The organism is Pantoea sp. MBLJ3, from assembly GCF_000816655.1.
Lineage (GTDB): Bacteria > Pseudomonadota > Gammaproteobacteria > Enterobacterales > Enterobacteriaceae > Pantoea > Pantoea eucalypti.
In genome coordinates, this window is the sequence record NZ_JSUT01000029.1 from 516,272 (window position 1) to 571,953 (window position 55,682).

Annotated in this window: 59 protein-coding genes and 1 pseudogene (2 of these 60 running past the window's edge); 32 read left to right on the top strand and 28 right to left on the bottom strand. The window is 53.0% G+C overall.

Annotated elements, in window-relative coordinates:
* Positions 1-192: the final stretch of a DinB family protein gene (locus NP77_RS21620; protein ID WP_003854327.1), read on the top strand. The gene continues 297 nt to the left of window position 1, outside the view; only the last 192 of its 489 coding nucleotides appear in the window; its start codon lies off the left edge, out of view; it ends in the stop codon at positions 190-192.
* A gap of 294 nt (positions 193-486) precedes the next feature.
* On the opposite strand, the gene NP77_RS21625 is transcribed toward NP77_RS21620, so the two are convergent.
* Positions 487-1,395 (bottom strand): LysR substrate-binding domain-containing protein, encoded by a 909-nt coding sequence (locus NP77_RS21625; protein ID WP_003854328.1) that lies wholly within the window; start codon positions 1,393-1,395, stop codon positions 487-489.
* A gap of 152 nt (positions 1,396-1,547) precedes the next feature.
* Here NP77_RS21625 and NP77_RS21630 point away from each other — a divergent pair, with 152 nt between their 5' ends.
* From NP77_RS21630 to NP77_RS21640, 3 genes are read left to right on the top strand one after another with little or no spacing between them, the layout of a single operon-like run.
* Positions 1,548-2,081, top strand: a complete 534-nt coding sequence (locus NP77_RS21630; RefSeq protein ID WP_003854331.1) for a hypothetical protein — start codon at positions 1,548-1,550, stop codon at positions 2,079-2,081.
* A gap of 4 nt (positions 2,082-2,085) precedes the next feature.
* On the top strand, positions 2,086-2,412 hold the full coding sequence (locus NP77_RS21635; RefSeq protein ID WP_039661712.1) for a hypothetical protein: 327 nt from the start codon (positions 2,086-2,088) through the stop codon (positions 2,410-2,412).
* 13 nt (positions 2,413-2,425) lie between these two features.
* The gene (locus NP77_RS21640) at positions 2,426-3,253 is read left to right on the top strand and encodes an MBL fold metallo-hydrolase (protein WP_039661714.1); all 828 of its coding nucleotides are present in this window, start codon (positions 2,426-2,428) and stop codon (positions 3,251-3,253) included.
* 210 nt (positions 3,254-3,463) lie between these two features.
* Here the strand turns inward: NP77_RS21640 and NP77_RS21645 are convergent, their stop codons facing one another.
* The 4 genes from NP77_RS21645 to NP77_RS21660 are packed head-to-tail and all read right to left on the bottom strand — an operon-like array spanning position 3,464 to position 6,904.
* Complete coding sequence (locus tag NP77_RS21645) at positions 3,464-4,315, bottom strand: metal ABC transporter permease (protein ID WP_003854336.1); 852 nt, start codon at positions 4,313-4,315, stop codon at positions 3,464-3,466.
* On the bottom strand, positions 4,315-5,175 hold the full coding sequence (gene sitC / locus NP77_RS21650; protein WP_008924495.1) for an iron/manganese ABC transporter permease subunit SitC: 861 nt from the start codon (positions 5,173-5,175) through the stop codon (positions 4,315-4,317). Before sitC ends, NP77_RS21645 begins: the two co-directional genes overlap by 1 nt.
* A gap of 2 nt (positions 5,176-5,177) precedes the next feature.
* Positions 5,178-5,993, bottom strand: a complete 816-nt coding sequence (locus NP77_RS21655; protein WP_008924494.1) for a manganese/iron ABC transporter ATP-binding protein — start codon at positions 5,991-5,993, stop codon at positions 5,178-5,180.
* Positions 5,990-6,904 carry a metal ABC transporter substrate-binding protein gene (locus NP77_RS21660; RefSeq protein WP_039661716.1) on the bottom strand — a complete coding sequence of 305 codons (915 nt, stop codon included), beginning with the start codon at positions 6,902-6,904 and terminating at the stop codon, positions 5,990-5,992. The genes NP77_RS21655 and NP77_RS21660 overlap by 4 nt, the downstream gene beginning before the upstream one ends.
* A gap of 444 nt (positions 6,905-7,348) precedes the next feature.
* On the opposite strand from NP77_RS21660, the gene NP77_RS21665 reads away from it, so the two are divergent.
* The 4 genes from NP77_RS21665 to NP77_RS21680 all read left to right on the top strand — a co-directional run bounded on the left by NP77_RS21665 (position 7,349) and on the right by NP77_RS21680 (position 9,037).
* Positions 7,349-7,642, top strand: a complete 294-nt coding sequence (locus NP77_RS21665) for a hypothetical protein (protein ID WP_003848278.1) — start codon at positions 7,349-7,351, stop codon at positions 7,640-7,642.
* 245 nt (positions 7,643-7,887) lie between these two features.
* Positions 7,888-8,133 (top strand): regulatory protein YcgZ, encoded by a 246-nt coding sequence (gene ycgZ / locus NP77_RS21670; RefSeq protein ID WP_003848277.1) that lies wholly within the window; start codon positions 7,888-7,890, stop codon positions 8,131-8,133.
* Positions 8,134-8,328: 195 nt separating this feature from the next.
* Positions 8,329-8,622, top strand: a complete 294-nt coding sequence (locus tag NP77_RS21675) for a hypothetical protein (RefSeq protein WP_039661719.1) — start codon at positions 8,329-8,331, stop codon at positions 8,620-8,622.
* Positions 8,623-8,782: 160 nt separating this feature from the next.
* Entirely contained in the window at positions 8,783-9,037 is a 255-nt protein-coding gene (locus NP77_RS21680) for a biofilm/acid-resistance regulator YmgB/AriR (protein WP_003848273.1), read from the top strand.
* A 472-nt stretch (positions 9,038-9,509) separates the two neighbouring features.
* Here the strand turns inward: NP77_RS21680 and NP77_RS21685 are convergent, their stop codons facing one another.
* Entirely contained in the window at positions 9,510-9,704 is a 195-nt protein-coding gene (locus NP77_RS21685) for a hypothetical protein (RefSeq protein WP_003848268.1), read from the bottom strand.
* 403 nt (positions 9,705-10,107) lie between these two features.
* Between NP77_RS21685 and NP77_RS21690 the strand changes: the two genes are divergently transcribed.
* Positions 10,108-11,124, top strand: a complete 1,017-nt coding sequence (locus NP77_RS21690) for a LacI family DNA-binding transcriptional regulator (RefSeq protein WP_008924491.1) — start codon at positions 10,108-10,110, stop codon at positions 11,122-11,124.
* Positions 11,125-11,239: 115 nt separating this feature from the next.
* Positions 11,240-11,638 (top strand): cupin domain-containing protein, encoded by a 399-nt coding sequence (locus NP77_RS21695; RefSeq protein ID WP_008924490.1) that lies wholly within the window; start codon positions 11,240-11,242, stop codon positions 11,636-11,638.
* A 19-nt stretch (positions 11,639-11,657) separates the two neighbouring features.
* On the opposite strand, the gene NP77_RS21700 is transcribed toward NP77_RS21695, so the two are convergent.
* Positions 11,658-12,542 (bottom strand): LysR family transcriptional regulator, encoded by an 885-nt coding sequence (locus NP77_RS21700; protein ID WP_008924489.1) that lies wholly within the window; start codon positions 12,540-12,542, stop codon positions 11,658-11,660.
* Between the two features lie 99 nt (positions 12,543-12,641).
* On the opposite strand from NP77_RS21700, the gene NP77_RS21705 reads away from it, so the two are divergent.
* The gene (locus NP77_RS21705) at positions 12,642-13,367 is read left to right on the top strand and encodes an SDR family oxidoreductase (RefSeq protein ID WP_039661722.1); all 726 of its coding nucleotides are present in this window, start codon (positions 12,642-12,644) and stop codon (positions 13,365-13,367) included.
* A gap of 39 nt (positions 13,368-13,406) precedes the next feature.
* On the opposite strand, the gene NP77_RS21710 is transcribed toward NP77_RS21705, so the two are convergent.
* From NP77_RS21710 to NP77_RS21725, 4 genes and pseudogenes are all read right to left on the bottom strand, one after another.
* Entirely contained in the window at positions 13,407-14,201 is a 795-nt protein-coding gene (locus tag NP77_RS21710) for a YoaK family protein (RefSeq protein WP_008924487.1), read from the bottom strand.
* Positions 14,202-14,360: 159 nt separating this feature from the next.
* A pseudogene (locus tag NP77_RS21715) lies at positions 14,361-14,689 on the bottom strand (DHCW motif cupin fold protein).
* A gap of 33 nt (positions 14,690-14,722) precedes the next feature.
* Positions 14,723-15,415: an aspartate/glutamate racemase family protein gene (locus NP77_RS21720; protein ID WP_008924486.1), complete on the bottom strand. Its 693-nt coding sequence runs from the start codon at positions 15,413-15,415 to the stop codon at positions 14,723-14,725.
* A gap of 67 nt (positions 15,416-15,482) precedes the next feature.
* A complete protein-coding gene (locus tag NP77_RS21725; RefSeq protein WP_008924485.1) occupies positions 15,483-16,637 on the bottom strand; it encodes an MFS transporter in 1,155 nt (384 codons plus the stop codon).
* A 137-nt stretch (positions 16,638-16,774) separates the two neighbouring features.
* Here NP77_RS21725 and NP77_RS21730 point away from each other — a divergent pair, with 137 nt between their 5' ends.
* A complete protein-coding gene (locus NP77_RS21730; RefSeq protein ID WP_039661725.1) occupies positions 16,775-17,290 on the top strand; it encodes a MarR family winged helix-turn-helix transcriptional regulator in 516 nt (171 codons plus the stop codon).
* Here NP77_RS21730 and NP77_RS21735 read toward each other — a convergent pair.
* Positions 17,287-17,889 carry a helix-turn-helix domain-containing protein gene (locus NP77_RS21735; protein ID WP_039661727.1) on the bottom strand — a complete coding sequence of 201 codons (603 nt, stop codon included), beginning with the start codon at positions 17,887-17,889 and terminating at the stop codon, positions 17,287-17,289. The two genes, NP77_RS21730 and NP77_RS21735, sit on opposite strands and share 4 nt — an antisense overlap.
* 43 nt (positions 17,890-17,932) lie before the next feature.
* On the opposite strand from NP77_RS21735, the gene NP77_RS21740 reads away from it, so the two are divergent.
* From NP77_RS21740 to NP77_RS21750, 3 genes are all read left to right on the top strand, one after another.
* Positions 17,933-18,628: a B3/4 domain-containing protein gene (locus tag NP77_RS21740; protein ID WP_039661730.1), complete on the top strand. Its 696-nt coding sequence runs from the start codon at positions 17,933-17,935 to the stop codon at positions 18,626-18,628.
* A 115-nt stretch (positions 18,629-18,743) separates the two neighbouring features.
* Complete coding sequence (locus tag NP77_RS21745; protein WP_003848247.1) at positions 18,744-19,064, top strand: hypothetical protein; 321 nt, start codon at positions 18,744-18,746, stop codon at positions 19,062-19,064.
* A 47-nt stretch (positions 19,065-19,111) separates the two neighbouring features.
* Positions 19,112-19,489 carry a RidA family protein gene (locus NP77_RS21750; protein ID WP_003848245.1) on the top strand — a complete coding sequence of 126 codons (378 nt, stop codon included), beginning with the start codon at positions 19,112-19,114 and terminating at the stop codon, positions 19,487-19,489.
* Positions 19,490-19,514: 25 nt separating this feature from the next.
* On the opposite strand, the gene NP77_RS21755 is transcribed toward NP77_RS21750, so the two are convergent.
* The 3 genes from NP77_RS21755 to NP77_RS21765 are packed head-to-tail and all read right to left on the bottom strand — an operon-like array spanning position 19,515 to position 20,733.
* Complete coding sequence (locus NP77_RS21755; RefSeq protein ID WP_039661733.1) at positions 19,515-20,042, bottom strand: DUF4865 family protein; 528 nt, start codon at positions 20,040-20,042, stop codon at positions 19,515-19,517.
* The gene (locus tag NP77_RS21760) at positions 20,039-20,428 is read right to left on the bottom strand and encodes a tautomerase family protein (protein WP_039661737.1); all 390 of its coding nucleotides are present in this window, start codon (positions 20,426-20,428) and stop codon (positions 20,039-20,041) included. The genes NP77_RS21755 and NP77_RS21760 overlap by 4 nt, the downstream gene beginning before the upstream one ends.
* Positions 20,428-20,733, bottom strand: a complete 306-nt coding sequence (locus NP77_RS21765; RefSeq protein WP_039661740.1) for a carboxymuconolactone decarboxylase family protein — start codon at positions 20,731-20,733, stop codon at positions 20,428-20,430. The genes NP77_RS21760 and NP77_RS21765 overlap by 1 nt, the downstream gene beginning before the upstream one ends.
* Before the next feature lie 96 nt (positions 20,734-20,829).
* Here NP77_RS21765 and NP77_RS21770 point away from each other — a divergent pair, with 96 nt between their 5' ends.
* A complete protein-coding gene (locus NP77_RS21770; RefSeq protein ID WP_039661742.1) occupies positions 20,830-21,723 on the top strand; it encodes a LysR substrate-binding domain-containing protein in 894 nt (297 codons plus the stop codon).
* Here the strand turns inward: NP77_RS21770 and NP77_RS21775 are convergent.
* The 3 genes from NP77_RS21775 to NP77_RS21785 form a co-directional block, all read right to left on the bottom strand.
* Positions 21,677-22,264, bottom strand: a complete 588-nt coding sequence (locus NP77_RS21775) for a TetR/AcrR family transcriptional regulator (protein WP_008924471.1) — start codon at positions 22,262-22,264, stop codon at positions 21,677-21,679. The two genes, NP77_RS21770 and NP77_RS21775, sit on opposite strands and share 47 nt — an antisense overlap.
* Positions 22,265-22,655: 391 nt before the next feature.
* A complete protein-coding gene (locus NP77_RS21780) occupies positions 22,656-23,210 on the bottom strand; it encodes a GNAT family N-acetyltransferase (protein ID WP_039661744.1) in 555 nt (184 codons plus the stop codon).
* 204 nt (positions 23,211-23,414) lie between these two features.
* Entirely contained in the window at positions 23,415-24,968 is a 1,554-nt protein-coding gene (locus NP77_RS21785; RefSeq protein ID WP_039661745.1) for a methyl-accepting chemotaxis protein, read from the bottom strand.
* A gap of 245 nt (positions 24,969-25,213) precedes the next feature.
* On the opposite strand from NP77_RS21785, the gene NP77_RS21790 reads away from it, so the two are divergent.
* Entirely contained in the window at positions 25,214-25,831 is a 618-nt protein-coding gene (locus tag NP77_RS21790; protein WP_039661877.1) for a pyridoxamine 5'-phosphate oxidase family protein, read from the top strand.
* Positions 25,832-25,881: 50 nt separating this feature from the next.
* On the opposite strand, the gene NP77_RS21795 is transcribed toward NP77_RS21790, so the two are convergent.
* The gene (locus NP77_RS21795) at positions 25,882-26,274 is read right to left on the bottom strand and encodes a VOC family protein (RefSeq protein ID WP_003848232.1); all 393 of its coding nucleotides are present in this window, start codon (positions 26,272-26,274) and stop codon (positions 25,882-25,884) included.
* 288 nt (positions 26,275-26,562) lie between these two features.
* On the opposite strand from NP77_RS21795, the gene NP77_RS21800 reads away from it, so the two are divergent.
* Positions 26,563-27,756 carry an MFS transporter gene (locus NP77_RS21800; RefSeq protein WP_003848230.1) on the top strand — a complete coding sequence of 398 codons (1,194 nt, stop codon included), beginning with the start codon at positions 26,563-26,565 and terminating at the stop codon, positions 27,754-27,756.
* A gap of 103 nt (positions 27,757-27,859) precedes the next feature.
* Positions 27,860-32,392 (top strand): ATP-dependent helicase, encoded by a 4,533-nt coding sequence (locus NP77_RS21805; protein WP_039661748.1) that lies wholly within the window; start codon positions 27,860-27,862, stop codon positions 32,390-32,392.
* On the opposite strand, the gene NP77_RS21810 is transcribed toward NP77_RS21805, so the two are convergent.
* Positions 32,344-33,303, bottom strand: a complete 960-nt coding sequence (locus NP77_RS21810) for a LysR family transcriptional regulator (RefSeq protein ID WP_003848227.1) — start codon at positions 33,301-33,303, stop codon at positions 32,344-32,346. The genes NP77_RS21805 and NP77_RS21810 overlap by 49 nt on opposite strands.
* Before the next feature lie 95 nt (positions 33,304-33,398).
* On the opposite strand from NP77_RS21810, the gene NP77_RS21815 reads away from it, so the two are divergent.
* Positions 33,399-34,253 (top strand): aldo/keto reductase family oxidoreductase, encoded by an 855-nt coding sequence (locus NP77_RS21815; RefSeq protein ID WP_008924462.1) that lies wholly within the window; start codon positions 33,399-33,401, stop codon positions 34,251-34,253.
* 39 nt (positions 34,254-34,292) lie between these two features.
* Here NP77_RS21815 and NP77_RS21820 read toward each other — a convergent pair whose 3' ends face one another.
* On the bottom strand, positions 34,293-35,792 hold the full coding sequence (locus NP77_RS21820; protein ID WP_039661750.1) for a carboxylesterase: 1,500 nt from the start codon (positions 35,790-35,792) through the stop codon (positions 34,293-34,295).
* 328 nt (positions 35,793-36,120) lie between these two features.
* Entirely contained in the window at positions 36,121-37,572 is a 1,452-nt protein-coding gene (locus tag NP77_RS21825; protein WP_003848221.1) for a sugar porter family MFS transporter, read from the bottom strand.
* 541 nt (positions 37,573-38,113) lie between these two features.
* Here NP77_RS21825 and NP77_RS21830 point away from each other — a divergent pair.
* Positions 38,114-38,314 carry a hypothetical protein gene (locus tag NP77_RS21830; RefSeq protein ID WP_039661752.1) on the top strand — a complete coding sequence of 67 codons (201 nt, stop codon included), beginning with the start codon at positions 38,114-38,116 and terminating at the stop codon, positions 38,312-38,314.
* Between the two features lie 932 nt (positions 38,315-39,246).
* On the opposite strand, the gene NP77_RS21835 is transcribed toward NP77_RS21830, so the two are convergent.
* The 3 genes from NP77_RS21835 to NP77_RS21845 form a co-directional block, all read right to left on the bottom strand.
* The gene (locus NP77_RS21835) at positions 39,247-40,218 is read right to left on the bottom strand and encodes a ParB family protein (protein WP_003855842.1); all 972 of its coding nucleotides are present in this window, start codon (positions 40,216-40,218) and stop codon (positions 39,247-39,249) included.
* A gap of 7 nt (positions 40,219-40,225) precedes the next feature.
* A complete protein-coding gene (locus tag NP77_RS21840) occupies positions 40,226-41,425 on the bottom strand; it encodes an AAA family ATPase (RefSeq protein ID WP_003855844.1) in 1,200 nt (399 codons plus the stop codon).
* Positions 41,426-43,039: 1,614 nt separating this feature from the next.
* A complete protein-coding gene (locus tag NP77_RS21845; protein WP_003855845.1) occupies positions 43,040-43,969 on the bottom strand; it encodes a RepB family plasmid replication initiator protein in 930 nt (309 codons plus the stop codon).
* Between the two features lie 458 nt (positions 43,970-44,427).
* On the opposite strand from NP77_RS21845, the gene NP77_RS21850 reads away from it, so the two are divergent.
* On the top strand, positions 44,428-45,798 hold the full coding sequence (locus NP77_RS21850; protein WP_039661753.1) for an aldehyde dehydrogenase family protein: 1,371 nt from the start codon (positions 44,428-44,430) through the stop codon (positions 45,796-45,798).
* Positions 45,799-45,801: 3 nt separating this feature from the next.
* On the opposite strand, the gene NP77_RS21855 is transcribed toward NP77_RS21850, so the two are convergent.
* Both NP77_RS21855 and zigA read right to left on the bottom strand, forming a co-directional pair.
* The gene (locus tag NP77_RS21855) at positions 45,802-46,980 is read right to left on the bottom strand and encodes an FAD-binding oxidoreductase (protein WP_039661756.1); all 1,179 of its coding nucleotides are present in this window, start codon (positions 46,978-46,980) and stop codon (positions 45,802-45,804) included.
* A gap of 93 nt (positions 46,981-47,073) precedes the next feature.
* A complete protein-coding gene (gene zigA / locus NP77_RS21860) occupies positions 47,074-48,303 on the bottom strand; it encodes a zinc metallochaperone GTPase ZigA (protein WP_039661758.1) in 1,230 nt (409 codons plus the stop codon).
* A 121-nt stretch (positions 48,304-48,424) separates the two neighbouring features.
* Between zigA and NP77_RS21865 the strand changes: the two genes are divergently transcribed.
* On the top strand, positions 48,425-48,763 hold the full coding sequence (locus NP77_RS21865) for an ASCH domain-containing protein (RefSeq protein ID WP_003855849.1): 339 nt from the start codon (positions 48,425-48,427) through the stop codon (positions 48,761-48,763).
* On the opposite strand, the gene NP77_RS21870 is transcribed toward NP77_RS21865, so the two are convergent.
* On the bottom strand, positions 48,764-49,312 hold the full coding sequence (locus NP77_RS21870; RefSeq protein WP_003855850.1) for a helix-turn-helix domain-containing protein: 549 nt from the start codon (positions 49,310-49,312) through the stop codon (positions 48,764-48,766).
* Between the two features lie 111 nt (positions 49,313-49,423).
* Here NP77_RS21870 and NP77_RS21875 point away from each other — a divergent pair, with 111 nt between their 5' ends.
* The 9 genes from NP77_RS21875 to NP77_RS21915 all read left to right on the top strand — a co-directional run.
* Positions 49,424-50,092 carry an AzlC family ABC transporter permease gene (locus tag NP77_RS21875; protein WP_003855851.1) on the top strand — a complete coding sequence of 223 codons (669 nt, stop codon included), beginning with the start codon at positions 49,424-49,426 and terminating at the stop codon, positions 50,090-50,092.
* The gene (locus tag NP77_RS21880; RefSeq protein WP_003855852.1) at positions 50,089-50,412 is read left to right on the top strand and encodes an AzlD domain-containing protein; all 324 of its coding nucleotides are present in this window, start codon (positions 50,089-50,091) and stop codon (positions 50,410-50,412) included. Before NP77_RS21875 ends, NP77_RS21880 begins: the two co-directional genes overlap by 4 nt.
* 103 nt (positions 50,413-50,515) lie before the next feature.
* Positions 50,516-51,235 (top strand): DJ-1/PfpI family protein, encoded by a 720-nt coding sequence (locus NP77_RS21885; RefSeq protein WP_008924455.1) that lies wholly within the window; start codon positions 50,516-50,518, stop codon positions 51,233-51,235.
* Positions 51,236-51,420: 185 nt separating this feature from the next.
* Positions 51,421-51,741 carry a hypothetical protein gene (locus NP77_RS21890; protein WP_223296425.1) on the top strand — a complete coding sequence of 107 codons (321 nt, stop codon included), beginning with the start codon at positions 51,421-51,423 and terminating at the stop codon, positions 51,739-51,741.
* A 361-nt stretch (positions 51,742-52,102) separates the two neighbouring features.
* The gene (locus tag NP77_RS21895) at positions 52,103-53,290 is read left to right on the top strand and encodes a M20 family metallopeptidase (protein ID WP_039661761.1); all 1,188 of its coding nucleotides are present in this window, start codon (positions 52,103-52,105) and stop codon (positions 53,288-53,290) included.
* 21 nt (positions 53,291-53,311) lie between these two features.
* Positions 53,312-54,160: a transporter substrate-binding domain-containing protein gene (locus NP77_RS21900; RefSeq protein ID WP_181162250.1), complete on the top strand. Its 849-nt coding sequence runs from the start codon at positions 53,312-53,314 to the stop codon at positions 54,158-54,160.
* Positions 54,161-54,166: 6 nt separating this feature from the next.
* On the top strand, positions 54,167-54,892 hold the full coding sequence (locus NP77_RS21905; RefSeq protein WP_181162249.1) for an ABC transporter permease: 726 nt from the start codon (positions 54,167-54,169) through the stop codon (positions 54,890-54,892).
* Between the two features lie 9 nt (positions 54,893-54,901).
* Complete coding sequence (locus NP77_RS21910; RefSeq protein ID WP_039661765.1) at positions 54,902-55,588, top strand: ABC transporter permease; 687 nt, start codon at positions 54,902-54,904, stop codon at positions 55,586-55,588.
* On the top strand, positions 55,585-55,682 hold the beginning of the coding sequence (locus NP77_RS21915; RefSeq protein ID WP_039661766.1) for an ABC transporter ATP-binding protein. It continues 682 nt past the right edge of the window; 98 of the gene's 780 nt are visible here — the first part of the coding sequence; it begins with the start codon at positions 55,585-55,587; its stop codon lies beyond the right edge, outside the window. Before NP77_RS21910 ends, NP77_RS21915 begins: the two co-directional genes overlap by 4 nt.

Consider the following 55,682-nt stretch of genomic DNA (forward strand, 5'->3'; position numbering starts at 1 on the left):
GATTTAAAAGAAACAATTAAGTTCAGCTTTGTCGATGGTAGTGAAGGAGAAATGACTGCTGCAGATATGATAAATCACATGCTCTTTCATGGTTCTTACCATCGCGGGGCGGTGGGCTGGTTAATTTCTGAGTGCAAGGGTACTCCGCCAAAAGATGTGCTGACAGTTTTCCTGAGAGATCATAATCACTGACAGATATTTTCTTCAGCTCTTTAACGATCTGGCGATTTCGATGGCCGCTTTGGCAGGAAGCCAGCCTTAATAACAATAATTTTTGGGTAAAGACGTTAGAAACAATGCTTAGAGTTTTCTCAACATTATGGCGGAATTGCCAGCATACAATCTGTTCAACAGCACAGACTTTATACCCACACTGCCTGTGCGAATCGCCGTCCCACAGCAAATGTTGATTATTAGATCGTTGATCTGGTACTCACATAACGTCTTCGCTGAGACCGGAGATCCAAACTGAGCGGGAAGCGGACATCACCAAATTTTTGTGTTACTTGTGTGCGTATTCATTTCAGCCAGCAACCAGCGCTCAAAACTGTTTAGAGCTGGCTCACTTATATGCGTGTCCGTGGGTTTTATTAAACAGAATCTTTTGCTCAGGCTATCTGATGCAGGCCACGGTGAAACAAGTGTGCCGCAACTTAATTCATTCTCAATATACATACGAGGAACTAATGCGACTCCCTGCCCCGCCATTACGGCCGCGATGGCCATTTCATGCAGATCGTACCGCGCCCCCTGCGCCGGGTTATCAAGCTCTATTCCACTCTCCTGCGCATAGCGATGCCATGCATCAGGATTCTGCCGCCGATGAATGCGCGGAAGTTTATTTAATTGCTGATTGACGTCATCATCAGTTAACAAAGCAGGATGGCAGACAGGCAGCAGATTTTCCTGAAACAGAAATTGCACACGCATACCTGCCCACGCGGAATGCTCAAAATGAATCACCGCATCATAACCACTGCCAGGCAAAATAAAAGGATCCGTTCTGGCGGCAATATTTAACGTTATTGCCGGAAACAATGCGTTGAAGCTGTTCAAACGGGGAATAAGCCAGCGGCTGGCAAAGGTCGGCAGGACGGCGATATCAAGGCTTTGACTGCCTTGTGGCAGGCCCAATATGTATTGCGTATCTCTTTCAAGGCGCTCAAGGATTTCACGCACGTGATGCGCGTAGCGCGCGCCGACCGGATTAAGTTTTACCCGGCTTCCCACACGGTCAAACAGTTTACAGTTCAGCAACGCTTCCAGGCGCGCAATCTGACGGCTAATCGCCCCTTCTGTTAAGGATAACTCTTCTGACGCCCGGGCAAAGTTTCCGTGTCGCGCTGCAGCATCAAAAGCCTGAAGCGACGCACTACTGGGTATTTTTCTGCGCATATAAAAGCTCTTTGCTCTTGCCTTTAGTGACTAAATATCACTGACACATGACATATTATCGATTTTAAGCGATTAAACCAGCTTGTAGCATGATGAAAAATCATTGAGCAAACCTGTTTGCTTGCGTTGATAACTCATGTGGAGATGGGCTGATGTTCTATACCGTAGAGTGTTCATATAACGATGCTGAAAGCGAGGCTGACTGGAATGCGTTTTACAGCCAACAAAAGTTACCCGCATTAATCTCTGTTACTGGCTTTACTACCTCTCAACGTTTTCGTGCTCTCAAATCTGGCTGCCCTGCTTATCTTGCTATTCACACCGTCAATGATGCGGAGGTGCTCAGCAGTGAGGAGTACCGTTTAAAAGGAGGCGGTAATTTCTCCCGCTGGCAGGCCTTCATTACTGACTGGCATCGTAACCTGTATGCCGGCGAAGGCCTGATCCCAGGGCTCTCTGCCGATGAGATTCTGCTTATCAGCACTAAGACAATTGACGTCCTGGAGACCGAGCTGGGCTATCACGGACTTGAAATGGATGCGGTGGCGCTGGATAAATCACCTTTACATCGCGTTATCTATGCCCTGCCTTATGAAATTGCTTCGCCCTTCATGGATATGCCCGGAGTGTACCTCTACGAGTCCCTTATTCCGCAATTGCAGAGCACTGAAAAAGGGATGCGATAACATCATGCCTAATCTGACTTTTTATTTTTCTGAAAACCACGCTGACCGGTTCAAAAATCTCTGCGATTTTACCGACGCATGCAGCGCCCTCTGCTGTGACATCCTCGGCGCAGACCGCGAAAATGTGCATATCATTTTTATTGTTGTAAAACCGGGCTGTGGGCAGCCGGTGTACGCCGAGCTCTTTTATCGGCTGACAACATTGAGAACCCCTGAAGTGATGGAGAATTTTATGCGAGAACTGGATGTTGTCACCCAACACACCTCTGGTCTGACGGCCCGAATACGCTGCTTTGGCTCACAAGCAGAACACCTTTTCGCCCGCAACTGACCCCGAGGTCGTGATGATCAATCCTTTTCCGTTCCGCCAGGTTGGCGATTTTCAGATAACCGCGCTAAGTGACGGCACGATAAATGCCAGTCTGGAGCTGCTATCAGGTATTGAAAACGCTGATGCGGACGCTATTCAGTACCGTGCCGGAATCGATAAACCCGGTGATATCCATATTAACTGTTACCTTATTCGCGGCCGTGGACGGGTGATGCTGGTTGATGCTGGCCCCGGCGCGCCGGGACACCTTATGGCAAATCTTGCTGCATTGGGCGTCCGCCCTGATGACGTGGATACCGTTTTATTAACGCACTGCCATCCGGATCATATTGGAGGCCTGCTCGATGCTGAAAAAGAGCCGGTTTTTAAATGCGCTGAAATTATTCTGCACCCTCTCGAAGCGCAGTACTGGCGGGATGATAAAAAACGCGAAATGGCGAATGAGCGCGGGCAGCGTAATTTTTTGCTGGTACGGCAAACCTTAAATGTTTATGCCCCAAACATCCGCTTTTTCAACGGTGGGAAAATAGCCGAAGAGATTCTTCCAGTATTTTTACCAGGCCACACGCCTGGGCATACCGGTTTTCGCATCGATTCCGGGAATGAGAGATTATTAATATGGGGTGATATTGTCCACTACCCGCATATTCAGTCAGCACAACCGGCTGTTTCAATTTTATTCGACGTCGATCCTGCTCAGGCCGGGGAGACACGTAAAAAAATAATGGAACAAGCGGTCAGCGAGAAACTGCTCATTGCAGGCATGCATTTAAATCAGGCAGGATTTGCCCGTGTTCACAGGGATGGGAGTACATACCGCATCTTCTATTCAGATGAATAAGCAGATATGCCTGAGGAGCACACCCATGTTTAAGACCGTTCAATATCATCAATGTCCGCTTCTGGCACAGGGTAGGTCGCCCCCAAAAGTTTCTCCAAAATAAAAAGTGACCTTATTCACATAAAGTCACTTCAGATAGATTTTAGCCTGATGAGAACGGGAAGCCTGCACTCAAATCAGTGCCTTACTCCTTTCTTCGTGGTCAGCATCTTACCCAGCCCGGCCGCCTTCGCGAAGTGTAAGACGTGCCAGCTGCCGGGATTTTCGCCCCGCTACCACCATCGCCACAACAAACACCAGCGCAAACAACACAACGATCGTTGGCGCTGGGGCGCTGTCGATAAAGAACGAGAGGTAAACCCCACTCAGCGACACCAACACCGAAACCACGACCGCCACCAGTAACGCATGCGAAAAACGACGGGTGAGAAGCACCGCAATAGCGCCAGGTGCTATCAGCAGAGAAATTGACAGGATAATCCCCACCGCTTTCAGCGTCGCCACAATGGTCAATGAAACCATGCAGAGCAGCCCGTAATGCAGCCAGCGCGCCGGTAAGCCAGAGACCTGAGCCTGCTGCGGGTCGAAGCTGAACAACATGAAGTCACGCCACTTCACCGCAATCACCATTACGATGACCGCTGCGATAACAAATGTCTGAAAAATATCCGCGCCAGTAATGCCCAGCATGTCCCCAAACAGAATGTGATCGAGATGCACTTCAGGTTTCACGGCGATATACAGGATTAGCCCCACAGCGAACATGCCAGAGAAGACGATGCCCAGCACCGTATCCTGTTTGATACGGCTGTTGTCCTGCAAAAAACCGCTGGCGACAGCGCAGAAGAGACCCGCGACGAACGCGCCCACCCCCAGCGGCAGCCCCACCATCCAGGCGAGCACAATGCCGGGAAACACCGCATGGCTCATGGCATCGCCCATCAACGCCCAGCCTTTCAGCACCAGAAATACTGACAGCAACGAACAGGGGATGGCTACCACCAGCGCGATGAGTAACGCACTGTTCATAAAAGCGAACTGGAAAGGTTCTAAAATCCACATCAGCCAGGCTCCTCATCAGGTTGCTGGCAGCTGCGACGCCGGTTAGCCAGCAAGCCATGTTTCGGCGCAAACACAAACGCCAGCAGGAACAGCAACGTCTGCGCCACCACAATGATGCCGCCCGTTGCGCCATCTAAGTAGTAACTCACCCATGCACCGAGGAAACTGGTGATGCTGCCAATCGCGACGGCAATCATCAGCAGACGCGGAAAGCGATCGGTGAGCAGCCACGCCGTTGCGCCCGGTGTTACCACCAGACAGATCACCAGGAACGCGCCGACCGTTTGCAGCGCCGCCACGGTTGAGACTGCCAGCAGCGTAAAAAACAGAACTTTCAGGCGTTCAGGCCGTAATCCGATGGCGCGTGCGTGATTTTCATCAAAAAAGGTGACCATCAGGTCTTTCCACTTAAACAGCAGTATGATGATCGACAGTCCGCCAATCAGCGCCAGCTGAAGGATATCCGCGGGCGCAATCGCCAGAATATTGCCCAGCACAATTGTCTGAATGTTCACGGCTGTCGGATTGAGCGACACCATAAACAGCCCGAGACCAAAGAATGAAGAGAAGATGAGACCGATGATCGCATCTTCTTTTAATCGGGTGCGCTGATTAAGCAGCAGCATGCTGCCCGCCGCCAGACCACCTGAGAGAAATGCCCCCAGCGCAAACGGCAGCCCCAGCATGTAAGCGCCTGCAACACCCGGCACGATAGAGTGAGAAAGGGCATCACCAATCAGCGACCAGCCTTTCAGCATGAGGTAGCAGGAGAGAAATGCGCAGAGTCCGCCAACCATAGCGGAGACCCACATCGCGTTGAGCATGTAGTGATAGCCAAAAGGCTCCAGTAGCAGTTCCATGGTCAGTTCCCATCTTCACGTGTCGTGCGAGGCGCAATAAAAGGCCGTTCGTCATCAGTGATGATCTGATCGTCCAGCCCTTTCACCATGACATGACGCAGTACGCCGCTGAATGCGCGCTCAAGGTTTGCGGCAGTAAAGGTGGTCCGGGTCGGGCCGCTGGCCAGAACAGTGCCTTTAACCATGACGGTGTAATCGCAGAACTCGGTAACGGACCCCAGATTATGTGTGGAAACCAGCATGGTCTTGCCTTCATCGCGCAACTCACCCAGCAGACTGATGATTCTGGCCTCTGTCTGAACGTCCACGCCGGTAAACGGCTCATCCAGCAGGATAACGCTGCCCTGCTGGGCAATGGCGCGTGCCAGGAATACCCTTTTCTTTTGCCCGCCAGAAAGCTCACCGATCTGACGATGGCGGTAGTCAAGCATATCGACCCGCGCCAGCGCCTCGCTGACAATCTGCTGGTCGTGCGGTTTAGGCCGGCGTAGCAGGCCCATATGACCGTAGCGCCCCATCATGACGACATCCTCAACCAGCACCGGAAAAGACCAATCCACGTCTTCCGACTGTGGCACATAGGCTACAAGACTTTTGCGCAGTGCCTGGCGCGTCGGCATACCCAGCACCGAGATGCTGCCGCTGGCAAGCCGGACAAAACCCATCAGCGCTTTAAACAACGTTGACTTACCTGAGCCATTCACGCCTACCAATGCCGCAATCGATCCGCCGGGTACGCGGAAACTGGCGCCATGCAATGCGGTGTGACCGTTACGATAGGTCACGGTGACATCAGAAACCACGATGGTATCGGTCATTTTGCTCTCTCCCCCGCTTTAATGCCCTTGACCAGTGTCTCTGTGGTGACGCTAAGCAGATCAAGATAAGTCGGCACCGGTCCCTGAGCGGTGCTCAGTGAGTCAACGTAGAGCACGCCACCGTAATACGCACCGGTTTCCCTGGCGACCTGTCGGGCGGGCTTATCCGATACCGTGCTTTCGCTGAACACCGCCGGAATTGCATTTTTTTTCACCTGATCAATGACGTTTCTTACCTGTTGCGGCGTGCCTTGCTGGTCAGCATTAACAGGCCAGAGATAGAGTTCTTTCATACCCAGATCACGTGCCAGATAGGAAAAAGCGCCTTCGCTGGTGACCATCCAGCGCTTATCCGCTGGAATCCCGGCAATCTGTTGCCGTAATGGATCCAGCGCTGCGGTGATTTTTTGCTTATAGGCTGCTGCGTTCTGACGATAGATATCCCCATTAGCGGGGTCATATTTCATCAGTGCGTCGCGAATGTTATCGACATAGATCAGTGCATTGTCCGGGGACATCCACGCGTGAGGATTTGGTTTTCCGTTGTAGGGCCCCTCGCTAATTCCCATTGGTTCTACACCAGCAGAGACCACGACTTCCGGAACACCATCCAGATGCTGGTAGAAGCGCTGAAACCAGCGTTCGAGATTCAGCCCATTTGCCATGATGAGCTGCGCACCCTGGGCACGCTTAATATCGCCGGGCGTAGGCTGATATTCATGTATCTCAGCACCCGGTTTAGTAATGGAAGTGACTTCAGCAGCCTCGCCCGCCACGTTTTTCGCCATGTCAGCAATGACCGTAAACGTTGTCACAACCTTAAATTTTTCTGCTGCATTACAACTGGCAGCCGTCACCAGAGTCAGCAGAGCACTCAGTAACAAGGTGGCTATTGGTTTTACTGTCGTCATCAGAGCGGTCTCCAGAGTTGATTAAGAAAAGAGCATAATTAGCATAGGCTATTCTTTATAGCACAGGCTATACCGTTGAGGTAGCGCGTGGATGTGAAGTTTCTTCAGTTGTGAAGCCTGGATGTCAATTTCTGTAAGAAGTTGCTTTATTTTATTGATATACAATAATTTTTTTATTTCATGAACGCGTGCACAGTGAATTTATCTGGCGACTCTCTTCTTTTTCACGCCAGCAAAAATAAATGCAGAAGCGATTAACGTGTCAGGATAAAAGCAATCACCCTGCGCATTTAACAGAGGCAGGTGTATTAGCGAATTGCACAGGCATGACACATGCAACCCTCAACGATTAAAATAATATTATTGATAGGTAGAATTGATTAAGTTTCGTGAATTTTTTTGCTACAGTTAATGTTACTTACCGCAATCACACAGGAGGATATTTTGTATTTTTCCAGCGACGAAAAAGCGAATGTCATCATTGGCGAAGCTGCAATGAACCTGTTTAATGCCGGTCAGGAAGTGAACGTTGAACTTTTGATTAATGAGCTAAAAGTGATGGCTGGATCTGAAGTGAATGATAATCGTCTTGAGCAGATACAGCATGCGCGTCAATGGCTGATGGGGTTCAAAACTATCGGTTCCCGCAGCACCAGCCCCGCGAACTGGTTATCAACAACATTTGGTAAAGAACCTGCTGACCCGCTCTCCGCGGATGACATTTTCCTGAAGCATTAACCTTACCCACGCCTGTTTACCGACCTGCCTGTACAGGTCGGAGCACTTTAGCAGTGAAAACCGTACAGGTATTTGGTACAATTTCCCCCCACCACACACTCTCTTAACTAATTGATTTAAATCAATAAGCACTTTTTGCACAAAAAAACTCACCTCAAAAACCCAAAATTCTGTACAAGAATTCTAAAGATGTATAACTTGCACAACCTGTGAGCGATACATTTTAACCACCTGAGGACACCCACATGCGCCAGAACGGACAAGCCCCTGAAGCAATTAGCGATATTGCCCATTACTTCAATCAGGCTAACTCCCCTTCGCAACAGGAGACGCTGGGCTCAGTTGTTGTGGAAATTCTGCGTGCAGGGCATAGCCTGAGTCGTAAAGCGATTTGCAGTAAACTGTTGCGACGCCTTGAACTTGCCGCAACACCTGAAGAAGAGCGTCATCTGCACGAGCTCATTGCATTGCTTTTCCGTCGTGAAAGCTAATGCAAACACGGATTGATAGTCGCCAGTGATAGTCATTACAGTTTTTCAGGATGCCCGATTTAGTCACGCCGCCAGGATGGTTTACCCTAGTTAAAAAGCCCAGTACTGCTTTCCCGTATCAGGTGCATCTCTTCGCACCTGCAGAGAGATACGGACCCGCAGCATGGCCATTGATTCGCAATCAGAGAAGCCAGTATGTACAGAAGTGAAGATGAGAAACTGACAGATGTCATGATAGGTGAAGCCGTCCTGACATTGCTCAAGTCAGACAAATCGGTATCCAGTAATGCCCTGATAGAACAGCTTGAACTCATGGCTGCGGATGCTGATGACAGTGAAAAAGTAACCGTTATTCGTAAAGCCATCACTGAAGTCCGTAATGGCATGGTTGCTGCGCGCAAACGCGTTAAGGGTGACAGCGCTGAGCGTGATAATAAGTCACATCGCATGAACAGCGATGGCCCGCCCGATGGTTCGAAAAAACACTGATTGAAGGGTTAGATACCTGAATTACGCGGCTAGTTTAACCGAAGCGGCAGCCTGAAAAAGAAATGTTTTACGGCTGGTTGGGCAAAACGAAAACAGCGTCTACACTCGTTTTGACTATTCACATTGCTTCTGACTAATTTTCTTCAGAGAATGAAAAATCATGCAACACTCTTCATCAGATTCAACCATCATTGATTATTTTCGTAGCGAAGGCGATTTACTTGCTCCTGAAACAGAACTGCTGGGCGGTGTCATTCGTGACATTGTGGCCGACCAGGGGCGCGTAACGAATAAAGCGATTATCCTTTATTTGATTGCTGAACTTGAATGCACCTCCGATGTGGTCAGAATGGATGTGCTGCGTAAAACGCTGGAAATCGTTGTTGGCCGAACACCTGACGATACCGGCTTCTGATTCACTGACCTGCGGTAACGCAGGTCAGGTTAACTGCTTGTCGAACCGCTAATTCTCATTCATTTCCCTGCGTCATTCTCCTTCTCCCTTCTCACGATTTTATTTCCCATAATCGACCTGTAAAAAGAGTGCGTCCAGTGATGTTGCAGGAACTTCATATTAATGATTACCGTTAAACCTATTTCCTGACGAAAATAAGCTTTCCGAAAATAATAACGATAACAGAGCAGATTACCGCTTCAGTAATTAAACCCTTGCCATTTTCTCTGGCCAGCAATCTCAATAGCCTTTTTGATTTATATTTTTCAGAAGGTGAGAAAGCGTTTTATATGATCCTGAAGATCAAAACCAGGGGCAGCCATAATCATCAGAAAACGGATTTCGGGCACCTTATTCTCGCTGAAGTGAATCGATGCCGGTGAATGAACAGGACAGGCGTCAGGGATGGCGCCAAAAACCGGCGCCATCAACCTCAATGCATCTTGCGGGTGAAAAAGGCTATCGCTTCCTGACACAGTGATTTAAGCCTGCTGTCACGGGTTTCTTCGCTCAGTCTGAACAGAGCGTCCGTAATATCGTGAAAATGAACTGGCTCTCCCGCCTTGATCAAATCACTAACTACCGCGCCAACCAGCGCACGGATTTCATTATCGTTGTCGTACTTCACACGACCTCCCGACAGTGTATGCATATACAGTCTATCACTAGCAGGAGGTAAAAAACAAAAAAGTGGTTTTTGTAAAAATATAAGCGAAGCGGCAAAGAGGTTACTATTTATACACTCACGGGATATTATCTTGCTTTATATTTGCCCGCTGTAACCCTTAACTTATAAATTGCTAAAATGGGGTTATCATCGCCGTAATCTAATTTCACTGTGACTGACCTTAACCAAAGCGCCCTATCCCTAAAACAGAAGCCCGGCAGAATCTGATTATAAAAAATGTTCTCTCGAATCGCCGCAGGCTTGAGGGTCTGGAATATCCTGAACTGCGATTGTCAAATCACCATCCGAAAACAGCCCGCAGTGTGATAAAACTACTTTCATTCGCCGGCATCCCGAGTAGCACATGGCTAAATTTACCCTGAAACAGATTGCTGCCCAGTCGGGACTTAGCCTCGCAACCCTTGACCGTGCTCTCCATCAGCGCGGTAACGTTCATGCCCGAACGCTGCACCGAATTCAACAGGCAATAGCGGACCTGGAGTTGATGCAAAAGGCGGGGCTGGCAAAAGGCAGAACACTCTTTTTCGACGTGATCATGCATACGCCTGATCGCTTTCAGCCATTGATACGAGAAGCGCTCAGCAGTCAGATCGCCAGCTTTGCTGCCTTTAAAATTCAGCTGCGCTTCCACTTTGGTGCGAATCTTACGGCACAAGCGATTAACGCGCTGCTAAATAAAAAAGCGCTTTACAGCCACGGTGTCATTCTGAAAGCGGCCTGCTCTGGCGAGCTTAATCCCACTATTGAATTGATGCTGAAGCAGCGTATTCCGGTAGTCACCATGATGAGTGACTTACCCGACAGCGCGCGTCTGCGTTACATCGGCATGGACAACTTTGATGCTGGCAAGGTGGCAGCTTTTCTGATGTCAAAATGGTTGCGAGTCAGTCGCTCGCATATCGTGGCAGTGACCGGTAGTCACGATTTCATTGGTGAACAGGAAAGAATTCTGGGTTTTCAGCGAGCGATGCAACAGTTTGCGCCTCAGCATCAGGTGAGCGTGCTGGCTGGCGGGTATGGTATTGATGACAGGATGCATCAGTCAGTAACGGCGTTTTTGCGGAGCCATGCGGACGCGGATGCCGTTTACACCGTGGGCGGCGGCAATCCCGGCATACTGCGCGCGTTTGAAGAACAGAAGCGCCCTGTAAATGCGTTTATCGGTCACGATCTCGATCAGGAAAATTGCGACCTGCTTCAGGCAGGTAAAATTGATGCGCTGATTGAGCATAATTTACAGCTCGATGCGCTGCACGCCTTCCGAACCCTGCTGGCCTTTCATGGCTTTATACCCGAAACCGAACCGCCTGCACCCTACTCAAAAATCAATATTATCACCCGATATAACATGACAACCTGACATCTGCTCTGGCTATTAATAACGTCTGCTTATAGCCACATACGTGCTGAACAGGGTAATCAGGCACCGGCCAGGCGGTTACACTTAAGCTTTCCCTTAATAGCAGGAGTCAGTTATGAAAATTATTGCCAACGGATCGCAGCCTTCACGGAAAGGACCTGCAGAATATTTTACCGGCAGCGTTCGTATTGATGCCCCTTTCCAGGCAACCGAACCGGCCCGTGTGGGCGGTGCGACGGTGACCTTTGAGCCGGGCGCCCGCACTGCATGGCATACTCATCCACTGGGGCAGACCCTGATTATCACGCATGGACAAGGCTGGATTCAGTGTGAAGGTGAAGATATTCAGGTGATGAACGCCGGAGATATCGTCTGGATCCCGGAAAATGTGAAGCACTGGCATGGCGCAACGCCGGTCAATGCCATGACGCATATTGCTATCGCCGAGTCACTGAATGGCTCGCCGGTTGACTGGCTGGAGCAGGTCAGCGACCAGCAATACCAGCGCGACTAAACATAGCCGCTCACCCTGTTCAGAGCCTGACGTGATCGATTAGCGCCCTCATCTTGGGGGCCAGATTTTTGCGGCTGGGGAAATAAAGATAGAACCCGGCAAAACCGGGCAACCATTCATCCAGGATAGTAATGAGTTCGCCACGCGCGATGTAAGGCTGGAAAGTCTCTTCCATGCCAAAGCTGATGCCGCCTCCGGCGCAGGCGGTGCGAATCATCACCCCCATGTCGTTGGTGGTGAGCTGCGGATTGACGGCAACATCAAAATTACACCCCTGCTCAGCGAACTCCCAACGATAAGGGGCTAATCCTGGGCCTTTTCGCCAGCCTATGCAGCGATGATTGACCAGTTCCTCGGGGTGTTGTGGTGTGCCTTCACGCGCGAGATAAGTGGGTGATGCCACCGCAACCTGACGTTGTGCGGTGGAGACAGGCACGGCAATCATATCCTGAGCAATCACCTCCCCCAGCCGTACACCCGCGTCATAGCCCTGCCCGACAATATCGAACTCCTCATCAGTAACGGTGATATCCAGCTCAACCTGCGGGTAAGCGGTGATAAAGCTCGCCAGCAGCTCTCCTCCCAGCATCCGCTCCGCAATTGATGAGATCGCCAGCCGAAGCTGACCGCGCGGCTCCGTGGCCAGTTCGGTGAGATCAGTGACGGCACGGTTAAGCTGGTTGATCGCCGGAGCCACCTCGGCATAGAGCCGTTGGCCAGCTTCGGTCAGCTGAACCGAACGCGTGGTGCGTTGCATCAGCGTAATATTAAGCCTGTCTTCCAGCCGTCGCAGACTCTGACTGATTGCCGGACGCGTGACGCCAAGCTTTTCTGCTGCGAGTCGAAAATTTCGGGTCTGCGCCACAATCACAAAGACTTCGAGAGCATTTTTATCGGCATTCATAGGTTAGATTGCGTTACCAGAGTGTGAAGTGTTTGGTGGATTATCTTTATAATCCAGCCACCGTATGATCGCCAGTGACAACCTTACTGGAGAAATACGATGACTCAGAAAGTGATTTTAATTACCGGCGCTTCAAGCGGTATCGGTGCCGGCATCGCACGAGAACTGGCGAAAACGAATGCGATTCTGTTGCTGGGTGCACGACGAGAAAACCGTCTGGCCGCGCTGGCTGAAGAGCTAAGGTTCAATGGTGCTGAGGTGGCGATCAAAGCGCTTGATGTGACACGCCGTGAAGACGTTACGCAGTTTGTTGATTATGCACTGGAGAAATGGGGCCGCATTGATGTGATGATCAATAACGCCGGTATTATGCCTCTCTCACCGATTGCGGCGCTGAAGGTGGAAGAGTGGGATCAGATGATCGATGTGAACATCAAAGGGGTGCTGTATGGCATCGCGGCGGTGCTGCCGACCATGTTGACCCAACAGCGGGGTCACATCATCAATATCGCTTCAATTGGTGCTCTGGCGGTGTCACCCACTGCGGCGGTCTACTGCGCCACTAAGTTTGCGGTACGGGCGATTTCCGATGGTTTACGGCAGGAGAACAGCCAGCTGCGGGTGACCTGTGTTCATCCCGGCGTGGTCGAGAGTGAGCTGGCATCAACGATTACCGATCCAGAAGCCGCTGAGGCGATGCGACACTATCGCGCTATCGCGTTGCAGCCGGACGCCATTGGTCGCGCCGTGCGCTATGCCATTGAGCAGCCTGAAGAGGTAGATGTGAATGAAATTGTGGTGCGGCCAACCCGAACCCAGCATTAAGCCATTGGCCCGATGCGCAGAGTGCATCGGGCCGTATTATCAGTAAAGGCTTCGACGGGTACGCTGGACAGTAACGGCGATCGCCGTTAAGGCCACCAGCATCAGAAAGATCCCCAGACCCACCATTGCATTAAAGCCATAAGCTTTGAACAGCAGCAGACCGGCGATACAACCGCTCAGGAAGGAGAACACCGTCGTCAGATGGGTATGCAGCACCTTCTGGAAGAATCGACGGTCGTCGGTTTCGAGATGCACCGCATGTGACGTATGAGCAAAAATCCAGGAACCCAGTGCAATACCGGCATCAGTCAGCGTGCCGGTAATGTGAGTCGATCTGACGCGGCCATTGGAAAGCTGCGTCGAGGTGGCATTATGAATCCCCATTAAAAAGCCCAGCATCACCAGCACTTCCCCGTTAAAACTTGGCCGGTAGAACACGATCTCAAAGAACGATGCCGCTGTCAGTGCTGCCCCTTCCGCCAGAATAATCAAACAGAAAATGGTGCGTAATTTATGTCTGATACCTACCACCACTGCCAGCCGGGCGACGGTACAGCCCAGCACAAAGGCCACAATCAGTGCCATTAAAAATAGCATGGTGTGCAGGTCGCTGGTCGTTACCTCCTGGGAGATCTGCGAGGTGTTGCCAGTCATATGTGACGGGAAAAATCCAAAGGCGCCCAGCGCCATGGCATTAAGGATACCGGCAGTGGTGGCCAGCACCAGCGCCAGTAAGCGGTCTTCGGTATGCGAACGAACTTTCTTCTTTTTTATCAGCACAGGCTTCCCCACATCAGGTGAATGCAAAAAACGTTCTAATACGGTTTCAAGCATACAACCTGATAAAAATTATTCCCGTCAGAACCAGATAACTCTGAAGAAATAAGCCATTAATTTTGCTGATTTTTATAAAGCAGATTCAGTTTACTTTTAAAAGTGTCAACGACGCGATGATTCACCAGTTGATGACCACAAAAGAGGCAGATAGCCAACTCAGTCAACGATAAAGAGCTTCGCGCCGGTGGAGGTAAACGAACGATGCGGTTCAGCATCGTCTGCTACCTGATAACTGACGCCCGGTGTCAGTACGAAACGGCGTCCATCGGACAGTTCTGTGTGAAGCTCGCCCGCCATACAGAGTAAAATATGGCCCTTGGTGCACCAGTGATCGGCCACATAGCCCGGCGAATAATCGACCATGCGAACCCGGATATCGTTAAACGTCACAGTTCGCCATCTCGCCTCTCCCTGGTCGCGTGATGAACCGTCTCTTCAACCTGATCCCATTCCGTCAGCCCAAACGGCAAATTATCTATTTTCATGCGATGTCCCTGAGACTGCGTTGAAGATGAGCGTTAAGAGAGAGCCTGGAAAACGGCCTCTTCAGCATGGATGAGCGTGGTATCAAATAGCGGCACGCTGGCGTCGGTAGCGTCAACCAGCAAGGTAATTTCGGTGCAGCCCAGAATAATGGCCTCGGCCCCTTGTGCCACCAGCCGCTGCATGATCTCCCTGTAACGACGACGCGAGGCGGGATTGATTTCACCCAGGCAAAGCTCTTGGTAAATCACCTCGTGCACAAACAGGCGATCCGCTTCATCAGGCGTGATCACTTCAAGACCGAACTGCTCATGCAGTCGTCCGCGATAGAAATCCTGTTCCATGGTGAATCGCGTTGCCAGTAACCCGACCTTATGCACGCCAGCCTGCTGAATACGCCGTCCGGTGGCGTCAGCAATATGCAGTAGCGGGATGTCTGTGGCGGCGCTGATTTGCGCGGCCACTTTATGCATGGTGTTGGTACAGAGTACGATGAATTGCGCACCCGCCCTTTCCAGATTACGTGCTGCATCAGCCAGTATCTCGCCCGCCTGCTGCCACTCGCCCGCAGCCTGAAGTTGCTCGATATGCTGGAAATCAACACTATAAAGTACCAGCTCCGCCGAGTGCAGACCGCCCAGCCGCTGTTTAACCTGCTGATTGAGTATGCGGTAATAGAGTGCTGTTGACTCCCATGACATACCGCCTAACAAACCAATAACTTTCATGCTGCACTCCTGATTCAACGTTTTACTCTCAGCATGCCAGATTGCCATTGTTCGGCAACGGATTTAATCAGGCTGAGCTGTTCTGCGGCCTGAATCGCCGGGCAATCAGCATTAACACCATCACGCCAGCACTCATGATCACCCAGGCCTGCGTCAGTGATGCACCACTGTCGCGCACCCAGCCGGCCACCAGCGGCATCAGTGCTGCAATCAGGTATCCGCCACCCTGAACGCGTGACAGCAGAATGCCTGCCTCTCTGGCGTTGCGCGCATGATCCAGTGTGACAATCAGTGACAGCGGAAAGAGTGCGCCGATTCCTGTACCCAGCAGCAACACAGAGAGTACCGGCATCGTGTTCGGGTAGAACACCAGACTCAGCAGCCCCGCCAGTAACAATGTCAGCACGCCAAGCAGCAAAGGACGGCGGTCGGAAAAGCGATGTAACGTCGCTGAGACAATAAATCCTGCCACCACTTCGGTTAAGGTCAGCGCGGCGAGCAGATATCCGCTATGACGCGCACTCCAGCCCAGCTGTATATAGAATGGCGGCAGCCAGGCCAGTACCAGCGTGTAGGCCCCGGTGCCAATGCCAAAAAAGAGCATCAGTAGCAGTGTGCGCCGCACAGGCAGTATCGCTTCATCAACCGCTACACTCACCGGCGACGACCGCCTGACCGAGGACAGCCAGATTAGCAGCGTCACCAGCGCTAATCCTCCGGAGAGTGCCAGCGCGGGTTGCAGGCCCAGCAGGGTAAAAAGCGGCTCAGCACTCGCCGCAGTCAGTGCCGCACCCGCCATAATGCCTGTGCTGAACAGCGCCATCAGCGTCGCCGCGGCTGCTGTAAAGCGTTGCCGAATCAGGGCAGGCATCAGCGCCTGAATGACACCAATTCCTGCGCCACCCGCCAGCGCAGTGAGCATCAGCTGAGCAGAGGTCAGGTTAACCCCGCGCCACAGACAGGCCGCCGTCAGAAGAAGCAAACCCGAGGCGATGCCCATCACCGGCCCAATACGGACGATCAGCCACGGCCCGGAAAGTGCCGCCAGACCCATCATCGCCACCGGCAACGTGGTCAGAAGACTGAACGAGGTAGCTGACAGTCCAGCCTGCTGTTGCAACACCGGAAACAGCGGGCCGATAATAGCCAGCATCGGACGCAGGTTTAGCCCGATAAGAAAGACGATCACAGCAAACAGAATGGGGAAGAGATTATTTTTCATCGTTGACACTCTGACAGAGGATTGACGATGACAGCATTGGGCTGCCACCATTTATCTTAACGTTAAGATAAATATCCCGCCTTGTTAAGAGGTGCAGCACAACCCGACAACATAACCCCAGCATTTACAGGTGATTTATGCATGACCATATTGATTTCGTTGTCAGCCAATGGGACAACGCGATGCCTGATCTTGATGCTTCTTCCATGCGCATCTTCGGCAGAGTGTTGCGTCTGATGAAACATCTGGCGAAAGCGCGCAGTCAGGCACTGGAGCCGTTTGGTTTTCAGGAGGGGGAGTTTGATGTACTGGCAACGCTGCGGCGGGCGGGCTCGCCTTATCGCCTGTCGCCCACGCAACTTTATCAGGCGCTGCTGGTAACCTCCGGCGCGATGACAAATCGGCTGAACCGGCTGGAACAGCAGCATCTGATTGAACGTGTGGCTGCACCGGATGATAAGCGCAGCATGCTGGTTGGGCTGACCCCGCACGGGCAGCAGCAGATTGAGGATGCACTTCGTGTCCACACCGCCACGCAGGCGGCGGTGCTGGCGCCGCTGGACGCATCAGAGCGTGCCGAACTGGAGAGGCTGCTGAAAACCCTGCTGCTGGCGTTTCCCGGCGAATCTATCACTACAGACGAGCGTTTTTAGCGCTGTAGTTCGGCCACCGTCATGGTGAAAATAACCGGCTGGTGATCGGCACTGGCATAAGAATGCGGCATATCTGTCCGCGCCACCGCCGCACACCCCTGCTGCACGACCATTGTCTGCTCACCCACGGTTAATGCCAGTTTGCCCTGTTCAACGTGCAGCAGTTCAAGCGTGCCCGACGAGTGACCCGTGGAGCTGAAAACCTCGCCCGCAAACATTTTCCAGCGCCATAGCTCGATCATATCAGGTCCGCGTGTCCCCGCCAGCAGCTGCGCAGTTCCGCCCTGCTCACCCTGCCACAGAACGGGCATTTCGCTGTTCTCAATCAGCCAGGCGTCAGGTGCATGCGAAACATTGACGATATCCGCCACCGAGACACCCAGTGCGGCAGCCACTTTGCAGAGGATGGCAATGCTGGGATTGGCGGCGCCTTTTTCAATTTCAACCAGCATCCCTTTACTGATCCCTGCACGATGGGATAACGCATCCAGTGAGAGTTTCTGGCTTTTACGCCATCTTTTGATGCTCTCTGAGACAGCCTGATTAACACTGGCAACATTAGCGCCCGCATCGGTCGTTATATTGACTTTTTTGGTCATCGGTCATTACTATGGAATAAATTAGTCAATGAGAGAGTATCCGATGTTATCTGTTCATCCGTCAATCGATCCCGCGGTTCTCGCGCTCGCCCCCGGCTTTCGTGCCATGAGCATTGTGGTAGACGCTACGCCGATAACACGACCTGAGGTCGCCAGCGAAGCATTGAAGAGTGCCTGCCAGCAGGTGTTGCAGGAGGATGTGGCCTGGGCAGATGCGCATCTGGCAGCCTGGGCCGAGGTTTTCAAAGCCTTTGGTGCTAAAGCGAAACGCACACCCTGTTCTGCTGAAGCATTGCGCAAGCGCGTGCTGCGGGATGGCGCATTGCCTGCTATCGATCCGGTTGTCGATCTCTACAATGCCATCAGCATTCGCTACGCCCTGCCAGTTGGAGGCGAAAATATTGCGGCTTATATTGGTGCGCCACGTCTGGTGATTGCTGACGGCAGTGAACGGTTCGATACCGTCAAAGAGGGCGAGGTGGTTGATGAGTCACCAGAACCCGGCGAAGTGATCTGGCGAGACGATCAGGGCGTAACCTGCCGCCGCTGGAACTGGCGTCAGGGTGTGCGGACCAGACTGGATGCCAGTGCACGCCAGATGTGGTTTATCCTGGAAAGTCTTCCGGCTATGCCGCTCATTGCGCTGCAACAGGCCAGTGACGATCTGATCTCGGGATTAGTGCAGATGATGCCAGGGGCACAGGTCAGTGCAACGCTGATCGACGCGCCAGCCATCTGAACATTGCCCCAACACCGGTGATGCAGGGTTAACGTTGGCCAGAATCTGTGGCAGGATACGCGCCCTGCGTCTGGCCATACCCGGCTGACTGAACTGCATACAACCGGTGACTCTAATGGCTAAAGTAAAATATAGTCTCCCGCTGCTGCTGATCCTGGCTCTGGCTGGCTGGTGGTTGATCCCGCACGACAGTGAGGAGGATAAAGCGTATTACGTCGCGGTATTCTGCGCGATCGATCATCACAGTGCGCAGCCGCTTGATACGCAGATGCGCAACGTGATAGAAGGCGGCAATTCTGACTATGCGTTGCAAAAAATAACTTACAAGTCAGCGCTGGGCGACCGTGTGATTGGCCGCTGGCACCAACTGACGACGGATGATCAACAGCGCGCCGCCCAGGATAATGCAGCGTGCCAGCAACTGCTGACGCGCTGATTTCCGGCGGGTGTAATTATGTGATGATCGAATCATTGAGGAAAAAGATGAGTCTGCCAGAACGCAAAAATTACGCAGAACTGGGCGAAGTAAAAGCACCTTATGTGCATGCCGTTAAGCATGGCAACACGCTTTATGTTTCAGGGCTCACTGCGGCTGGCACACCCGCTCAGCAGGGCGATATGGCTGAACAGGCAGAAGCTATTTTTGAACAACTTAAGTCTGTTGCCGCTGCTGAGAAGACGTCCCTCGCTGCGCTGCTCAAGGTCACAATCTTCATTACTTCATTCACTGAAATCAGCGCGCTGCGGGAAGTGCTTTATCGCCATTATGGCGAGTATCTGCCTGCCAGCTCGCTGGTTCAGGTCAGCGGCCTATTCTCCACAGATCTGCGTATCGAGATTGAAGCCATTTTTGCCTTATAAGTCGCAAACCGCGATCTCTCAGCTGCTATAGCTGTAGATCAGCAGCAGCGGAACCCTGCGCCAGGTAACCGATGCGGTAGACCTCCTGTGGGTCTGCGGAACGCTGCTGTGACGCATCAATGCTTAATCCCTGCCAGCGGGTCACATCCCAGGCACTTAATCCTGCCGTCAGTGGCACTGTAGTCAGGTCCGAATGCCGGGGGATCGTCCAGCGATTCAGCGTCATAAACCGGGCGTCGGCCAGATTCGGAAGATGGTTCTGTCCTTCCAGTGCCAGCCAGCTTTCGATGATCGGCCAGCCAAAATCTCTGACCAGCGTCGCGAAGCCAGGACTTTGCAGGAAACGCTGCATACCACTCGCCTCCCGCCAGAAATAGATGGGTGCATAACGGTTTTCATTCAGTCCGCCATCATCACGGCAGGCCCAGAGATACGCCTTCGCCACCAGCCCCGGAAAGCCATCCAGCCGGGCACCGTTTAGCCTGATGCGCTGTTCAATGATGCCCATATCGTAGTCCGCAGGCAGGGTAAAACGGTAGTGCATGATAATCATAACGCCTCCTGTGCCAGCATCCGGCCACCGCTGAAGCTCCACTCTTCGGTGCTGTTGAACTGAATAATGATCATGACATCATCGGGATCGATCGCCATTTCCACCTGCAGCGCCGCACAAAGGGCATGATAAAACCGTTGCTTCTGATTCCGGGATCGCGGTCGGCCTGCTGTCACCTGAAACAGCACGAAATTGTCGCTGCGCCCGCCACTGAGATAGTGAATATCAAATACCCGCTGACAGGCTGGCAACATCTCAATCACCTGAAAGCAATCATGCTCAGGCACGTCAAACTCCGTCACCAGTGCTTTCTGGAGTAATGTTGAAATCGTATTCAGTGCCGCATCGCTGTAGCCCTGACGCAACGTGATTCGGGTGAATGGCATCAGCAGTTATCCTCCAGATAGCCCAGCGCGGTGACGGCGGCGGGCCAGCCAGCGTAAAACGCCAGATGTGTAAAGCTCTCCACCAGCTCATCCTGTGTCAGCCCGTTCTGACGGGCAAAATCGATATGCCACGGCAGCTGCTGAACGCGCCCCATCGCGGTTAACGTTGCCAGCGTCAGCAGGCTGCGCTCACGTGGTGACAACAGATGACGTTGCCAGATATCACCAAACAGCAGCTGCTGTGTCAGTTCGGCCAGTTTTGGCGCGCGTTGCGCCAGTGTTTCCCGATCCAGTGAATTTTTCATTGCACACTCCTCAGTGGTCAGAGAGAGTGTTATTCATAGTCTCAATCCTGAAAATCAAATTAATCAGCATTCACCATCCGCGTTTACAGGACGATAATGAATAAACTACCAGAGTCACTGGATATGGATGCGCTGCGCAGTTTCGTTGCTGGAATCGATGCTGGCAGCTTCGCGCTGGCAGCACAGCATCTCTGTCGATCAACGTCGGCTGTCAGTGCGCAACTCAAGAAACTGGAGCAGCAATGCGGCACGGCACTGGTGCTGAAAAAAGGGCGGCATCTCCAACTGACACCAAGTGGTGAACAGCTTATGAGTTATGCCAGACGGCTGCTGTCACTGAACGATGAGGCATTGCGGGCGGTGAAGGGCGAGGCGTTACAGGGTGAAATACGTATTGGCATGCAGGAGGATTTTGGCGAGGCGTTGATGCCTGCCATTCTCGGCGCATTTAATCGCCAGCATCCGGAAGTGAGGCTGACCGCTCGCGTCGACAGAAATCAGCCGCTACACACGGCGCTGGCGCGTCATGAGCTGGATTTGGCGCTGCTCTGGCAGGCGGAGCAGCAGACTGGCACACAGTTGATTGGTCAATGTCCGTTAGCCTGGATTCAGCATTCGGCATTTGATCTGGCAGGGTTTCTGTGGCGCGGCGAAGCGCTGCCGCTGGTGGCATTTGATGCGCCCTGTGTGATGCGAACGCGCGCCACCCAGGCACTGGATAAGGCAGGCATTCCTTGGCGGATCGTGTTCACCAGTCACAGTCTTAGCGGGATCTGGGCGGCAGTTCAGGCCGGGCTGGGTATAACCCTGCGCACCCGCGCAGGTATGCCAGAAAAGCTGGTGACGGAGTCAGACCGGTTGCCACAATCCGGCTATCTGGGAATCGCGCTGGCCCGCTCAGATCAGGGCAACGATCCGGCGCGTATGCTGCTGGAGCATCTCATCACGGAAGCTGCCCTGCCCTTTGTTCAGCGCCAGAGGCCTGACTAAATGCCTGCTGAATCAGCGAAGAACAGTAGGCTGATGAAATATCGCGATCACCGAACAGAATGTGGAACATAACGGGAGCCACGGCCACATCAACCATGCGATCAACATCAAAGCCGGGTTCGCCACGTTCACGTGCGCGGATGTTCAAAGTTTCCAGATGCTGATAGGTGAATCCACAGCACTTCTGGCTGGCTTCTTCAGCATGACTGCCGATCACATCGGCTAGCAGTTCACGACCGACTTTAGACGACATCTCTTCAGCGTATTGCTGGAGGAACAAAGTAAGGTCGCTGATCATCGATCCTGTATCTTCCGGTTCGGCGATTGGCCGCATCCGCGCTACTGCGACATCTGCCAGCAACTGGGCCAGATCACCCCAGCGTCGATAAATTGTAGAGGGCGTTACGCCTGCCTGTTCGGCGATCATCGGAACGGTAATAGCCGAACGGTCAACGGTTTCCAGCAATCGATTGACGGTGTTATGCACCTCTGCCTGAATACGTGCGCTGCGCCCACCCTGACGAATCATTTCCCGTGCCATCTTTCTCCCGCTTTTGTCAGTGATAACGTCACAGTTAAAGCAACAAAATTGCGTTAACGGAATTTGACAGTGTACCGCATCTCAGGCTGAACAGGCGTTAAAGTGTGCTATCAGGCGAGGTCTTATCAGGGCTGAATTTTACTCAGGACTGAACTGACCGGCTCTGTAGTGAGATGGGACGATGAATTATCCGATGCTCCTATCCATAAAAGACCGACTGCCATTACCGCTGAAATAAAAATTGTTCGAATATCCATAAATCCTCCCCGGAATAAGGTGAATAAAATAATTCATGCTGCGGAGAGTCAATCGCGGGATTAGCGGTGCTTTAAAGACGCCAGATACGAAAAGATGGCGCAGATTTGACCACGCCCGGTGATATAAAGAAGAATCAGACAGGTTTGGCGACAGTGTTGCCCGCCGCAATCCAGTCGGATCGGCTGAGGGTATACATCAGGCTGGCAGGCAAGCCCTCTGCATCCTCGACTCTTTTCAAAAAGGTTAAGCCCGCTTTCTCCAACACCCGCTGTGAAGCCAGGTGGTTTTCGCGCGTTACACCGGTGATAATGCTGAGTCCGGCTTCCTCGAAGCCATAACGAATAGCTCTGCGGGAAAGCTCTGTGGCATACCCTTTTCCCCAGGCCGCGGGCTCAAACCGGTATCCGAGATTATTGGTCTGACGGCCATCGAACTGGCTTCGGAATACCCCACCAAAACCAATGATTTTTTCCGGATGCGCTTTTTCGAATATCGTCCAGTCGCCAAAACTCTGGTCCCGATAACTCTCCTGTATGCGCTCCATAGCCTGCACAGCATATTCCCTGTCAGGCCAGGGACCTCGTGGATTAAACTTATGCGTTTCAGGGTCACCATAGATTCTGAAGAGGTCGTCAAGATCCTCACGAAGGGTAAATCTGTAAAGCAATCGCTCTGATTCCCAGACCATCCTGCGCTCCTTTTGGGTACTGATCAGATACCCTTTTATAGCAGCAGTCCCTTCTGACACCAACTTTTACGACGCTTCTGTGCCCGATAAAAACGTTGAGTTGTGGCCCGACTGAGGCGAGCACGCTGGATCGATGACGTTAATCTGCAATCAAAAAAAGGACGCGCCTGTTGCTCGCGTCCGTTTATTTGTTACGCCTGACAATTAAGCTGAACTGTGAACACGAAACGAATCGACCATGCCACGCAGCGCATGGGCCTGTTCAGAGAGCGATTGAGACGCTGACGAAGACTCTTCCACCAGCGCGGCGTTATTTTGCGTCACGCCATCCATCTGACTCACGGCGATGCTGACCTGAGAAATGCCCTGCATTTGCTCAGATGAGGAGAGGGAAATATTATCCATCGCTTCAGCCAGTTCACTTACCATGCCGACAATCTTCAGAATGCTCTGGCCGGTTCCGGCTGCCACCGAGACGCCCTGCTCTACCTGACCAACAGTCTGCTCAATCAGTGATTTGATATCCCGTGCTGCGGTCGCGCTTCGCTGCGCAAGGGAACGGACTTCACCCGCCACAACCGCAAATCCACGTCCATCTTCTCCCGCCCTTGCGGCTTCAACGGCCGCGTTCAGTGCCAGGATGTTAGTCTGGAAAGCGATACCTTCGATTACGCTGGTGATATCGCGAATTTTTGCAGCACTGAGTGAGATACCATTCATGGTCTCGGACATCTGATGAACATCATTTTCACCGCTGCGTGCCAGTGATGCGGTTTCACGGGCCGAGCCTGCTGTCTGCTGTGCACCCAGCGTATTACTCTTCACCGTGGCGGTAAGCTGCTCCATGCTGGCAGCCGTTTCCTGCAATGCCGCCGCCTGCTCTTCAGTGCGCGAAGACAACTCGCTGTTGCCACGGGAAATCTCATCCGCCGCCAGCGCAACAGAGCCTGCAGATTCTTTGATGCGGGAGACCAGTTCACGCAGATTGGTCTGCATACTATCCAGTGAAGCCAGCAGGCTTTGGGTATCACCGCGACGCAATGCCACCGTCGTCGTAAGATCGCCAGAGGCGATAGCGGCAGCAAGCACCTGAGCCTGAGCGGGTTCACCGCCCAGTTGACGCATGAGCGTGCGGACAGTGAACAGACAGGTCGCCAGAGCCAGCAGGATGGAAATGCCCGCCAGAATCATCAGCGTGAAGCCGGTACGCGCCGAGGAGTCGCTGCTCATTACCACCGCTTTCTGCCCCTCCTCACTCTGGATCGTTGAAAGGGTATTAAGTGCATCAAGCAGAGTACGCTGTGCGGGGCGTGTCACCGTCAGAAGATAGGCAGTAGCTTCCTGTGACTTATTCTCCAGCCCCAACCGGCCAGCTTGCTCAAGTGAGTCGAGTGTCGCTTTTTCGGCAGAGAGACTTTTATCGAAAGCCTGGCGCGCAGCGGGAGTCGCATCATCCATCATGCGGGCCAGCTTCTCACGGTTAGTGATATAAATTGCCTTTTGGGCCAGTAACCGTTTCCATTCCGGCTCCATTGCTTTGGTATCGTTCAGTAGCGCCATGTTGCGCACCGCAATGCCCATGTCACGCAAGCTGCCGCGCATGTCGAGTACCATCTGATAGCGTTTCATCTTTACATTGACCACATCATTCATGCCATTACGGGCACTGCTGAGGGCATGTAACGCGATTCCGCTGCAAAGAATAAACAGCAAAATGAGCAGGCCAAAGCCGGTATACAGTCGAGTTGAAATTTTCACTGGCGAGTCTCATGAACGGTTGTAATAAGGTTGTAATGTATTCCTGGTATCGGCAGAGAAGGGAAAACATGTAGACACGACCGGTATTAAATTATTTCGTCGCTGACACTACGGCACGTATCGGTTTATTATTCCTCGGCGATAACCGGACTCTGTGACGCGTTTCAGACGTTAGCTTCATGCTTAAGATCTGTGTCGTATCGTCGTGAGTATTCTGGAAATTTATCAATGAAAGGACGATGAAAATGGCTGAGCAGCACAACATCATCACTGAACTGACTGAACTTGAGCATCTTTATGGGTCGGTTGCCAGGCCCTCAATTGCTAAGGTGACCGATCATATTCACCCCGCCTATCGGCCTTTTATTGCTGCCTCGCCTTTTGTCGCGCTGGCAACGTCCGGGCAGGAGGGTCTGGATGTTTCTCCCCGCGGCGATCCGGCAGGATTTATTGAAATCGACGATGAAAAAACCCTGCTGTTACCCGACAGGCGCGGCAACAACCGCATCGACAGCCTGCGTAATATTCTGTATGACAATCGGGTCGCGTTGCTTTTTCTGATTCCTGGTATTGGTGAGACATTACGTATTAACGGCACGGCGGTGATCAGCACCGATCCGGCGCTACTTGAGCGCTTCGCCGTCAACAACCAGCGCCCCAAAACGGTGTTACGCATTAGCGTGGAGAGTGTTTTCTTTCAGTGTAGCCGGGCGATTATTCGCTCGGGATTGTGGGATGCCGAAACGCAAATATCCCGCCAGTCACTGCCCAGCACCGGCTCAATTCTTAAACAGATTGCAGAAATTGACGGCGATGCCTACGACAAAGCACTGCCTGAACGCCTGAAGAACACACTTTATTGAATGCTGTTCAGGATCAGTAGATCCTGTCAGTAAGCCAGGCAGCGATGGCGTCATACCAGGTCCTCAAGGATCTGCTTTGCATCAACGTAGTCGTATGAGGTGATTTCAATTTTATTATCACTGGGATCGCTAAAATAGACGGACATCGACACAGCGTGGTCACTGACGGTGAATGGGATCTTATTGTCTCTGAGAACAGGGATGAGTTCGCTAAATGAGGATGCTGCCACGCCAAAGGCCACGGTGTGACCGGGTAGCTGAGTGCTTCTGAGAAAAAGAGAGAGTGATGCCCGGTTATTCCTTATAACCAGCGGTCCACCCTGTTCGAACCAGAAATAAAGTGCATTGTCGCGGGAAAAGCCCAGGATCTTGTTATACCACGTCTCTGCCTGCTCAATATTTTCAACGTAAAGATGAATATGGTCGATCTCAGCTATTTTCATTACTCTGACTCCCTGATTATTATTCGCAGAAAGACTCGACTAAATGTTGTTGTAAAACAACTCGCAAAACAAAAAATGACTCATTGATGAGCGTCATGAAACTGGATTTTTCGACGCTATATTGCTGCTGGCAATACAATGTGCGCTCTCAACACGTCCTCTTCCTCAAAAGCACACACGCACACCCTGGTAACGATCGCAGGAATCGTTAAAGCAAAGATATTGCATTAAGACGCGGGTAGTCGTATACCTTAGCAAAAGCTAATATTTTGCATTAAGGTGATTTCCATGAATCCTGCATTGACACCTCAGGCCGCAACCCGGACCACGCTTTTTAGTTTTACCGGTGCGGCATTGATTTCAGCCACCAGCAGTGCGCCAACGCCACTTTACCCGCTTTATCGCAGCCTGTTTGACCTCACGCCGACCATGCTGACGCTGATATTTGGCGCTTATGCTTTCGCGTTGCTGGCAGCGCTACTGACGGTGGGTAAAGTGTCAGACTTTACCGGCCGCCGTCCGCTAATGCTGATGGCGCTGGGGATCAATGCGGTTGCGCTAGTGATCTTCATGACTGCCAGCTCTGCCACAACCTTAATTGCTGCCCGGCTGGTGCAGGGCTTTGCTACCGGTATCGCCTTGCCGACCTTTGGAGCCAGCCTGATTGACGCCAGTAAAACCCGCGGTCCACTTCTGAACTCAATTACCGCCTTTCTGGGAATGACGCTGGGCACGCTTGCAGGGGGAATCCTGGTCACTTTTGCGCCCTATCCTACCGTGACGCTCTATGCGCTGCTGCTATTACTGATGCTGGCCGCAATTGCACTGTTACCGCTGATACCTGAAACGATTGCACCCCAGCCTGGCGTCCTGGCCGCACTGCGCCCTCAGGTCAGCATTCCGCGACGCGCGCTGGGGCCGTTGCTAAAAGTGACGCCGGTTAACATTGCGACCTGGATGCTGGGCGGATTTTATCTGTCACTGATGCCCACGATGGTCGCGAACGCAACAGGCCTGACATCGCCGTTTATTGGTGGCTCGATTGTGGCGACATTGATGCTGAGCGCGACGGCTGCGGTGTTCATTTTTCGTCTTTTACCCGCCGCACGAGCTTTAGTCATTGGTACAGTGATGCTGATGGCGGGTGTCAGCGTAACCCTGACGGGCCTTTCTCTGCATAGCGTGGTCTGGCTTTATGCGGGCACCGCCATTGCGGGTCAGGGTTTTGGATCGATTTTCGCCAGTGTGCTGAAGATCATTATGCCGTTAGCCGAAAGCCATGAGCGTGCCGGGCTGTTCGCCGCCTTTTTAATAAAAAGCTATCTTGCCTTTGCCCTGCCTGCTATTGCCGCAGGCATTGCTGCACCCCATATCGGCTTGAATCAGACCGCATGGTGCTATGGCATGACGATTATTGTGCTGGCGCTGGTGTCGCTGCTGGCTGTCAGAGGTCGCGATCCGGCCGGCGCGGCCAGTTCCTGACGCCCGCGGCGGTAAGATGTCTGCCTTGTCGTCCTGAAACCGTGATTTTCACTTACACTCAACGGATAAATTTCAGGCGCAGTGGTTGCGTAATACCGTGAGTATGATGTCGAAATCCCAATCAGATACCGTTTTAGCCAGGTTTTCTCCCGCCACCCGACGCTGGTTTTCAGGAGCGTTTGCTGCGCCGACACCGGTACAGCAGGCGGCCTGGCAGGCGATTGCCCGTGGTGAACATGCACTGGTCATCGCGCCTACCGGCTCAGGAAAAACACTGGCGGCTTTCCTCACCGCCATCGACACGCTGTTTCAGGTCAGAACCAGCCAGCCAGGACCCACGCGTGAAACCACTACCCGCATACTCTATATCTCTCCGGTTAAAGCGCTGGCCGCCGACGTGCAGCGCAATCTGAATCTGCCGCTGGCAGGCGTTTACGCCGAGCGGCAGGCACTGAATGAGCCCGAAATCACACTGAATATTGGCATGCGGTCGGGCGATACGCCAAGCACTGAGCGCGCCAGATTATTACGTCGCCCGCCTGATATCCTGATCACCACACCTGAATCACTGTTTCTGATGCTGACGTCAAAAGCGCACACGACACTGAAGGGCGTGACCACGGTGATAGTCGATGAGGTGCATGCAGTCGCGGGATCAAAGCGCGGTTCTCAGCTGGCACTGAGCCTGGAACGGCTGGATGCGCTGTTGCCGAAGCCCACCCAGCGCATTGGCCTGTCCGCCACCGTGCGGCCGGTGGAACGGGTCGCGGCCTTCCTGGGCGGCTGTCAGCCAGTGCAGGTGGTAAACCCAGCGGCCAATCGCACGCTGCATCTGACGATTGAGGTGCCGGTTGAGGATATGACTGACATTGCCAGCGCTGATAACCTGACAGATGACGTCACCTCTGCCAGCGGATCGATCTGGCCGCACATTGAAGCGCGCATTCTGCAGCAGGTCATGGCCCATCGCGCTACGCTGGTATTCGTGAATTCGCGAGGGCTGGCAGAGAAACTGACTGCACGGCTCAATGCGCGCTATCTGGCGCAGCAGGCAACTGCTGAGGTTCAGGATGCAGAGCGCACAGTTGACGACGATCTAATTGCCCGCTCGCACCATGGTTCTGTCTCCAAAGAACAGCGAGGCGAGATTGAAGCCGCGCTGAAACAGGGCAGACTGCGCTGCGTGGTGGCGACGTCTAGCCTGGAACTTGGCATTGATATGGGGCCGGTGGATCTGGTAGTCCAGGTGGGCTCACCTTTGTCAGTGGCCAGTGCACTGCAGCGTGTGGGTCGCGCCGGACATCAGGTGGGCGGCGTATCAACCGGCATTCTGTTTCCGCGCACCCGACGCGATCTGCTGGATTCCGCCGTCATAATAGAGTCGATGCGGGCGGGTCAGCTTGATGCGCTGGCGCCGCCGCGTAACCCGCTCGATATCCTGGCGCAGCAGACGCTGGCCGCCGTCGCTATGGATCCCCTGCAGGCCGACGAATGGTATGCGCAGGTCTGCCGTGCTGATCCGTTCCGCACGCTGTCACGACGTCTCTTTGATGCCACTCTCGATATGCTGGCGGGGAAATTTCCTTCAGATGCCTTTGCTCAGCTGCGCCCGCAACTGGTATGGGATCGCCTGAGTGGAATGCTCACGGCACGACCTGGCGCGCAGCATCTGGCCGTAACCAGCGGCGGCACCATTCCCGATCGCGGTATGTTCAGCGTCATTCTGCCAGAAGGTGAAGAACAGGCGGGATCCCGCCGGGTTGGCGAACTGGATGAAGAGATGGTTTATGAGTCGCGGGTCAACGACATCATTACCCTGGGCGCGACGTCATGGCGAATCCAGAAGATTACCCATGATCAGGTGCAGGTAGTGCCCGCACCTGGTCGTCCCGCTCGTCTGCCCTTCTGGAGAGGAGAAGGCGTGGGTCGCTCGGCGGATTCGGGGGCAAGTCTGGGAATGTTTTTGCGTCAGCTAAACGCGGCATCACCGGACGATGCACAGCAACAGCTTCACGCGCTGGGACTCGATGCCCGTGCAGTAACGAATCTGCTGACTTTGCTGGCTGAACAGCGCGCGGCTACCGGTGTCGTGCCGGATGATCGCACGTTGCTGATAGAACGCTGCCGTGATGAAATCGGCGACTGGCGGGTCATCCTGCATTCGCCGTGGGGAAAACGGGTTAATGCGTCCTGGGCGCTGGCGATTGCTGCTCGTATCCAGCAACGTATGGGTATCGATGCCTCTGTTGCGGCCAGCGATGACGGCATTGTAGCCCGCTTTCCTGCCAGTGAGGGGCATTTACCCGCCGCTGACCTGTTCCGGTTCGATGCCGACTCGCTTACTCAGGAGGTCACCCAGAGTGTCGGCCAGTCGGCGCTGTTTGCCGCCCGCTTCCGGGAATGTGCCTCACGCGCGCTGTTGCTGCCGAGGCGTAATCCGGGCAAGCGTTCGCCGCTCTGGCAGCAGCGGTTGCGTGCAGGTCAGTTGCTGGAAGTCGCCCGTCAGTTTGACGACTTCCCGATCCTGATCGAAACCGCCCGCGAATGCCTGCAGGATGTCTACGATCTGCCTGCATTGCACCAGCTCATGGAAAAGCTGGCTCTGGACCAGATAAAAATGGTAGAGGTGACGACCGAACACCCCTCCCCTTTCGCTGCGCCACTGCTTTTCGGCTATGTCGCCGAGTTTATCTATGCCAGCGATGCACCCCAGGCAGAACGGCGCGCGTCATTGCTGGCGCTCGACAGTAATCTACTGGGTGAACTGCTTGGCCAGACCAGCAAGCGTGATTTACTGGCACCAGACGTTGTTGAACAGGTTGAAAAGGAATTGCAGCGTTTTGACACCCGCTATCACGCACAGCATGCCGAAAGCCTCATCGACCTGCTCCGCGACCTCGGTCCTCTCTCCCTTGCTGATATCGCGGCACGTTTTAGCGGCAACGATACGCAGATCAAAGAAGCACTGGCGCAGTTTTCTGCGGCCCGGCGAATCATTCCGGTTATCCTCGCGGGTGAACTGCGCTGGGCGGTGATTGAAGATGCGGCTCGCCTGCGTGATGCGCTTTCCGTGGTATTGCCTGATGACCTGCCCGCGACATTTCTGGTGCCACAAGCTGCTCCACTACCCGATCTGATTAACCGCTACGCACGGACCCATACGCTCTTTAACGCTCAACAGCTGGCTACACATTTTGGACTGGGAGTGGCCGTAGTGAATGAGGTGCTGTTTACCCTGCTTCAGCAGGGCAGCCTGCTGAATATGGGCACAGTAGCGGACAAATCGGAAACAGAGTGGGTCTCCTCAGACATCTTCAAACGGCTGCGCTTACGTTCACTGCAGTCAGCACGCGAAGCAACCCGACCTGTTTCACCCACCGCCTGGGGCAGTCTGCTGCTGGAGCGTCACGGCTTGCTTAGCGCGCAGCGTGAAGAGCTATCGGGCACCAACGGGCTATTACGGGTGATCGAGCAACTGGCGGGTGTGCCGTTGCCTGCCTCGTTGTGGGAGTCACAAATTTTGCGCGCCCGGATAGTCGACTATCAGCCTGCGATGCTCGACGAACTGTTAGCCAATGGCGAAGTAATCTGGTGCGGACATAAAGCGCTGGGCCAGAGTGATGGTCTGATCTCGTTTCACCTGACTGAATTTGCTGATGAAACGCTGCCGGTCATTGACACAACCCAGCCCCTTACATCGATACAACAAGCAACTATCGACGCATTAAGCCGCGGTGGCTCGTGGTTTGTTCATGAGATCATGGCGCAGATGGAAAATGAGGAGACCCATCCCACTGAAATCAATGATGCCCTGTGGCAGCTGGTGTGGCAGGGCTACGTCAGTTCCGACAGCTGGATTGCGGTACGTGGATTACTGACCACACCAGTCATGACCCGTTCGCGCCCAACGCGTTCTCTGCGCACCCGATTTGGACAGCGCTTATCTCCAGGCGCGCTTCCCGCCCGCCGGCCTGCGGTTAATATGCTGGCGGGTCGCTGGTCGCGGATTCGCAGACAGGAAATTACGCCTGCCCGGCTTGGCCTGTCACTGGCAGAAAACCTGCTCGACCGTTACGGGGTGATCACCCGTGGCTGCGCGGTATCGGAACAGATCCCCGGGGGATTTCCGGCTTTGCAGCCGGTTTTACGTGGCATGGAAGATGCCGGTCGGCTGCTGCGCGGTCAGTTTGTCGCCGGGGCAGGCGGTGCGCAGTTTGCCGACCAACCGACCATTGAGCGGCTTCGGGTGCTGGCAGATAACCCGGAAACGCTGACAGAGGCTGTAGCACTCAGCGCACTCGACCCGGCTAATCCGTTTGGGGCAATGCTGAGCTGGCCGGTCCATGCCAGCGGTATTCGCCCGACCCGTCGTCAGGGTGGCCGGGTTGTGATCGCAGGCGGTGCGCTGATACTTTATCTGACCCCAGCAGGTAAAGAGTTACTGACGTTCAGTGAAGAGCCCGCGCGGCTTCAGACGGCGGTGGCGGTGCTGGGCATGGCGCTGAAACGGGATAAGTCGGCGAGTTTTACCCTGGAAACGGTAGATGGGGAACCGGTGATGCAGTCATCGCTGCTTAACGCACTGCGTCACGCCGGATTTTCACGCGTGCCGCAAGGCTTCAGCTGGTATAGCTGAGTTTTTTCGCGCTCGTTTGTTTCGCGTACAAAGTCGATGAAAGCCTTAAGCGGCGCCGGAATCAGACGCCGATCGCTGTAGTAGAGCCACGGGCCGGAAAAGGTCAGCCACCAGGACTGCAGCAGCGGTTCCAGTTTGCCGCTGTCCAGGGTTGGACGGAGCCACTCATCAAACAGATAAATTATGCCGCTTCCGGCAATGGCCGCGTCTACCGCCAGATCCATAGCACCCCCGACGGTGACCACCAGCGGCCCGCTGGTTTCAACACTGATTTCCTCACCCTCGCGGCTGAAGGTCCACTCCGCCATGATGCCGCTGGCGTAGCGACCCCGCAGACAGCGATGATGGATAAGATCGCGTGGATGTTCCGGGCGGCCATATTCAGCAAGATAGGCCGGTGAGGCTGCCAGCGCGAAACGCTGCAGACGCGGGCCTATGGGTATCACCACCGTATCCTGCTCCAGCCGCTCATCGTAGCGAATCCCGGCGTCACAGCCGTCACGAAAAACATCCTGTACATTGCTTTCCGCAACGATTTCCAGCCGGATATCAGGATAACGCTGCAGAAATTCCGGTACCAGCGCGGGCAGTATCAGCCGGGTGGCACTAACCGGGACATTCAGACGCAGCGTCCCACCAGGCGTATTACGGTAGCGATTGACCGCATCCAGTGCAGCATTAACTTCGTTCATCGCAGGCAGCAGACGTTCCATCAGCGCCCTGCCCGCTTCGGTTAACACGACGGTGCGGGTGGTGCGGTGAAACAGTCGGATACCCAGTTGCTGTTCTGCCCGGCGCACCGCATCGCTGAGCCGTGAGGCATTGCTTCCGGTCACGCGCGCCGCTTCCCGAAATCCTCCTGCTTTTGCTACCGCGACTACAGCATCAAGCAGCGCCATATCGATCGCCATTGTGCACCACCCCGTACAGTCCGTCCTGATTTCACCCGATAGTTGCACAGCTAAATCACCGTTACAATTGATCTACATTCACGCAGGAGGTTTTCATGTCAAATACCACCATGACTTATCCGTTAGGCGATCGTGAAGTCAACCGTCTTGGTTACGGCGCGATGCAATTAGCCGGGCCAGGTGTCTTCGGCCCAGTGAAAGATGAAGCCAGGGCAATACAGGTTCTGCGCGACGCTATCGCGGCTGGTGTCAATCATATCGACACCAGCGACTTTTACGGGCCGCATGAAACCAATCAGTTAATCAAAAAGGCGCTCTATCCTTATCCTCAGGATCTCTGCATTGTCACCAAAGTAGGCGCCCGTCGCGATGCGAAAGGTGGCTGGCAGGCGGCGATGGAACCCGAGGCGCTGACGCAGGCAGTGGAAGATAACCTGCGCAACCTTGGGCTGGACGTGATTGAGGTCGTGAACCTGCGCAGTATGTTGCATCCGGCTAAACCTAAAGAGGGCTCCCTGATGCCACAGCTGGAGGCGTTGCTGGCGTTACAGGCTCGGGGACTGATTCGGCACATTGGCCTGAGCAACGTCACTGCCACACAAATTGCAGAAGCGCAGGCCATCACACCGATTGTCTGCGTGCAGAATATGTATAACCTCGCGCATCGACAGGATGATGAACTGGTGGATCAGCTGGCGCAACAGGGCATCGCTTACGTGCCGTTTTTTCCACTGGGCGGTTTCTCCCCGCTGCAATCGGATCGGCTTAATGAGGTCGCAGTATCCCTGAAGGCTACGCCGATGCAGGTCGCACTCGCGTGGCTACTGCGGCGCTCGCCCAATATTCTGCTGATTCCGGGTACGTCATCGCCGGAACACCTTAAAGAAAACCTCGCCAGTGCCAGTCTGCAACTGTCAGATGAGGTGATGGAAAAGCTGAACGCGATATAACATCTGGCCCGCAATTTGCGGGCCTGATTCTCTGGTGGTTCAGAAATGGCTCAGGCAGGCTGCCAGTGGCGGCTTGTCGCTGCAACTGATTTGGTGATCAATTTGTTCAATCATGTAAGGGTAAAACGGGTTGGAGGTAGCACGCATGATCGAGTCCAGCCCGACAATCAGCACGGCACTCTCTCCGCGTAGTGACAGCGTCCCAAAACTAATACCAAACTCATTCTTCTTAGCGGGTGCACTGCCATATAAACCATCCTCAGCAGGAAATGGAATGGCAACATGTGACAGCGAGTAGAGACCTGCCGGATAATCAATTGCCAGCGGTTTAATCTGTTCCTGAATCTCACCGGCAGGCACGCTTTTCGTTACCATTTCCAGCGACGTCGCTGAGGCATTAGTGATAACCGTTGAGGCATAACGGCGACTGGCAGCGGGCAAAAGCTGATTTACCGCGGTGTATGAGGAGTGACGAAATAGCGGACTGACGCTGACCGCCTGATTGATATCGAATAGCACCAGCTCACTGCCATTCTCCGGCAGGAAATTGTACAACGAGCGGATCACCGAGGATGTGCTGACAGTAGAATCCATAACCGACTGGAAAGTGAGTACCGGCGGGAAGGCAGACAGCTGTTTATTCCGTGCGTAAAGCTGGATCTCTTTCTGCAGCGCCTGCGTCAGCAAATAGGTCTGACGGGCAGCGTGAACCGGGAAAGAGTTATATTTAAAGGGATTAAACTCCGGCACGATGTTCAGCCACGCGGTTTTTGAAAACGCCGGAAATACAGCGGGCAGCCCGGCAATACCGGCAAAGCGGGCAAAACGCGTTACACCAATCATCGGCGATAACAGTATGAGCTGTTGCGGACGACGCAGTGTGTGATCATCCAGGCTGTCGAGCGCGTATTTTACCGCCAGCGCCCCACCGTTAGAGAAACCGACCAGATGCAGCGGCGTCTGCGTGCCTGCCAGACGGGTCGCTTCTCTCACTGCGAGACGTGTGGCGGCCATCCAGTCCTGCCAGTCTACATCCGTCAAACCGGCAGGCACCGTACCGTGACCCGGTAACCTTATCGCGACGACCGCATAACCCTGTTGATAATAAACGTCTGCCACATGACGCAGGCTATAGGGACTGTCGGTCAGACCATGTAACAGGACAACGGCACCGCGCGGGGTGCCTGTTGGTCGCAGGATATAAGAACGATTCCAGTCCTGCACGAAACGGCCAGGATAGATCATGCTGCCGGCGTAATATCGATTAAGTGGCGTTTTGTCTTCAGCTTCAAGTTTGTTGCTGACCTGCTGCTTCATCTCATTAAAAAGATGGTCTTCGGCATTGAGATAATCAGCATAAGTTGCGTTATCCAGCTGGCTCGCGGTCAGCTCATGGGGAATCCAGGTGTGCCAGCGCTTTAACTCCGGTCCGCGCTCGGCTTCATAAATGCGGATAATCAGAAGTAGCAGTAATACCAGCCCCGTCACTATCCCCAGCCGCCAGAGTCTGCGTTTAGCCGTTTTCCACTTCCGGTTCATACGTCCTTTCCTGAAAAATTAAAACACATAATGACACCACGCGAATAAAAAGCTGCGATTATAGCGGAGAGTGGGATGCGATCATTGTCAGTAGTCATGCTAGCTTAATCCGGATTTACAGAAAGACTTAGCGGAAAAATGCAGAGAGAGACGCTGGCGATTTCAGCCTGAAATCGCCAGCGCTGTATAAAAATAGAACAGAATATTTGCTGATTACAGTGAATGCTTTGGCGGCCTGGAGATGAAGGGAAGCGATTAGGGATGAATTAGCGGGGAATGGTAACGGCGTAAAACCGGATCCGACCGTCAGGCCGAATCCGTTGAGGGCTTATAACGCTTCAGCCTCTCTGCGCTTTTCACCGAACTTCTCTTTCATGTGGGACTCAATCTCTTCAAGGCTCTTGCCGCGCGTCTCGGGAACCATCGCCATCACAAAGAATAGCGACCCGACATTAATTGCAGCAAAGATAAAGAAGGTTGTGCTGCCTGCATATTCCATAACAGGTGGGAAACCAAATGCCACCACAGCATTAAATATCCACTGTAGTGAGACGGCACCACCGGTTAATACGCCACGCAGTTGCATCGGGAACAGCTCCGACATCATCAGCCAGTAAACCGGCGAGATGCACATCTGCATACAGAACAGGAACATCAGAATGCATGCCAGGGCGAGATAGCTCTGCATCACACTGGAGCTCATAAAGGTCAGCACGCTGCCCAGCATGATCTGTGCCGTGATGACCAGACATAAACCCGTAATCAGCATGGTGCGACGCGGGAAGCGACTAATGGCCCAGATACCGACAAACGTGGCCAGAACAGAAACCACGCCATTACCGATGGTGGCGGCGATTGAGGCACTGGTCCCCAGACCAGTCGACTTCAGAATGATCGGTGTGTAGTACATGAAGCCGTTGACGCCAGTAAACTGCGCGACAAAGCCCAGTCCTACACCAATAATCATCAGACGGATAACCCACTTCTCACGGATCAGTGTTTTCGCATCCGGCCCGCGTTCTGCCGCCCTCGCCTGCTTCTTCATCTGCGCCATCTCATGACGCACTTCGCGCGGCGTTTCACGCAGATACTTCAGAATCTTTTTCGCCTCTTTTAAGCGCCCTTCCGCCACCAGCCAGTGTGGGGACGCAGGAACGAAGAACGTGCCGATGAACAGCAGGAATCCCGGTACCATCGCAATCGCCAGCATGTAACGCCACAGATGTTCATCATGCAGCAGATAACTCAGAAGCGTACTGGCGACATAGGCAATAAGCTGTCCGGTCACGATCATCAGCTCATTGCGGCTTACCAGAGGTGCACGCAGGCGCGGTCCGGCAATCTCGGCAATAAACACCGGTACAGTTGAAGAGCCACCGCCGACAGCAATCCCCAGCAGGAAGCGCATCGCCACCATAATATTCACCGAGGGCGCCAGCGCCGTTCCCAGTGAACCCAGAACAAAAATGACTGCAAGGCTGCGTAACGTAATACGGCGGCCAAAACGATCAGAAAAGAAACCACTCAAGAAAGAACCGATGGCCGCGCCGAACACCAGCGAAGAAGCTACCAGGCCTTCAGTGAATGAATTCAGTCCCAGGCCGCCCTGACCGGGTGGTGAACTCATATAAGGTAACGCACCCGAAATAATCCCGGTGTCATAGCCAAAAGCCAGCGCGCCCATAGTGGCAACCAGCACCACGAGAAAAATGCGTTGGCGTACCGTATCCGCAGGCGCGTGATCGCCTGCTTCACCAGAGTCTGGTGTATTCGTACTCATAATATTCCTGCCATTAATAAGTTAAACATCCGTTTGATTACATTTCATACGGAATAGAAATGGAACATATTTACCGATTGGGCAACGAAGTGTAGACGGTATTTGAAAGTTAGCTTTAGCAATACGCCTTTCAGGGGGAGATAAATAATTAAAGAAAGAGACTGGAGTAACCGTGACCACCTGAACGTCTTTTCTGACTTCGAATCCCTGACGTACCGACTGGAATGCGCCACAGACTCGCCATGCTGTGAAGCAGTACAGGTCTGTGTTCACAGCTCTATTGAATGTGCTGACCATACCGTTTCTTGTTTGCTGAGTGCCGCTGCGCAGCTCATTCTCAGCTAACCATCCACTACTGAAGACGTGACGGTTGCCTGGTTCGCCGCTTAATCAGTGGTGAAGTCCTTAGCAACGAGCGAATCAAATCAACAATCCTGATTACTGATTACTGCTTGCTGACTGGGATAAGGTCGCGAGGTGAGCTCAAAGCAGGTAATGGAATAGACATATTGGTGGGATATAGAAGTCAGATGTTTTTGAGATGCTGAGCATTAAAATCTATTCGCCACTTCAAAGCCTGCTTTATGGAATATCAAAGGATGATAAAAAGCGCTATGGTGCTCCGCTGCACAACACTCTGTTTACTGATTGCAGTGGTCAGCGGGTTTACCTGCCGCCTGATTCTGATAGTGCGGGTAAACTGGCACTGATAAAGGGGATGGTTACGTTGAGAACGGCGTAATGCCAGATTCACTGTAAACAGCAATTGTTTATAGTTTTTGTCTTCATGCTACTTAATGACATCTGCATAGGGTTTAGCTGGCGACGCTCAGTTAGTCTACACAACATAGTGAATCTGATGCTTAACGGGTTTCAGTTTGTGATTCAACACTGACGCGTTCAGTGCTCTAATTTCTTCCTGAAACCTTTACGCTGAAATCCACACCGTGAACATGCTATTGCTCAGAAAATAAGTTTGTTACGAGAAAAAAGTTATCCACTTTTTCTGTGGATAAGTGAGGGATATTTTATGAGTATCTTTTTTCATGCACTCTCCATGACCTCTCTGACCGTAATGTGAGATTTATAGATGCTCTCATTTTTCCATGCATGTGCAGTTTCAATAAAAAATAGCCATTAACCAAGTGGCGATTTCAGGCTGAAATTAACTGAAATTTACATTTAAAAACAATGATTTAATAGAACATTATACTGGCGGAGGCTTTTGCAGACAAAAGTTTCGCAGAGGGACCTACGCATTATCCTCAGGGAGCGAGTTATGGAGAAGTTAAATCTCAGGTTACTGGTTACTAATGAACCAGCAGAAAAATACGTGCTTGCATTAACACTATTTTTTCAGTGAAGGCTGACATCGATGCAAGTTGATTATTGTTGTATCAGATTAAATTCGCTTTTGTTATTCATTGTATTCCAGCCGGCTAACTCATAATTTTCAGCTCTGACTACATGACAACATAATATGGCGATTTCAGGCGCCAGCAAGACTGGGAAAACTCTATAAAACCAATAATAATCATAAGCTTAAACAAGAACCACCTTGCTCCGGGCTGGCGATTTCAGCCTGAAATTCATGATTCTGCATCCCCTTTAATTGCTCTCAGGCGCCAAAAAAAAAGCCAGCGTCGAGCGCTGGCTTATTGGAGTGAGGATGATTCAACGGTTAAGGTATTTCTTGAGCGTTTCAGCGATGACTTTATCAAGCTCTTCCTGCAACTCTTTTGATTGCCGGTTAAATTCATAACTGAACATACGACCGCGTACCTTTTTACGGGCAAAGCGATCTTTATCAGCAAATGACCAGAGCGCAGTGGCCTGCGTTTTGTCTTTTTCCGGTTCTTTCATCAGCGTCTGACTTCCCTGTCGAATCAAACGCAGAATGTGATTTTTAAGCTCATCCTCAGCCAGCCCGTCACGGGCGCAGACGACATCAATTTCTCGCGAGATCGATTTAATCAGGGCTTCTGTGCTTTGTCCGGACTCACTCAATTTGTCAGCAGCCTGAAGCAGTGCTTTGTAGTCGGGATAGGTAAGCTCAGCCTGATTAGGAAAAAGTGCAATTAAATCTGACGGCACACTGGCGGCCTGAAGCGCACGTGTGACTTTCGCTTGCGATAAGCCCTGGTTTTCAGCGATTTCTTTCTGCGACAGACCGCCATCTTTAAGCGTTAACAGTCGCATTCCCACTTCACGCAAATTGTGTTCGCGAGCAGTCTGAATATCCTGTGCCAGTCTGCGTGCTTCATCCGGCGTAATTGCAGCATCAGTAACCAGCACGTCCAGCCCGGTTTTACAGATAAGCGCGGCTGCACGTCTGCGAGAGCCATCCAGGATTTCTATGCGCTCATCACGCATTACGCCAATAGCCGGGAAAAACTGCTGCAGCTTGATGGTACGAATAATGTCGCGCAGTGAGTCAGGTGTCAGTCCTGTTTGATCGCGGCCATTCGTTTCCATCGTGACGAATGTCTTACTTTCAACATCACTTGCCGCAATACGTTCAAAACGAAACTGGGCGCGCTTGCCCGTTGCCAGTACAAATGTCTGGTTATGCTGGCTGTCATTCGTGTCATTTTCCAGTGGAGTCTGGCTGAAGGTTCTGCCAATCGTAATTCTTTTTGCGCTCATACAAACCTCAGTTCAGGCGAATAAATTCGATACGGTCGAAGACGGCTTTTGCAAAATCCTCTGCCGCGGAACGTGCATTCTTCAACGCTTCGCTGCTACCGACATAGGTTGACGGATTGGCTGAGATAACCGTATCAAACGATTCACCGCAACGTTCGAACCCATCCAGGCGGGGTAGGGCGGCATCAAGCATATCCCCGCCAAAAATCTCTTTTGCCAGGCTATGGCAGAGTTTGTGGTCAGCTTTATTAGAGAGCTTTGACATAAAGCCAATGTTGCCCTGCAGGCGACAGGTGGCGCCGGAGTCTTCGATAATCGCAATCAGTTCCGGCAAACGTGTCAGGTATTTTAATGTTGAATGGAAGTCAACCTGAGCGGGTGGCACCGGCGTCATCAGGAGATCTGAAGCGGCAATCGCATTTTTCAGGAAAGCATCAAGATGTGGGCCGCTGTCGATAAAGATGAAGTCATAATCTTTTTTAAGTTTGGCAATCACATTGTCGTACAGCACGGCATGGACGTTCTGTTCTGGCAGATGCTCAGCACAAAGCTGGTCCCAGCTTGAGGCGATGAAAGCATCATCAATTGACGCGGGCAGCACATCCACGCCAGGGATGATCGACGGAACAATAAATTCATTAACCAGTTCATCACGGGAGACGTTTTGCAACATCGCCTGTGCGGCAGTGGCTTCTACCAGCCCAACGGAACGCTCGTGATTCAAAAACATGGTTGCCGATGACTGCGGGTCGAGGTCAATAACCAGAATGCGTAAATCTTCATATAAGAGATGAGGATGGGCACGAAGCGCATGGGCCAGTGAAACCGTAGAGACGGTTTTGGAAACGCCGCCCTTGAGATTACCCACAAAAATAGTGAAAGCATCACTATGACGATCCCGGTATTTCGGCACGCCACGATGATGGTAGATATCGATAATATTCTGAATCGACATGGCATATTTAACAGAAGAACCGGCAGCCCGTTTATCAAACTGATAACCGCTCTCTTCCATTTCATTCACCGCGTAATCGACGCTGGCACGGGTCAGTTTGGGCAACTTTGCTAACGCCGCTTTGGCATAGACCTGATAGTACGTATTTTCATGCAGTTCCTGCTTCTGCGCCTGAATCTGGTCGGTAAGGCTAAGAAGCATGCGTTCTGAACGCTGTGCAACTTTCATCACCTGTTTGTCATCGTTAGCCATGGTTGCTCCAAACATGTAGGATTTATGACTTTATACAGAAATCCTGCACGTGAGGCAATAAATTATCATATCAACATGATATGCGTTTTTATGTGAGTACACGGATTTTGGTGAGCTTCATCACATTATTGATTCTGTATGAATAGCCTTTGCAGATAAAATTTGCAGAGCATTCACTGTAATCAGCAGATCATTCACTGTAGTGAGCAGATAAACAGGGAGAGGTATACGAAAACCTGATGCAAAACGAGAGCAGACGAGTTCAGGGTATCTCTCAATACTCACTAAGCGTTCACTGTAATCAGCAAATCCACGTCATATCAGATGATTTGTGAGTCAGTCATGAGCTGCATTTTAAAGAGATTAGTGGGTACGTAGCCAGTTGCTCCACCCACTATGCTGAGTTTTAACGTTGTCTGTATAAACGTTCACTGTAATCAGTAGCATTGCCCCGGTGTGAGTCTTACCAAAGAAAACGTTCACTGTAATCAGTAGGTGCGTCTGTCAGGTGTCAGCGTGAAAGAGTAGGGCGACATAAACGTTCACTGTAGTCAGCAATATCCGGCTATTTAAATGTGAGTGGGTCATAAAGCATTGGGACCAAATGAAAGGCCAGACATCGCCAAATTCCAGGCTGTGATGGCAGATGGTGAAGAGGATAAGGGTTCGTCTGCGTTCACTGTAATCAGTAAATCCTGACTGAAGCGAACGACATTCACTATAGTCAGTAGACACAGGAAGGACTTCACAAACATTCACTGTAGTCAGTCGAGAGTGCGCGTTCTTACAGCGCCAACCGGTGCCCAGCCGTGACAAACAAACTATGACTTTCAACGTGTACGCTATGACTGACAAGCCTGGAGCAGGCGGTCCTCTGCTTTTGTACATCAATAAGGGCATGACTCTTGTGACGTAACATTCACTGTTATCAGTAGCCGACGCAACAACTCGTCTATTCTCTCAACAAAGATTCACTGTATTCAGTAGAACGTTCACTGTAATCAGCAGGACGTCGCTGCTCAATCATAGCAACCTGGACTGCCCTGAATAGGGCTTCAGGTATAAACGTTCACTGTAATCAGTAGACCAGATGGCAAACGGGATGGCAGCAATGCGCAGGAAAGAGGACGATGCCAGCCTGCATACATTCACTGTAATCAGTAACAGTGTCACGTTGATCAACAGCCTGGCCTGTCCGTCATCACTGACTGGGAGGCACGATCCCGCGATGAGCCTGAGTGGCACAACAGAGTACTAACATTCACTGTAATCAGTAGCGTTTACTGTAATCGGTAAAAGAGAGACGTGCCCTTAGCCTGAATCCATACATTCACTGTAATCAGTAAACAGGTCAAAAACAGATACTAGCAATAAAGTATGTAAGTACACACTTACTCTAAAAGCTTTATAAATAAACGAGTAGAGAGTTGCAGGCTAACATCGGGGCGCGGGTCATCAAATAGCGTTTACTGATTACAGTGAACAATACTGATTACAGTGAATGCCTGAGGAGTACTGATTACAGTGAAGGGTGAAGTGATGGAAGCAATGTCATCCTGCTCAGAGGAAGTGACACTGCCACGCAGGAATGCTGATTACAGTGAACGTCAGGCGTTAATCTTCAAACTCGATCTCATCCAGCGAATCAATGCTCTCCAGATTACCGATACCATCAAGCTTAGGCGTGCGACTGTGAATAATGAAAAACACAGAGCGGCCGCGCTTCACTTCTGAATAATCCAGATAACCGATCTCTTTTAGCTGCTCCATCGCGCGCCTTACCACGTGGTTCTGCGTAGTGGTCTTTGAACCGAGGTTAAGACGCATGCGCAAACGTGCAAGGGAGATGGGTGCCGGATTGGTCGGCAGACTCTCCAGGAAGGTGTAGAGCGCCTGCGCAGACTCTTTACGCTTGAGGCGGGAGATGGCCCGGAGCTGAAGCAGTACTTTGTGGTCGAAATTATAAAGTTCGAACAGCTTAGGATCAGCCTGAATGCGGACGATATCTTTTTCACGGTCGTAATAAGCAGACTGCACCAGGTGGGTATGATACGCCTTGCCATTGCCTTCAAAGGAGAGGGTATTGGTCGCAATACGTCGTAGCGAGGCATCAAGGCGTTTTCGTAGCGCAGCAGAAGAGTTAGCAGAGGGAATGCCGCACATCTTCACAAAATCAATAAACGGCAGGGTGACCGTGTCGCCTTTGGTCGGATAACGCGAGAATGACTGAATAATACCTGCCCAGGTTTTGAAATCGTTATCCATATCCAGCCGCGCGCCGGTAATGGTAATCTTTTCGTAACCCTCCGCTTTCACCAGCGTCAGGTTCTTTAGCTCTTTCGTCGCATCTGTTGAGGCCATCGCCCCGGATTTCCCGCGAGCGGTCGATTTCAGCGTTGGCACAAAGAGCCCGAGACGCATTAATGCGACGGGCTGAACGGTATTATTCTTGTTGGGATGAAGCTGGATAACTTCACCACTGTTTTTTGTCACAGACAGAAAAGGTTCTAGTAACGCTTTGTTTTCGTTGTCTTTATCTGCCATGGCGTAAGATCTTCATTCTGTGGATGAAAGGGATCGTTTTCTGACTACAGTGAACATTAGCACTGTTTACAGTGAACATTCTACCTGGTACAGTGAATAAAGTACTGATTACAGTGAACACTTTACTGATTATAGTGAACACGATCACCCTTTTAGCCCTTGGTGGGCGCGGCCTGCGACGATCGGGGATCTCTTAGGATCTCTCTATGATCTATTAAGGATCGTCTTTTAGGATCTGGTCACTGTATAAGTGGAAAACTGCTTCAAAACGTAATCTTCGTACATGTTATTTATCAGCAAATGATTGTTAGCAATTAGCAGATTACTTGACTGAATCTTCGCACCACAAATTCCAGATTCTCATATAATAAACAACTTCCTCACTATTATTCATTTTTCATCATCAACTACAGCGCGTATCGTCTCTCCATCACTGACAGAATGAGGAAAACGGCACCATGACTGAACATGCCCTATCACGTAACCCCGCAACTGGTGAAATTCTGGCACGCTATCCACTGCAGAACCCGGCAGAGCTGGAGCAGACGCTTGAAACCAGCGCATCAGCTTTTGCCACATGGAAACACAGCAGCATGACCGATCGGGTTCGCGTATTACGCCAGCTTGGTGAGCAACTGCGTCTGCGAGAGCCTGATCTTTCCCGTATGATCACAACGGAGATGGGAAAACCCATTTCGCAGGCACGCGCTGAAGTCCTTAAATGCGCCAACTTATGCGACTGGTATGCTGAGCATGGCCCTGCAATGCTGGCCGACCAGCCCACCCAGATTGCTGATGCATGGCAACGATTCCGTCCCATCGGTGTGATCCTGGCAGTGATGCCATGGAATTTCCCACTGTGGCAGGTTCTGCGAGGCGCAGTGAGCATGTTGCTGGCAGGTAACACCTATCTGCTGAAACACGCGCCTAACGTCATGGGCAGCGCCACACTGATGGCTGAGCTGTTCAGCGCAACCGATCTGCCAGCGGGTGGCTTCAACCTGGTCAACGTCGACAACGACGGTGTCTCAGTCGCCATCAAAGATGATCGTATTGCTGCCGTCGCCGTAACCGGCAGCGTACGGGCTGGCGCAGCCATCGCCGCACAGGCAGGTGCAGCATTGAAGAAAACCGTGCTGGAATTGGGCGGATCCGATCCCTTTATCGTGCTGGCAGATGCCGATCTTGATGAAGCGGTTAAATCTGCTGTCATTGGGCGTTTCCAGAATACCGGGCAGGTCTGCATGGCCGCTAAACGCTTTATTATTGAAGCGCCAATTGCAGAAGAGTTTGAAAAGCGTTTCACGGCCGCGGTTCAGGCGCTCACCATGGGCGATCCTCTTGATGAAAACACCTTCCTGGGCCCAATGGCTCGCGCCGATCTGCGTGACGAACTGGATGGACAGGTTAAAGCGACACTGAGCGAAGGCGCACGTCTGGTGCTGGGTGGTGAAAAAGTAGCAGGGCAGGGTAACTACTATGCGCCGACCATTCTCGCAGATGTCACCAGTAACATGACCGCATTCAGACAGGAGCTGTTTGGCCCGGTCGCCGCTATTGCTGTGGCACGGGATCCTCAACATGCACTGGAGATCGCCAATGACAGTGAGTTTGGCCTCAGTGCAACCGTCTGGAGCGGTAACGAAGAGATTGCCGATCAACTGGCGCGGCAGCTGGAGGTTGGTGCGGTGTTTATCAATGGCAACGGCGCGTCCGATCCGCGCGTTACCATTGGTGGCGTGAAGAAAAGCGGCTACGGCCGTGAGCTGTCGCACTTTGGTGTGCACGAATTCTGTAACGTGCAGACCGTGTGGAAAAACCGCCGCTAGTTCTTACTGCGCCGATGGAAGATAAGCGGGCGCTGCTTTAGCGACCGCACTGAGCGGACGCAGCAACCGATCCGGTGCAAACGCACTCAGCATCGGTGACGCTGTGCCGCTCAGCATCTCCTCAGCCACCAGCCTGCCCAGCAACGGGGCAAGGGTCATTCCGCTATGGCTGACCATCAGATAAACGCGTGCTGACGCGCTGATGTAGCCTGTTGCCGGTAAGCCATCAGCCGGACGCGACCGCTGTCCTGTTTCAATCCGCTCAATTCTCGCACCTTCCGCGTTTCTAAACAGCCGACGTAATCGGCGCAGCATCTCTTTACCGATCAGTCCATCCGGCGAGACCGGCCGTGCCGGATCGACATGCTGATCCAGATCCAGCGCCTGCAGCATCAGGCGGCCGCCGCCATCCGGCCGTACATTCAGTTCCGGGGTTATCAAATTGCATTTAAGTGGGATCGGCAGAGGCTGCGTCTGCGCCAGAAAACTACAGGCAACAGGATCGGCGCGATTTGCATCGGTCATCGCCAGTTCAAGCCCACATTGACTCATGAGTTCCGGTGCCCAGCGGCCAGTCGCCAGTACCAGCTGATCGCCACGCCATTCATCACCACTGGCCAGTGTCAGATGCACATCCCGATTTGTTTCAGTCAGCGTTGTCACTTCATTGTTGCAGACCAGCTGTCCGCCACAGGCGCGCAGGTCCGCCAGCAGAGAGGCGATAAACAAGCTCGGATAGAGCAGGCACTCCGACGGGAAAAACCATGCGTGCTGAATGCGGGGATCGAGCCGCAACGCGGGCAGAGCATCCAGAAGTGCGGCGCGGCTACGTTTTTCAACGGGATAATCAAGCGTTGTGAGCTTTGCTGCGCGTCGCGCCAGCTGGCACAGGGACGATTGATCGGCTGCCCACTCCAGCGTGCCGGTTTCCAGCAGCCATTGGGGTGATGCAGGATGACTGGCCTGCCAGCGCTTGTGCTCGTCTATCGCATGGGCATTCAGATCATGGTAGCTGGTGGGTTCCTTGCCGTTGGCATTAACCCAGGCATAGCTGATTTGACTGGTTCCGCTGCCAGGATAGTTTTTATCGAAGACGGTGACCTGCGCGCCCCGTCGCGACAATGATTGCGCGACGGCTAAACCCAGCACGCCTGCACCGATTACGGCAATACGTTGTGGCATATCTGGTCTCTCCTGAACAGGGATGAGTGGAAAACTGCTTCCCGCCGGGTCGTTTCACTATTGCGAAGTCGACAAAGGACGTCAACCGCAGCTTCAGATAGTGGCTTCATCAAACCAGTCAGGTACAGGATCGGGCAGATTGATCCACTGCTCAGGGCCCGCAGCCATCTCATAGGGTGTCAGCAGTGCGTGGTCGAGCGCGGAAAGAATGCGCTTTTCATCCATTTCAATGCCGATAAAAACCAGCTCCTGGCGCGCATCGCCAGTCCCTTCCTGCCAGTGTTCAGCGATGAAATTGAGAGTATCCGCATCCTGTGGCCAGTCCATCCGCGGCACACTTACCCACCAGCGCCCGGCATAACCCTGACGAGCCACAGCGCCCGCCTGCGACCACATCGCAGCATAGTCAGGCCGGCTGGCTAGCCAGAAGTAGCCCTTAGAACGGATAACACCGTCAAGCTGGTGATTAACAACTTCCCAGAAACGCAGCGGATGGAACGGACGGCGCGCGCGATAGACAAAACTGCGAATGCCATACTCCTCCGATTCCGGTTGATGCTCACCACGCAGGGTCTGCAACCAGCCTGGTGCCTGTGCTGCACGATCAAAATTAAAGCGACGGGTATTGAGCAGGCAATCGAGCGGAACCTGGCCAAACTCACTGTTCACAATAAGGGCATCTGGATTGAGCGCACGCAGCATGCCCTGCAGTTCATGCAATTGCGTCTGGCTGAGCAGATCCGTTTTGTTCAGTACCAGCAAATCACAGAACTCAATCTGATCTACCAGTAAATCAACCACAGAACGCGTATCCTCCTCGCCCAGTGACTCGCCGCGGGACTGAAGATCATCGACTGAACGATAATCTCGCAGAAAATTGAAGCCATCCACCACGGTAACCATGCTATCCAGACGCGCATAAGCCGACAGACTTTCACCTTCTTCATCTTCAAACGTAAAGGTTTCAGCAACCGGCAGCGGTTCAGAGATCCCGGTAGACTCAATTACCAGATGATCGAAGCGACCGGCCTGCGCCAGACGTTTCACCTCCAGCAGCAGGTCTTCTCGCAGCGTGCAGCAGATGCAGCCGTTACTCATTTCAACCAGCTTTTCATCGGTACGTGACAGCTGTGCGCCGCCGTCGCGCACCAGCGCAGCGTCGATATTAATTTCAGACATATCATTGACGATGACCGCAATCCGCCGTCCTTCGCGGTTATTAAGAATATGGTTGAGCAGGGTGGTTTTACCGGCACCGAGAAAGCCAGAGAGAACGGTAACCGGCAGTCGGGGATCCTCGGATGTCAGGAGGGAGAGTGGCATAGTGTTACCTGTCAGTAGTGATTAATATATATGTTATAACATAACATTAATCAGCCTCTTTTCAATCGCGATTTCTCTTCCCCTGTTTGATAATGAAAATAGTTAAAAAGAAGGAGAAGTGATGCAAACACTCACTCTGGTGCCGCGTCTTGTACCGGACGTCAGAAGCGGCGTGAAAACCTCAACGATACGCTGGCAGGAAGGTGATGTCGTCACCGGTCCACTGAAACTGGTCAATCAGGAGGATGCAACCGACACGGTAATTGTATGGGTGACGAGGATCGAAACGCTGCGCCTGAATCACATCGCCGCACGGCTGGGGAAGGAGGCTGAATGGCCGGATGCGGTGCTGCTGGCGGGGATGCGCGAACACTATCCAGAGATCAGTCTGAGCAGTGAGGTGCAGCTGATCACACACCTCACGCCCGCCGAAACTCAGGTAAAGCTCGCCGAACGCTAATTAACTGTGCTCAATGACCAGCAGTGCCAGCGTATCGGCTTCCAGTGCCCGGAAGATATGGAGCTCATCGCCCGGATAGGTAATGTAATCACCCACATCCAGCTCCACAGCACTCTCTACCGGGCCAACCAGCGCACGCCCTTTGGCAATAATAATATGCTCAATGGTATTGGGGATGTGAGGCTGTGAAATGCGTTCGCTCCCCGGCTGGACCTCCAGCAGATAAATATCACGCCGCACGCCGGGTGGGCAGGATGCCAGCAAAACGGCCTGATAATCGGCCAGATCGGCGGTAACCGACAGACCTTCTCCACGTCGTATCACCTGCAGGCGACGTGCATCAGGTTCCAGCAGACGTGAAAAGGGAATATTCAGCGTCACGCACAACGACCACAGCGTCTCAATGCCCGGATTACCATTTCCCGCTTCCAGTTGTGACAGCGTAGATTTGGCGATCCCTGCGCGGCGTGCTACTTCAGCCAGTGACAGACCTGCTCGCTGACGTTCACGCACTAAAGCGTTAGCAATAATGCTGATAGGGGTATTCAAATGCACTCCCGAAACTCAAAGTGTTTTTTATATCGAACATAACGTTCATCTTGTAAATCGCCGTGGCGATGTTCATTATATCGGATTATACGTTCATTATGAGACAGAGTGATGCGTTTTCCGCAAATGCAGTTGCTGGACAAAGGGGTAATTAAAGCGATTTTCCTGGTCTGCCTGGCTGATGGGATCGTCGGTTTATCTTATGGCTCGCTAGCCTCCGCCGACGGATTTCCGCTCTGGGTGCCACTGGCGCTCTCAACGCTGGTGCTGGCGGGGGCGTCAGAGTTTCTGTTTATTGGCATTGTGGCCGGTGGCGGCAGCCCCTTTACCGCCGCCGCTGCGGGCTTGCTGGTGAACGCGCGTCATCTGCCGTTTGGTATTGCGGTAAAAGATCTGGTGGGAACGGGCCCGCGGGGTTGGTTTGGCTGTCACATCATGAACGATGAAAGCGTGGTATTCGGAATCTCTCAGCCTCAACTGGCTCAGCGTCGTAGCGCTTACTGGCTGTGCGGCATCGGCATCGGCTTTATCTGGCCTGTCAGCGTGATGACCGGCGCGGCGATAGGGCAGTTTATTCCTGATGTCTCGGTGATTGGGCTGGATGCGGTATTCCCGGCCATTCTGATTGCCCTCATTTTTCCCGCGCTGCGACAGCGACGAACCCGGATCCCTGCCACTGTCGGGGCGTTACTCTCGCTGCTGGCGACGCCACTGGTTCCGGCGGGCATGCCGGTGTTGTTCTCACTGCTGGGCCTGCTGACATGGAGATCGCGCAAATGACGCATCAGGGAATGATCATTGCCGGCATTGCTATGCTGGCCGCAGGGACGTATCTGATGCGTTTCGCAGGCGTCAGGCTGGGAAACCGTCTGCCTGTCAGCGAGCGCACCCAGCAGATACTCTCTGACGCTGCCACTGTCTTGCTGCTGGCGGTAGCTGCGACCACCACGTTGTTTGAGGGGCACCATTTTGCCGGTGTGGCTCGTGTGGCTGGCGTAGGCTTTGCGCTATTACTGGCGTGGCGTCGGGCTCCGCTGATTGTGATTATTCTGGGGGCGGCGGTGATGACGGCGCTGTTACGTTTCCTTGGCGTATCCTGATGCTGATTTGTCCTGTGGCTGCTTAACTGCGTCCCGTCCAGGATTGCTATCTGCATGGGCATAACGGCATGATGAGGGTTTATCACCTGATCGGAGTTCACCTATGAATCGTCCGTTACAGATTGGCCTTTTACTCTTTCCTGATGTCACACAACTCGATCTAACCGGTCCCTGGGAGGTGTTTGCGCGCACGCCCGACACCAGATGTCATCTGGTCTGGAAAGATCTTCAGCCAGTCCGCTCCGATCGAGGCCTTTCAATATTGCCCACCATGACGTTTGATACATGCCCGCAACTGGATGTGATCTGTGTGCCCGGCGGGCCGGGTCAAATCGCCCTGATGTCAGATAACGTTACGCTGAACTTCCTTCAAAAGCAGGCCACTCAGGCACAGTGGATTACATCGGTCTGTACCGGGTCGCTGGTGCTGGGGGCTGCCGGATTGCTTAAAGGATATCGCGCGACCTCGCACTGGAGTTCCATCGATCAGCTGGCCTTGCTGGGTGCGGATCCGGTCAGTCAGCGGGTGGTGCGTGACCGTAATCGCATCAGCGGGGCAGGTGTGACCTCGGGCATCGATTTTGCCCTGACGCTGGTGGCAGAAATCGCAGGTGACGCAGTGGCGAAAGCGGTTCAGCTACAGATGGAATATGATCCACAACCGCCATTCACCAGCGGTTCCCCTAAGACCGCACCGCCACAGGAAGTCGAGCAGGCAAAGGCGAAGATGGCGGCGTTTATTGCTACGCGCCGGGCCGCAACCATGCGTGCCGCACAGCGACTACAGGCTGAACAGCTTCCGGATGCCGGGAATACGCAATAGCAGCAGTAAGAGTGACATCGAAAGGAGCAATGTCAGGGCGATAACCCGTAATTTATCGCCCGGCGTCGGGATGTGGATCGCGGCGGTCTGCAAGTTAATCAGCACTGTCCCATCACCCGGTTTCTTCAGTAAAGATAAGCTGCACCATAAGCGCCTGGAAAACCTGGCATTTCGGTTTTCACTGCGTGGATGATTTACAGGAAGCACTGATTACCGGCAGAGAAGCGATCTATCCCGACTGGTTTTTTAACCGTAAGTCAGCCAATCCACATCGCATCGATGCGGCGGCCCGTCATGAATATCTGCGTGTTTTTCAGCAACCCGGCGCATTGCGGGCTGGGCTGGCTTTTTACCGGGCCTTTGCGCAGTCGGCAGAGCCGAATCGCCAGCGTGCGCGAAAAGGTAAACTGGCTGTGCCACTGCTGGCAATTACCGCCGATCAGGGATCGATTCCTGATATGGCTACACCGTTACGCGCCGTTACGCGCCGTTGCGCACCAGGTTAGCAGTCAAATTATCCTTAACTGTGGTCATTTTATTCCTGACGAACAGCCGGTGAAATTAGCGGAAATACTGGCAAACTTTTTTACTCACACCACGAATAAAAGCGAATTAACGCCTCTGTAAATAAGGGAAAGTAATAGTATGCAGCGGATTATTAATATTCTTGCTGATCCGCTGCTATCTCATACGCCTTTCCAGTAAATATGTCTATCTTATTGATTTTAAATCACTAACTGTGGGTTATTCCGCGTTGCTTTCTGAGTCGTGCTGTGAATAAATAAACCGTCATTATCATCCACCTTCAGGATGAGTTAAATAAAACCGTCGGCAGCAGACTGCCGATAGCATATTGCCGGGGCTGCGATGAATCAGGAAAAGGCACGACTGGCCGGAGAAATTAAAGCCGGAGTTAATGAACTGGAATCGCAATTAGTGGCGATTCGACGTGATATCCATGCGCATCCGGAATTAGGCTTTGATACGCTGCGCACAGCCAGTCTGGTCACCGACTATCTGCAGGCGCTGGGACTTCATCCCCGCACCGGTGTAGGTCGCAGCGGTGTGGTGGTGGATATCGACGGTGCAGAGCCGGGCAAAACATTGCTGTTGCGCGCCGACATGGACGCGCTGCCGATCCAGGAACAAACCGGTTTGCCCTTTGCCAGCCGCTATCCTGGTAAAATGCACGCCTGCGGTCACGATATTCACACTGCGACGATGCTGGGTGTGGCAACGTTATTACCACGCTATCGTCAGCAGCTTAAAGGGCGCGTCCGGCTGATTTTCCAGCCTGCAGAAGAGACACCCGAAAGTGGTGCTGAAGCGATGATCGCGGACGGCGTAGCGGAGGGCATCGACTGGGCTGTCACTTTGCATAACAAGCCTGAACTGGCGGCGGGGGACGTTGCCCTGACACGCGGCGCGAGCACCGCCTCCAGCGACGAATTCGATGTCACGGTACACGGCGTATCCACACACGCGGCACGTCCGCACATGGGCACCGATCCAATACTCGCCACCGTGCATCTTATCAGCCAGTTGCAGACCATCATTTCTCGTGAACGCGATCCTGCACACTCTGCCGTCCTGACTATTGGGCACATTCAGGGTGGGACTACCCACAATATCATTCCTGACAGCTGTCTGTTCCAGGGCACCATCCGCACCAAATCGCCAGAAGTGCGTGCTGCCATGGAAGCCTCATTTAAGCGGATGTGCGAAGGGGTGGCGCTGGCACAGAACGTGCGCGTGGAGGTTAACTTCCAGCGTGGTGTACCGCCATTAATGAATGACGATCGCCTGATTGATTCACTGGAAGAGATTCTGTCGCATCAGTTTGATAAAGCGATCATCGCGCAGCCCAGCGCCAGCTTTGGCGCCGAAGATTTTTCACTGTTCACCGAACGGGTTCCGGGTTGCCAGATCCATATTGGTTCGGCCACGCCAGGCCGGGACGATCATCTGCATAATTCCGATTATCAGCCTGATGAACGAAGCATTACCGCCGGGACGCAGGCGCTGACCCGCCTTGCAATTGATTTGCTCTCTTAATAATAAATAAATGAGGTTTCTATGATGATGCGCAACCGTCTGTTCACGGCTTCTCTGACCGTGGCACTGCTCGCCACTTCCGCATTCAGCCAGGCGAAAGATTTCGGCACACTGAAGTTTGCTACCGAAGCGGCCTATCCTCCGTTTAACCAGACTACGCCGAGCGGTAAAATCGTGGGCTATGAACCGGATATGGTGGCGGAACTGGCAAAGCGTGCAGGCTTTAAATATGAAATCATCGCGCAGAAATGGTCGGGCATGATTCCTGGCCTGATCGACGGTAAATATGATGCAGTGGTCGACGCCGTGACTGTGACGCCAAAGCGTGCTGAAGCGATCGATTTCACCCATCAGTACACCGTCAGCGTCTCAAGTTTTGTGACCGCGAAAAAAGGCCCACTGGCCACGCTGCCAGGCAGTGGCACGGTTGTGACGGCGGATGATGCCGCTGGCATGAAAAAAGCGATCGACGATCTGAAAACCACCTTTAAAGGAAAAACGATCGCGGTACAGGTTGCCACCATTCAGGCGGACTTCCTGCAAAAATATCTGGGCGATGTCGCCACCATTCGCACGTATCAGGCCGGTCCTGAAACCTTCGCCGACCTGATGAATGGCCGTGTTGATGCCGTCATGGCTTCACGTACAAACCTCAACGCCTTTGTGAAAAAACACGCTGATGCAATTAGTAGCAGCGGCTATGGCTTCTCCGGTGGCGTGCTGGGTGCGGGATCGGCCATTGGTCTGCGTAAAGGCAACAGCGAACTGCAGCAGGCGCTGAATCAGGCGCTGGACTCGATGATCAAAGACGGAACGCTGAGCAAACTGTCGATTAAATGGTTTGGCGAAGATGTCGCGCCAAAAGCGTAACCACTGATGCTGATGAATATTGACTGGCAGATACTGGGTTTCGGGGATGAGGGCTGGGGTAGCGTGCTGCTTAGCGCCGCCGCCGTCACTGTCAGCGTATCGCTCTGCGCCTGGCTGCTGGGTGCGGTGCTGGGCAGCGTGCTCTGCTGGATGCAGATCGCCGGTTCGCGCTGGCAGCAGAGACTGGCGGCAGGCTACATCACACTGTTTCGCGGCGTGCCGGAACTGCTGGTGATCTATCTGTTCTACTTCGGTGGACGGCAGGTCGTTTCCACCGTGGGCACCGCGCTGGGATTCCAGGGACCGTTCGATGTGAACGGTTTTGTCGCGGGTGCGATCGCCATCGGGCTGATCTCCGGCGCCTATCAAAGTGGTGTGTTTCGCGGCGCGTTCTACGCCATTCCGGGCGGTACGCTGGAAGCCGCGACGGTAACCGGCATGGGGCGGCTGATGATGTTTCGACGCATTATCGTGCCGCAGGCGTTACGCACTGCGCTGCCGGGCATGGGCAACCAGTGGCAATCTGTTATCAAAGAGTCGGCGCTGGTCTCTGTCACCGGACTGGTCGAAACCATGAATCAGGTTTCCACGGCAGCCAACTCCACCCAAATGTCCTTTTTCTTCTACAGCGTGGGTGCGGTGATCTACCTGATTATCACCACCTGTTCCGATATGGTTTTCCGCTACGTGGAAAAGTTTGCGATGCGCGGTCAACAGCGCGTGAAGGGGTAAGGAGTCCACGTGGATATGATGTTTTTACAGCAGACGCTGGTGGCGTTGCTGAAAGGATTACCGCTGACTATCAACCTGGCGCTGCTCTCGCTACTGGGCGGGGGCGTGCTGGCGCTGCTGCTTAATCTGCTGCGCATGACGCGCGTCGGCAGTTTTTTCTGTCGTTTCTACGTCTGGCTATTTCGCGGTACGCCGCTGCTGATCCAGATTTTTATGGTCTATTACGGCCTCGGCAGTTTACCGGCGGTGCGTGAAAGCCTGTTCTGGCCGCTGCTGCGCGATCCTTACTGGTGTGGTTTGCTGGCGCTGATCCTCAACGATGCGGCGTACACCTCGGAGATCCTGCGTGGCGGGCTGCGTGCCGTCAGCCAGCAGTCGCTGGAGGCCGCTAAAGTGTCGGGCATGTCGTCCTATAAGATCTTTACCCGCATCACCTTACCGATTGCGATTCGACAGGCGCTACCGGCTTACAGCAATGAAATCATCTCGATGATCAAAGCAACGTCACTGGTCAGCACCATCAGCCTGATGGAGATGACCGGCATTGCCGACTCCATCGTCTCTTCCACTTTCCGGGCCCTCGAAGTATTCCTGAGCGCAGCGGTGATCTACCTGATACTCACTATGCTGGTGAGTAAAGGCGTCTCGATGCTGGAACGACGCTTATCACCTTACTATTTTGGAGCACGATCATGACCGCACCTACCATCATGCTGAGTCATCTCAGAAAGAGTTATGCGGGACACGAAGTGCTGCATGATATCAGCCTGACCGCGCAGGATGGCGATGT

What these genes read in the sequence shown, in the direction of transcription:
- NP77_RS21625 (WP_003854328.1), bottom strand. Translation starts at nt 1,395, where the DNA reads ATGCGCAGAAAAATACCCAGTAGTGCGTCGCTTCAGGCTTTTGATGCT.
- NP77_RS21630 (WP_003854331.1), top strand. Translation starts at nt 1,548, where the DNA reads ATGTTCTATACCGTAGAGTGTTCATATAACGATGCTGAAAGCGAGGCT.
- NP77_RS21635 (WP_039661712.1), top strand. Translation starts at nt 2,086, where the DNA reads ATGCCTAATCTGACTTTTTATTTTTCTGAAAACCACGCTGACCGGTTC.
- NP77_RS21640 (WP_039661714.1), top strand. Translation starts at nt 2,426, where the DNA reads ATGATCAATCCTTTTCCGTTCCGCCAGGTTGGCGATTTTCAGATAACC.
- NP77_RS21645 (WP_003854336.1), bottom strand. Translation starts at nt 4,315, where the DNA reads ATGTGGATTTTAGAACCTTTCCAGTTCGCTTTTATGAACAGTGCGTTA.
- sitC (WP_008924495.1), bottom strand. Translation starts at nt 5,175, where the DNA reads ATGGAACTGCTACTGGAGCCTTTTGGCTATCACTACATGCTCAACGCG.
- NP77_RS21655 (WP_008924494.1), bottom strand. Translation starts at nt 5,993, where the DNA reads ATGACCGATACCATCGTGGTTTCTGATGTCACCGTGACCTATCGTAAC.
- NP77_RS21660 (WP_039661716.1), bottom strand. Translation starts at nt 6,904, where the DNA reads ATGACGACAGTAAAACCAATAGCCACCTTGTTACTGAGTGCTCTGCTG.
- ycgZ (WP_003848277.1), top strand. Translation starts at nt 7,888, where the DNA reads ATGCGCCAGAACGGACAAGCCCCTGAAGCAATTAGCGATATTGCCCAT.
- NP77_RS21675 (WP_039661719.1), top strand. Translation starts at nt 8,329, where the DNA reads ATGTACAGAAGTGAAGATGAGAAACTGACAGATGTCATGATAGGTGAA.
- NP77_RS21680 (WP_003848273.1), top strand. Translation starts at nt 8,783, where the DNA reads ATGCAACACTCTTCATCAGATTCAACCATCATTGATTATTTTCGTAGC.
- NP77_RS21690 (WP_008924491.1), top strand. Translation starts at nt 10,108, where the DNA reads ATGGCTAAATTTACCCTGAAACAGATTGCTGCCCAGTCGGGACTTAGC.
- NP77_RS21695 (WP_008924490.1), top strand. Translation starts at nt 11,240, where the DNA reads ATGAAAATTATTGCCAACGGATCGCAGCCTTCACGGAAAGGACCTGCA.
- NP77_RS21700 (WP_008924489.1), bottom strand. Translation starts at nt 12,542, where the DNA reads ATGAATGCCGATAAAAATGCTCTCGAAGTCTTTGTGATTGTGGCGCAG.
- NP77_RS21705 (WP_039661722.1), top strand. Translation starts at nt 12,642, where the DNA reads ATGACTCAGAAAGTGATTTTAATTACCGGCGCTTCAAGCGGTATCGGT.
- NP77_RS21710 (WP_008924487.1), bottom strand. Translation starts at nt 14,201, where the DNA reads ATGCTTGAAACCGTATTAGAACGTTTTTTGCATTCACCTGATGTGGGG.
- NP77_RS21720 (WP_008924486.1), bottom strand. Translation starts at nt 15,415, where the DNA reads ATGAAAGTTATTGGTTTGTTAGGCGGTATGTCATGGGAGTCAACAGCA.
- NP77_RS21725 (WP_008924485.1), bottom strand. Translation starts at nt 16,637, where the DNA reads ATGAAAAATAATCTCTTCCCCATTCTGTTTGCTGTGATCGTCTTTCTT.
- NP77_RS21730 (WP_039661725.1), top strand. Translation starts at nt 16,775, where the DNA reads ATGCATGACCATATTGATTTCGTTGTCAGCCAATGGGACAACGCGATG.
- NP77_RS21735 (WP_039661727.1), bottom strand. Translation starts at nt 17,889, where the DNA reads ATGACCAAAAAAGTCAATATAACGACCGATGCGGGCGCTAATGTTGCC.
- NP77_RS21740 (WP_039661730.1), top strand. Translation starts at nt 17,933, where the DNA reads ATGTTATCTGTTCATCCGTCAATCGATCCCGCGGTTCTCGCGCTCGCC.
- NP77_RS21745 (WP_003848247.1), top strand. Translation starts at nt 18,744, where the DNA reads ATGGCTAAAGTAAAATATAGTCTCCCGCTGCTGCTGATCCTGGCTCTG.
- NP77_RS21750 (WP_003848245.1), top strand. Translation starts at nt 19,112, where the DNA reads ATGAGTCTGCCAGAACGCAAAAATTACGCAGAACTGGGCGAAGTAAAA.
- NP77_RS21755 (WP_039661733.1), bottom strand. Translation starts at nt 20,042, where the DNA reads ATGATTATCATGCACTACCGTTTTACCCTGCCTGCGGACTACGATATG.
- NP77_RS21760 (WP_039661737.1), bottom strand. Translation starts at nt 20,428, where the DNA reads ATGCCATTCACCCGAATCACGTTGCGTCAGGGCTACAGCGATGCGGCA.
- NP77_RS21765 (WP_039661740.1), bottom strand. Translation starts at nt 20,733, where the DNA reads ATGAAAAATTCACTGGATCGGGAAACACTGGCGCAACGCGCGCCAAAA.
- NP77_RS21770 (WP_039661742.1), top strand. Translation starts at nt 20,830, where the DNA reads ATGAATAAACTACCAGAGTCACTGGATATGGATGCGCTGCGCAGTTTC.
- NP77_RS21775 (WP_008924471.1), bottom strand. Translation starts at nt 22,264, where the DNA reads ATGGCACGGGAAATGATTCGTCAGGGTGGGCGCAGCGCACGTATTCAG.
- NP77_RS21780 (WP_039661744.1), bottom strand. Translation starts at nt 23,210, where the DNA reads ATGGTCTGGGAATCAGAGCGATTGCTTTACAGATTTACCCTTCGTGAG.
- NP77_RS21790 (WP_039661877.1), top strand. Translation starts at nt 25,214, where the DNA reads ATGGCTGAGCAGCACAACATCATCACTGAACTGACTGAACTTGAGCAT.
- NP77_RS21795 (WP_003848232.1), bottom strand. Translation starts at nt 26,274, where the DNA reads ATGAAAATAGCTGAGATCGACCATATTCATCTTTACGTTGAAAATATT.
- NP77_RS21800 (WP_003848230.1), top strand. Translation starts at nt 26,563, where the DNA reads ATGAATCCTGCATTGACACCTCAGGCCGCAACCCGGACCACGCTTTTT.
- NP77_RS21805 (WP_039661748.1), top strand. Translation starts at nt 27,860, where the DNA reads ATGATGTCGAAATCCCAATCAGATACCGTTTTAGCCAGGTTTTCTCCC.
- NP77_RS21810 (WP_003848227.1), bottom strand. Translation starts at nt 33,303, where the DNA reads ATGGCGATCGATATGGCGCTGCTTGATGCTGTAGTCGCGGTAGCAAAA.
- NP77_RS21815 (WP_008924462.1), top strand. Translation starts at nt 33,399, where the DNA reads ATGTCAAATACCACCATGACTTATCCGTTAGGCGATCGTGAAGTCAAC.
- NP77_RS21820 (WP_039661750.1), bottom strand. Translation starts at nt 35,792, where the DNA reads ATGAACCGGAAGTGGAAAACGGCTAAACGCAGACTCTGGCGGCTGGGG.
- NP77_RS21825 (WP_003848221.1), bottom strand. Translation starts at nt 37,572, where the DNA reads ATGAGTACGAATACACCAGACTCTGGTGAAGCAGGCGATCACGCGCCT.
- NP77_RS21830 (WP_039661752.1), top strand. Translation starts at nt 38,114, where the DNA reads ATGCTGAGCATTAAAATCTATTCGCCACTTCAAAGCCTGCTTTATGGA.
- NP77_RS21835 (WP_003855842.1), bottom strand. Translation starts at nt 40,218, where the DNA reads ATGAGCGCAAAAAGAATTACGATTGGCAGAACCTTCAGCCAGACTCCA.
- NP77_RS21840 (WP_003855844.1), bottom strand. Translation starts at nt 41,425, where the DNA reads ATGGCTAACGATGACAAACAGGTGATGAAAGTTGCACAGCGTTCAGAA.
- NP77_RS21845 (WP_003855845.1), bottom strand. Translation starts at nt 43,969, where the DNA reads ATGGCAGATAAAGACAACGAAAACAAAGCGTTACTAGAACCTTTTCTG.
- NP77_RS21850 (WP_039661753.1), top strand. Translation starts at nt 44,428, where the DNA reads ATGACTGAACATGCCCTATCACGTAACCCCGCAACTGGTGAAATTCTG.
- NP77_RS21855 (WP_039661756.1), bottom strand. Translation starts at nt 46,980, where the DNA reads ATGCCACAACGTATTGCCGTAATCGGTGCAGGCGTGCTGGGTTTAGCC.
- zigA (WP_039661758.1), bottom strand. Translation starts at nt 48,303, where the DNA reads ATGCCACTCTCCCTCCTGACATCCGAGGATCCCCGACTGCCGGTTACC.
- NP77_RS21865 (WP_003855849.1), top strand. Translation starts at nt 48,425, where the DNA reads ATGCAAACACTCACTCTGGTGCCGCGTCTTGTACCGGACGTCAGAAGC.
- NP77_RS21875 (WP_003855851.1), top strand. Translation starts at nt 49,424, where the DNA reads ATGCGTTTTCCGCAAATGCAGTTGCTGGACAAAGGGGTAATTAAAGCG.
- NP77_RS21880 (WP_003855852.1), top strand. Translation starts at nt 50,089, where the DNA reads ATGACGCATCAGGGAATGATCATTGCCGGCATTGCTATGCTGGCCGCA.
- NP77_RS21885 (WP_008924455.1), top strand. Translation starts at nt 50,516, where the DNA reads ATGAATCGTCCGTTACAGATTGGCCTTTTACTCTTTCCTGATGTCACA.
- NP77_RS21895 (WP_039661761.1), top strand. Translation starts at nt 52,103, where the DNA reads ATGAATCAGGAAAAGGCACGACTGGCCGGAGAAATTAAAGCCGGAGTT.
- NP77_RS21900 (WP_181162250.1), top strand. Translation starts at nt 53,312, where the DNA reads ATGATGATGCGCAACCGTCTGTTCACGGCTTCTCTGACCGTGGCACTG.
- NP77_RS21905 (WP_181162249.1), top strand. Translation starts at nt 54,167, where the DNA reads ATGCTGATGAATATTGACTGGCAGATACTGGGTTTCGGGGATGAGGGC.